Below are 56,124 nucleotides of genomic sequence, written 5' to 3'. Positions count from 1 at the left end.
GCCGTCGGCCTGCCCTTTTTCTGCAACGTGCAGGCCAGCCTGGTGGTCAAACAGCCCGAACTGCTGACCTTGCTCAGGCAGGCCGGCTGCCATACCGTGAGCATGGGCATCGAGTCGGCCGACGACCGCATCCGCACCGAACTGCTCCACCGGCGGATGACCCGCGAGGAGATCGTGACCGCCGGCCGCCTGGTGCGCGAGACCGGAATGCACGTCACCGCCACCAATATCCTGGGGCTACCCACCAGCACGCTCGAAGATGACTTCGCGACGATGCACCTCAACAGAGAGGCGCAGATCAGCTACGCCCACGCGTTTCTCTTCCAGCCCTATCCGGGCACGGAACTGGGTAAATTTGCCCGCGACAAGGGGCTGGTGCCCGGCACGCTGGACGATTTTAGCGAGGTCGCCTGGGAACGCTCCATCCTGACCTTCGAGAGCAAGGAGGCCAAGACGCGCGTCGAGCACTTGCAGCGGTTGTTCGGCATCGGCGTCGAATGGCCGCGGCTGGAGCCGCTCATCCGCCGGCTCATCAATCTGCCGCACAACCTCGTGACCGATACCCTCTTCTGGTGGGTCCACAAGCTGCATAAGGGCTACGCGATCTACCGCCGCGTGCATCCGATCAGAATGCACCCGACCGAGTTGTTCAAGCTGACCAGGCACTATATTCGACTGCGAGGCTAGGGGTAACTGCTCAGCCAGGCAGTGAGAATGGTCTCGATAGCGCCCGGAGGGGCCGCCTGAGCAGTTACGACCAGTCCATATTTATGGTACAATTGCGCCGTTGTTCTGTGCTTTTTGTATCCACGTGAGGTGAGCGATGTCATTCCGTCTGGCGGATCGGCTGCTGGCTGCGCGGCGACGCTATTTCGTCGGTCGCATAGCCGAGCGCGAGCTCTTCCGGACGGCATTGGCCGCGGCTGACTTGCCGTTCCTCGTGCTGTATGTCTTGGGGTCGGGTGGCATGGGCAAGTCCTCGCTCCTGCGCGAGTTCAGCAGCATCGCCACGGAGACCCAGGTCCCAGCCTGCTACCTGGACGCACGCAACTTTGAGCCAGCGCCGGAAGCGTTTCTGAACGCGTTGCGGGCGACTCTGCCCATCATGCCCAACGAGACATCGGCGCCCTTTCCGACTGTTGGCGGGGGGCGACAGGTGATCCTGGTAGACACGTATGAGCTGCTGGCGCCGCTGGACAACTGGCTGCGCGAGGTGTTCCTGCCGCAACTGCCGGAGAACGTGCTGGTCGTGCTGGCCGGCCGCAACCCGCCCGCGCCGGCCTGGCGAGCCGATCCAGGCTGGCAGACGTTGCTGCGGGTCTTGCCCCTGCGCAATCTCAGCTCCGAAGAGAGCCGCGCGTATCTGCGGCAACGCAACGTCCCCGAAGATCAATGTCAGGCCGTCCTGACCTTCACCCATGGCCATCCCCTGGCCCTGTCATTGGTGGCAGAAACGTTCGCCCAGCGCCCGGCCGTCATCTTTCAGCCGGAAGCTGCGCCCGACATCATCAAGACCCTGTTGGAACAGTTCGTGCAGAAAGTGCCCGGCCCCGCCCATCGCGCCGCGCTCGAAGCCTGCGCGTTGGTGCGGCTGATCAGCGAGCCGCTGCTGGCGGAGATGCTGGCCCTGCCCGATCCCCACGAGTTGTTCGATTGGCTGCGCGGCCTGTCATTCATCGAGTCGGGGCCGCTGGGCCTCTTTCCGCACGATCTGGCCCGCGAGGCGCTGGTGACCGACCTGCGCTGGCGGCATCCCGATTGGTACAAAGAACTGCACCGGCGAGCGCGCAGCTTCTACGTCGGCCGGCTGGGCGCCGAGCAGCGCGATGCGCAGCAGCGGCTGCTGTTCGATCTCGTCTTTCTGCACCGTGAAAACCCGGCGGTCCGGCCCTTCTTCGAGTGGGCCGAGGGGGGCAGCATCCTGCCGGATGCCGCGCGCGCAGCCGATTGGCCGGCGCTGGCCGCGATGGTCAGCAAACATGAGGGCGCGGACTCGGCGCGTTTGGCCACTCATTGGCTGGCGCGGCAGCCCGAGAGCTTCCTGGTATTTCGTGACGCGCATCAGGAGCCGATCGGTTTCATGGCGATGATCGCGCTGGAGCGCGCCGCTCCCCAGGATCTCCAGGCCGATCCCGCGGCGCAGGCGGCGTGGACCTACCTGAACAGACACGCGGCGCTGCGGCCCGGCGAAAGGGCCACCCATTTCCGTTTCTGGATGGGCGAAGAGACCTATCAGGCGGTCTCACCCGTGCAAAGCCTGGTTTTCATCCAGGCGGTCAGCCACTACCTCACCACGCCCGGCCTCGCCTACACCTTCTTTCCCTGCGCGCAGGCCGATTTCTGGGAGATGGTGTTGGCCTATGCCGACCTGGCCCGGCTGCCCGAGGCGGGGTTTGTCATGGGGGAGCGGGCTTACGGTGTGTATGGGCACGATTGGCGGGTTGTGCCGCCGGCCGCCTGGCTGATGTTGCTGGGTGAGCGGGAAGTGGGCGCGCCTGCGACGGCCGTTGCAGCGGCGAAATTCGCTGAGCCGATCGTCGTGCTCAGCCAGTCCGATTTCGCCGTCGCGGTGCGGGATGCCTTGCGCGACTTCGTGCGGCCCGACGTGTTGCGCGGGAACCCGCTGATGCGCTCGCGGCTGGTGCTCGACGCGGTCCGCCATGCTGCGCCGGCCGACCGGGCAGTGGCTTTGCAGGCGCTCATCAAGGAGGCCGCTGACGCGCTGCAGGCCTCACCCCGGGATCTCAAACTCCACCGGGCGCTGCATCACACCTATTTTCAACCCGCGCCGACCCAGGAACGCGCGGCCGAATTGCTGGATTTACCCTTCAGCACCTATCGCCGCCACCTGATGGCCGGCATCGCCCAGGTGACGGCGGTGTTGTGGCAACGGGAAGTGGGCGGGTGAAAGGACAAAGGAGGATTCGATGCCGGATCAGGACGACCGCCATGAAACGCTTGCGCGTCTGGCCGCGCAATTGACCGACGCCTGGAATTCGCACGATCCCCAGCGCGTGGCGGCGCTTTGCGCGGCGGATTACGAGGGGGAGAACATCGGTGAAGCCGCGCCGCACCGCGGGCCGGAGGGGATGGCCGCCTCGGTGGCGGCCTACCTGGCGGCGTTCCCCGACATCCATTTCACGGTGGAGGATGCCGTCATTCAGGGCGAGCGCGTCGTCCAGGTATGGCGGGCGCACGCCACCCATAGCGGCCCGTTGATGAACATCCCCAGCACGGGACGGCGCATCACCGTGCGCGGCGCCTCACTCCTGACGTTCCGAACGGGCAAGCTCTTGCGAGCGACCTACATCTGGGATGTGGCCGGGCTGCTGCGAGAGATCGGACTGTTGCCGGAACTCTAACCCCCTGTTCAGAAGGCCCCCTTGCAAAAGTGCGGTTGCCGTTGATGGCAGCCGCACTTTTGTTTCCCCATTCGGCGGCCGGCCGGGGCGCGCAAATGAGCGCCAAGTGAACAAAAAATGATCTGGTGAATGAGCAACGTTCGGGCGTAAGATCAGTCCATCGCTGCCGAGCGCGGCTCGATGATCTCATTCAGGGAGCGTCTACATGTCGGTCCAGGCAAGCGCGACCATGCCGGGCGAGCGTTTAGTGACAGACCTCATCGCGGCCTGGAACACCCATGATCTCGATCTGGCTGCGGCCTTCTTCGCCCCCGATTGTGTGAATAACGATGTGGCCCTGGCCCAGCCGCAGCAGGGTCGCGCAGGCATCCGCCGGGCGCTGGCGGGTTACTTCCAGGCGATCCCCGATGTGACCTTCACGCTGAGTGACTTGATCGTCGCGGGGGAACGCGCCGTGGCGCTCTGGACTGCGCGAGGAACCCATCTGGGCACGCTGATGAACATCCCGGCCAGCGGCCGCCACGTGACGGTGCGCGGGGTCTCAACCTTCACCCTGCAAGAGGGCCAGATCACAAAAGCGGACTTCATCTGGGATGTGGCAGGCCTCCTGCGGGCCATTGGCCTGCTGCCAGAGCTGTGAAGTGAGCAAAAAGTGAGCAGCTTTCGGTCTGGTGATTGACCAGCCGGAAGCAGTAGACTCAAGGTGTCTGAGCGATCGGCCAGCACATTAGTGACCGTTACCGATCCACCAAGTTACCAAGTTACCAATTCAGGAGGCATTCCATGTCCAACAAATCCGTCTCGCTCAAGTTCTTCGAAACGTATGGCAATCAACACGATGTGGAGGGGTGTATGCCACTCTTCAGCGAGGATCTTGTCGTCTACACGACCAGTGCGCCAGGGCCGCTGGATCTCGCGGGCTACAAACAGCTCGGCTCTGCCTTTCTCGCCGGGTTTGCCGACCTTCACGAGACCGTCCTGGAGCAGTTCGAGGACGGCAATAAGGTCGTGAGTCGGGTGGCATGGAGCGGAACGCACACGGGGACGCTCAACGGCATTCCGCCCACGGGACGGTCCTTCCAAAACGAGTCCATCGTGATTGACACCGTGGTGAACGGAAAAATTGCGGAGCGCCGGGAAGTCAGCGACATGCTCGGCATGCTCCAGCAGCTCGGGCTCATCCCGGGGTAGCAGTCCGCGTGATGGTGCGCGGGGTCTCAACTTTCACCCTGCACGATGGCCAGATCACAAAAGCGGACTTCATCTGGGATGTGGCGGGCCTCCTGCGGGCAATCGGCCGACAATGGCTCTGACCATTTTGCCAATCTACCAATCTGTCAGCTACCAACTCTAGGAAAGGAGAACAATTCCTATGTCAACAGTCGAGACGAACGTGCAGGTCATTCAGAAGGTCTACGAAGCGTTTGGGCGCGGCGACGTTCCAGCCGTTCTCGCCTATGTCGACGAGAATGCCACCTGGATCAATCCGTATGGGCAAGGCCGTTTTCCCGGTCAATGGGGCAAACCCTGCCGCGGTCATGCGGAGATCGTGGAGTTCTTTAGGGCCCTCAATGAAGCCGTAGAGGTGCGCGGGTTCAATCCCTTCGAAATTGTCGCACAAGACAGCAAAGTGGTCGTGCTCATCAAGTGGAACGGCCTGGTCAGGCAGACCGGGAGACCCTTTGATGTCCTCTTGGTGCACATCTGGACGTTGCGCAACGAGAAAGTTGTCGACTACATCGGCCTTGACGACGCAACGGCCTATCCGTTCTGAGAGTTCGACTCATACTACTGGAGGCAAACGATGCGTGGCACACTGAATGATTTCCCGATTGACGTTGAGATCCCATCTGTGACGATCCGCCATGTCGAATGGGGTGGCATGATCATTGAACGTGGCGAGACACGGCAGGAGGCCGACCCAGGGCCGCTGTTCGCCGGCCTGCCGGACGACCGCTGCCAGTGTCCGCACTGGGGTTATGTCGTGAAGGGCCGCATGCGTTTTCGGTTTGCCGACCGGGAGGAGGTCTACAGCGCGGGCGATGCCTACTACGCGCCGCCGGGCCATCGGCCGGTCCTGGAGGCCGGCTGCGAGTATGTCGAGTTCAGCCCGATTGGGCCGTGGGCACAGACGATGGAGGTCGTTGGGCGCAACATGCAGGCCATGACCTCCAGAGGATAGCGAACTTCACCATTCAAGGAGACCCAACATGGAAAGCAAGAACATAAAGACCCTGCGCAACGCCCATCAGGCGTTCAGCGCCAAGAGGCTTGACCAGTCCCAGCAGACAGTGGCTGAGCGGGTACGCTTCACCGATCACGGCCGCGCCAAGTTGTGAACAGCCGGGGCGAGTTCCGAGGCTGGATGGAGAGTCACTTCGCCATGTCATCGGACATGCGCATCGTTGACGCCCGCTACATTGACGCCGGCGACTACGTCATCGCCCAGTTCCGCGGTCGGCATCCAGGATGGCCCGCTGCTGGCGTTCCCAGCCAGCGGTAAGTCCTTCTCGCTGGACGTGTGCGAGGTGTGGCATTTCGACGCCGATGGCCTGACCGACGAGGGGCACAACTATTCGGACGGATTGGGGCTGCTGATGCAGTTGGGCCACCTGCCGGCGCCGCAACCCGCGTGACCCAGGAGAAAGGTATTCCATGAGCGACAATCTCGCAACCATCGGCGCGATCTACGAAGCATTCGGTAAGGGCGACATCCCGACCATCCTGGGCCACTTGGCCGACGATGTGCGCTGGGAGGAATGGGCCGACAATACCGCCCAGAAGGCGGGCGTCCCCTGGCTGCAAGCTCGGCACGACAAAGCCGGCGCGCTGGAGTTCTTCCAGGTCATGGGTAGCCTGCTTCAAGTCACCGAACTGCGCATCCTGTCGTTGATGGCGGGCGGCAATCAGGTGGCGGTTGAGTTTGTGATCGCCTGCGATGTGAGGGGAACCGACCGACGCTATCGCGACGAAGAGATCCACTTGTGGACGCTCAACGACGCGGGCAAGGTCGTCCGGATGCGGCACTATGCGGACACGGCCAAGCACATCGCGGCGGCCCAGGGCTGATCGGATAGCGGCTCGTGCAGGTAACTTTAACGTACGTAAGGACGAATACGATGATCCGGGCGAGTTGGATGGATGAGGCGACCCGGCATGACATCCGGAAGCGCAGCACGGCCAGGGAGCGAATCTGGGGCGCCTTGCGGATCGCCGCGATGGTTGCGATCGTTTCGCTGTGGGGAGTCCAGGTGGGGCCAACTTCGACTTCTGCCACCTCATCTGTTCGAGAGGATACACCTGCAATGGGCGACTCAGGTACGAGCCATGTCTGCGCAAACCGTTCTCAAGCCGCAAGAGCCGCCGTTCGACCCGGAGCGCGTCGCCTATCTCGAGGCGGCTGGCGGGCATACTATGACCGCAATTGGCCGCCGTTTTCGGGCTGATGGTGCAGATGAATCGCGAGCAGTTCCGCATGGCGCTGCCGACTGCGGTCGTGGCGGCCATTGACATCGTGCGGGCCAGCATCGCCTTTGCGCCGGTAGACAACGACGTGCCGGGGGCCACCGCGCACCTGCAGCGCTTCTACGAAAAGGCACGCCGTGCTCGTGGCCTGCAAGCCGACGCGCACACGCTGGCTGCTCTGGAGGTGGATTATTGGGTCGTCCACCGCCGGCTGGCGCTCGAACGCAAGCAAGCGCCGAACCACACAGGCGACATCGAACCGATGGTCGCGCCACTCCGCCCGGCTGCACGCCGCGCTGTTCGACGCGCCGCCGGAGGCGATCCGCCGCTCGGCCGAGCAGCGAGCAGATGCGGCCGCAAGGGTGGACCGCATCACGGGCGGCTATTCGACCGACGTGGCCGAGGACTGGCGGCAGGTCGAGGCGCACCTCCGTGAGGCGTATGGCAGCCTGCGGTGACGCACCTGTCGTATGGGCATTCAATTGGGGATTGAGATGACCACAAAACGCGCCGAGACCGTCATCGTGGGCGGCGGGCAGGCCGGGCTGGGCCACCAGCTATTGGCTCAAGCAGCACGGCCGCGAGCACATCGTCCTGGAGAAGGCCGACCGGTCCGGCCACGCCTGGCGGCAACGTTGGGACAGCTTCACCCTGGTGACGCCCAACTGGACGTTCCGGCTGCCGGGCGCGGAGTACGCCGGCGATGACCGGGATGGGTTCATGCCACGCGATGAGATCGTAGCTGCCTTCGAACACTACGTGGCCGGCCACGCTCTGCCGGTGTCGTTTGGGGTGGACGTGACCGCGGTCGAGCCACTGACCGATCGTCCCGGCTATCGGGTGCGCACGACCGCAGGCGATTTCGCGGCGCAAAACGTGGTGATCGCCACTGGCCTCTTCCAGCGCGCCAAGATCCCCGCGTTTGCGGCCGAACTACCGACAGATGTGCTGCAACTGCACTCCGAGGGTTACCGCAACCCGACGAGCTTGCCGCCCGGCGCCGTACTCGTGGTCGGCAGCGGCCAGTCGGGCTGCCAGATCGCCGAGGAGCTGCACAAGGCCGGCCGGCGGGTCTTCCACAGCGTGGGCGGCGCCGGCCGTGCGCCGCGGCGCTATCGCGGCAAGGATACCTACGAGTGGCTGACCCTGGCTGGCTTCTTCGACCGCACGCCCGACATGCTCCCCTCGCCCCAAGCGCGGTTCGCAGCTAATCCGCACGTCTCCGGCGCGGGCGGCGGGCACGATCTCAACCTGCACCAGTTCGCCCGCGATGGCGTGACGCTGTTAGGCCACCTGACGGGCGCAAGCGATGGCCGGCTCGGCATGGCGCCCGATCTGCACGAATCCCTGGCCAAGTCTGACCAACTCGAAGCCCGCGTGTCGGCCTGATTGACAGCTATATTGCCCGCAACGGGTTGGCTGCGCCGGAGGAACGACGGGTTGGGCTGCGAGACGGCTACGACCAGCCGATCATCACAGAACTGGACGTGCAAGAGGCTGGAATCACGACGGTGATCTGGGCGGCGGGCTACAACTTCGACTTCGGCCTGGTGAAGCTGCCCGTGACCGACGCTGATGGCTTTCCGCTGCAACAGCGCGGGTGACAGCCTACTCCGGCCTCTATTTCGTCGGCATGCCCTGGCTGCACACGCAAAAATCCGGCCTGCTGTTGGGCGTGGGCGACGATGCCGGTTCATCGCCGGGCATATCGCAGGGGGATGAGCAATCAGAATGAGCAATCAGAATGAGCAATCCATTAAGAACAGGAGAGTACACGATGTTACTGGTACGTGATGTCTTTCAGGCAAAGTATGGTCGGGGCGATGAACTGGTCGCCCTTTTCGGGGAGATCGCCGAGCATTGGCGGCATGGCCAGCACAGTATTGAGTTGCGCGGCAACCGCACTCTGACCGATGCGAGCGGCCCCTTCTTCACGGTCGTCACCGAAATCGAAGTGGCCGATTTCGCGGCGTGGCAGCAGTTCATCGCCGAGGAGTTCGCGATGCCGGAGTTCGGCGATTGGTTCGCCCGCATGATGCCGCTCGTTGAGTCGGGCCGGCGGGAGTTCTACAACATCGTGGCGTAGTTCCGTTTGCATCCCACAACCATGAGGTGCCCCTGCAGCCGGCCCCTGGGCGGCGCGCTCTGCCATCAGCAGCGGGACGAACAGAATCGCCGCAATCGCCAGGATGGCGGCCTGCCCCCCTTCTGCGTGAAGGATCGGGCTAGCGGGGCGGGTTATTGTCTGTTATCCTCGATACTCCCAAACTTGCCTGAGTTTCCCTGTCACGTATTCGTAGGCTTCGGCGTCCGCCTCGGCATCGCGCCGTAGGACCGCCCCTGCTATGAGATCGGCAACCTGCAACGGTTCGCTTCGGGAGCGCTTGACCAGGATGCGCTTGAAGCTACGCGGGATGCTTCTGGCCGTCATGAACCGGCGTAGCTCCGTCCGCTGTGTGGCGGCTGAGCCGAATTCGTCCAGAATCAAGGTTGCGCCTTCACGTTTGTCCTGGGGAATCAGCCGGATCAGCTCAGTCACGAAGTAGAGGTAGAAGTCCAGCCGGGCCGATATCTTACCTTGACAGTTGTCACGTGGCGCGTTACAATCCACGCATGATCAGAACGTTTGCCGTCGGTGATGCCTACGAAGTTGAGATTGCGGACTATCATTGAGGTGTAAGAACGATGGCAATCGCGAACACAGATCAACGGCAGACTCCACCCACGCATCCCGGCGAGATGCTGCGCGAGGATTTTATGCCAGACTACGGATTGACTGCCAGCGGACTGGCTGCGGCGTTAGGCGTATCGCGCCAGACCATTCACGAGCTGTTGCGCGAGGAGCGGGCGATCACGCCGTTGATGGCGCTGCGCCTGTCCCGCCTTTTCGGCAACTCCGCTGCGTTTTGGCTCAACGCCCAACAGGCCAGGGACCTCTGGAAGTTGGCGCGGCGTAGCCAGGCGGACCTGATGCGCATCCAACCGTTAGCGGTTCCTGCCTAGCCAGCAACACCTCTGGGCGCACGCTGTGTACTCCTCTGGCGCCGCTCTCGAAGAACTCCGCATGGAAATTCCTGGGATTTCCCAGCCGGAGCCTCCTATGCCCGCCGACTGGACGCAGTTCGCCGATCTGTTGACCGCCCTCCTCTACCGCATCAAGGACGCGGCCGAGACGACGATTTTGAGTTGTCGCGGCCGGTGTCCGAAGGATAGTATCCAATCGGATACAATGCTTGTTGATGAACACTTTCCTTCACTCTGAGGTCTATCTGCTTCTGTTGGGCGGCGATAAGTCGTTGCAGAAACGAGAGATCAGGCGCGCTATTCAACTGGCGCGAACTTTGGATAATCGGCAGTCTATGATGGAGTCGGCGCACTTGGTCATGCCCTGTCGCTGACGCAGCGCTTTGACGGCAACAACTGGGAATGGTAGAATGGAACCAGGATGAAGGCAACAAGCTATGAGCGGATCAAATATGAACAACTCCTCAGAGACCAATTGGGCGCTGGTTGACTCGTTGACAGATGAGATGATTGACCGGTCAGAGGTTCCGCTGCTGGACGAGTCGTTCTTCGCCAGAGCCGTCTGGCGGATGCCCGAAGGCCAGGTAGTGGTTGTTGTGCCTGTGGATCCGGATCTACTCGCTTGGTTTCAGGCGCAAGGCAGCGAGAAGAGCGCATGATCGCCGCGCTTCGCATCTATGTGGAGGCGCACAAGCATATTGCGCCCCACCCGGAACTCATGGCAGCCTAGCGGACTTGCATCAGATTGGCTACACTGGGGTGAGACGCAACTACAGATTTCGGTGGCGTTCGTGGTCACGGCGCCGTGTAGAGGCGAGCAGCGCTGGCAGATGGTGCGACACCCCCGGATGGCGACAGGCATGGCGGCCGCTGTGGAGCGCAAGGCTCAGCTTCGACCAGCCGGCGCCACCGCCAGACGAGGTGCTGGCCGAGTGCATCCACTTCTTCCCGGTTACCGCGACACCGACCTGCCCCCATCCACGGCCGCCTCGAGGGACTCTGGGTGCCGGAAGAACAGACGTGGACATGAAACTCCACCGCGGCAAAGCATCGGCGCGCTCTATCCACGTTCCTCCGCTGCTTGTTCTATCCCGTAGCCGCTTTCGACGAGTTCCTTCAAGCGCTGGACGAAACGCGCGGCGGGCGCGCCGTCCACCAGGTCATAGTCGAAGCTCACGCTGAGGCTCAGGTACTCAGGTATCTCATGGCTGCCACGACGTCGGACATCCGCCCCGAATCGTTCAACCACCTGTTCCAAATGCAGCCGCCGGCCGGTTTCCTGTGCGGAATTCCAGGCGCCTGGCTGGAGCGACGCCTCTATCTCCCTTCGCAGCCGCGCGGCCTCGGCGCGGGCGTCGGGAAAACCGGAATAGCGGCTCGCGAAGGCCAGCATTTCCGCCGCCTGCAGTTCCTTGCCTTCCCTTCGCAATAACTCCGCCAGCCCGATGAAAACGTAGGCAACGACGGGTTCGCTCTGAATGTTTACGGCAATTGCGAGCGCCTCATGGTAGAACTCCTTCGCGTCCTGAATCCTGCCGGTGGCGCAGGCGATCCGCCCTGACATCGTCAGGGTTTCCACCATCCCGCCCTTGTTTCCGATCTCGCGGCGATGGATGAGGCTTTCCCCTGCTGAGCTTTTCCGCCTCGGTTGCCTTGCCCAGGGCAAGCGTCGCCCGACTGAGCAAATGGAGCGCCAATGCCTGGCTTTCCTTGTCTGCAATTTCTTCGTAAATGGCAAGGCTTTGTGCCAATTGACGGCGAGACGCGGCATACGCGCCCCGGATGTATGCGACGTTTGCAAGAGAGACGTTGAAATGGGCGGCCAGGCGACGATTGCCGAGCGTTTCGGCCAGTTGTAAACCCGACTGAGACGTTTCCGACATTGCCCTCGAAATCGCCCAACATATACAGCGCGCCGCTTAAACTCAGGAGGAATTTGCCAGCGCCGACTGGTCGTTCAACCTGCGGCGAATTTCAACGGCTTCCTAAGCTAAATCCCTGCGCCTGTTCGGAGTCTCCCGTCAGCTGGCGGCAGCGCCCAACTGGTCGAGCGCAAATGCCGCCTCAGCCTCCTCTCCCATGCATACTGGCGCAACACTTCGTGGATGGAGTAGCGCCCTTCCGGGTCGCGCACGAAAGAGCGGTCGGTCAACGATGCCAGCAGGGAAGACGGGCAGTCCGCCACAGCCTGCGCGGCGGGAAGGGTAAACCCGCCGAGGAACGTCGAAAGGCGCAGGAAGGCGTTTTGCTCTTCCGCCGTGAGGCGCGCCCAGGAGGAATCGAAAACCGCGCGCAGGCTTCTTTGTCGTTCGGGAATGTCGCGTTGGAACGTGGCAAGAAAATCCAGGCTGCGGGCGATCTCGCAGGAATTCAACCAGGATGTCGGCGAAGTCGAGCAGGTGTTCGAGATTGTCGAGAACCAACAGGAGTTCGTGCGCCTGAAAGAATTTACCGAACTGCGTTTTGGGACCATCTGTGCCTGAGAGAAGGAGCCAAGGGGAACATCGTTCAGCGCGATCTCCACGCCACCGAAGAGATGGATTTTGAGCTCTTGCATCATGGAGTCCCCCAATAAACGATCTCTAAACGATGCCGTGCTATGATGGGGCAAGTGTAGCACGAATTCGAGAGGTAAGCCAGTACACATGTCTCAGCATTCCAAGAGCCGGCCAGGCCGCTATCGCATCTTCGTGCTCAGCCTGTGGGAGGCGGCCAGCAGCGTCCCGGGCGGACCGGCGGACCGGCGCATCAGCCTGGAAGACCCGCAAACGGGCCGGCGGACCGGCTTCACCTCCCTGGACCAGCTCAGCGCGCACCTGATGGCCTGGATGAAGGGAGGTGAGCCAACAGAACAACACATCGAACGCGAACTATCGGACAACATCGAACAGTAATCGGTTGTGTACAGCCACATCACCATCGGTGTCACAGGGCTGCCGTTCCTGCGGCAGGCGAAGACAGAGTAGGAAATGAGGTTGTCCCGCAGGCTGGCTAACCCCCTGCGGGACGATCAAGATGAATGGCAATTTGCCAAAGGAGATGAACAGATGACCACACCTAACACCCCGCCCGCCGTCCCGCCTCAGGCCCGCTTCTTCCAGTGGGTGCAGGGCTGGGCGAGCCTGATGCTCTGCCACAGCCTCGTCAAGACCGGCGTGATCGAGCAGATGGCCGGCCAACCCCGCACCGTGGATGAGATCGCCGACGCGTGCGGCCTGCACCGGGACACGCTCTACCGCGCCCTGCGCATGACGACCACCCTCGACATCACCGCCCGCGAGGGCGACCGCTACGCGCTCACCAACCTGGGCCGGATGATGCTCAAGGACACGCCCGGCAGCATGGTCAACGGCATTCAGATGATGGGCACAGAAGGCTACCAGCGCCCCTGGCAGAACTTTGCCTACAGCCTGGCCACCGGTGAGAGCGCCTTCACGCATGTGATGGGTATGCCCTTTTTCGACTATCTGGAGCAGTACCCGGAACTGGGCCTGCCCTTCCAGCAGCAAATGGCGATCTATGCCCAGATGACCGACCCCGCTCTCGTGCCGGCGTATGACTTCTCCCCGTTCCGCACTGTCTGCGACGTCGGCGGCGGCCAGGGCGCCTTCCTCAAGCGGGTCATGGAAGCCAACCCGCATCTGCGCGGCATCCTTTTCGATATGCCGGGCGTGGTTGCGAACCATGTGCTGGGCGAGATCGATGACCGGGCCGAGGTGGTGGCCGGCAGCTTCTTCGAGCGTGCCCTCGGCCGACCTGCTGATTTTGAAAGCCGTGCTGCACGACTGGTCCGATGCGAAGTGTGCGGTCATCCTCGAACGCTGCCGGCAAGCCATGCAGCCCGGTTCGAAATTGCTCATCATTGACCGGGTGATCGCTGAGCCGGTGGACGCGATGAGCGCGTTCTACGACTTGCACATGCTGGTGCAGATCGGCGGACGGGAGCGCACGGCCGAGGAGTTCCGCGCGCTGCTGGCAAACGCCGGCCTGCAGATGCAGCGCATCATCGTCCCGACCGAATCGCCGATGTTCCCGCTGCGTTTAGTGGAGGCGGCGCTGTAGCCGGGCGCTCGCCAAAGGCTCAGGGCAAGTGCTGCCCCTGACCCACGCGGATAGCCAGTTCATTCTCTATGTCCACCAGTGGCCGCTGCGCTGGTACGACCGGCTGATCTGGGCGCTGTTCGGCTTCGGGCCGATGCAGCCCGGTGAGGTAGAAGCGGACTTCGGCCCCCATTTTTACATCGAGAAGCTGATGGAAAACTGCTGCGGCTCCGGCTTCCTGGCCGGCGAGGCCGCGTATCTGATGGCTCGCAAAGGAGGGACGGCATGAACACCCAATTCCGCCGCGAGATCAAGCTGCTCCTGCAAGCCGGGCTGTTGATCTTTTCCTTCACCGTCGTCGTCGGCATCCTCAACGGCCTCGATGCGATGGAGTTCGCCCGCCCGATGCTGATGGCGCACGTCCACGCCGGCACGCTGGGCTGGATCACCCTCGGCTTCATCGCCGCCTGCCTGTGGATCTTCTGTGAGGGGCGAACGGTCAGCGGCTGGCGGGCGTCCGCCCCGCGCTGGCTGGGGGTGGTCACCGCCCTGTCCATCATCTTCTACGCTTACGCCTTCTACACCGGCAACCTGGATCTGCGCCTGGCCGGAGGCAGCCTCACCCTGGCGGCCCTCCTGGGCTTCTACGCCTGGATCGTGGCGATGCTGCGCGGCGCGCCCCTGAGCACGCCTCGGCTGGGCATGGCCGCCGCCGCCACCACCCTGACCATCGGCGCCATCCTGGGCGTGTTGATGGGCATCTGGCTCAAAGGCTGGCTGCCCTCGCTGTCCGATAGCCTGTTCCTCACTCACCCGACCACGATGGTGGTGGGCTACCTGGTGTTGGCCGGCATGGCCCTCAGCGAATGGCGGCTCGACCCGGAGTCGGCGCAGAAGCGGGCCAGCAAAGCCGGTTGGGCGCAGGTGATCCTGCCCTTCATCGGCGGTGTGATCATCACCTTCGGCGCCCTGGCCAACGACCCCATGCTGATCGGCCTGTACATTCCCTTCCAGGTCATCGGCATCATCATCTACCTGGTACGGCTGGGGCCGAAGATGCTGGCCGTGCGCTGGCTGGCGGGCGGCCCGGCCCGGCACTATGCCATCAGCGCCTTCTTCCTCGTCGCCAACTTGGCCCTGATCACCACCATGATCGTCAGCTTCATCACCGGCGCCTATGGCGACCCGCCGGACTTCTCCAAGATCCCCTTCTGGATGGTCTTTGCCATGAATCACGCCATGTTCATCGGCGTGATGACCAACGGGCTGTTGGGCCTGGCGGCGGAGCTGGCGAGCGGGCGGCGTTCGCTGTGGCCGTGGGCCGATCACGTCATCTTCTGGGGGATGAACGTGGGCCTGGTCGGCTTCGTCGTGGGGTTGATGCTGCAGTCCGCGCCGGTCAAGCAGGTCTTCGCACCGATCATGGGCACGGCGATCCTGATTGCCATCATCACCTATCTGCTGCGCCTGCGCGCCGCGCCGGGAACGGCGACGTAACCGCCTGCGGAGTCAGGTTGAACCCATTCCAATCATTTCATGTAAGGAGATAAGGTCTCATGCAACTCATCTTGATCATCTTGCGCTTGATTCACATCGCTGCCGGCACATTCTGGGCGGGCAGCGCCCTAATGCTGGCCCTGGTCATCCTGCCGGGGGCGCGCAAGGCCGGGCCGGGCAGCGAACGGCACTTGCCTATGGCTGCCATTTCCCAGGCCATGGGCATCGCTTCCATGCTGACCACTGCCGCCGGCCTGCTGCTCTACTGGCTGCTCTCCGGCTTCTCCTGGGCCTGGATCAGCAGCCCCCTGGGCATCGGCCTCACCCTCGGCTCCCTGGCCGGGATCGGGGCCTTCCTGCTCGGCACCTTCTCCACCGCCCCCACAGCGGGCAAGCTCGCCGCGCTGGGCGGCCAGATGCAGGTCGCGGGCAGCCCGCCCCAGCCGGAACAACTGGCGGAGATGGGACGCTTGCAGGCCAAGCTGGCCTCCAGCAGCCAATGGAGCACCATCCTGGCCACCGCGGCGCTGGCGCTGATGGCCGTGGCGCGGTATTTGTAAGAGTGACAACTGCGGCTTGCTCGGCCGCTAGACTGCCGTCTGCAGATGAATCGGCTCGATTCCGGCATAGGCTGCCTCGTTCAGTTGGCTAAGCTCCCAGTTCTCCTGCATGTTGAGCCAGAAGCGGGGATTCTGCCCGAACAGTCTGCCCAGCCGCATAGCCATGTCAGGCGTCATACCCCGCTTGCCGCGGCAGATGTCGCTGATCTTGGATTGCGCCATGCCCAGGCGCTCAGCGACCAGGGATTGGGTGATCTGGTTCTGGTCGAGAATCTCTTGCAGGATCTCGCCAGGATGCACTGCGATCGCTCGTCGTGGTGTAATCGTCATACTAGCCTCGATGTCAGCGCCATGATTTTCGCTGCGGCGCTTAGTGGCAGTCGGTAATTTCGACATTCAGGACGTCGATCCCGTTCCATTGGAAGCAAATCCGGTACTGGTCGTTGATGCGAATGCTGTACTGGCCGGTTCTGTCCTCCTTGAGCTGTTCGAGTCGCCAGCCTGGAAACAGCGTCAGGTCAGCGAGCGCAGTCATCGCGCCCAGCTTGCGGGCATCAATGAAGAGGATTTCCCTGCGGACGTGCTTGTACTCGGCCGCGTCCATGTTGCTGCGCAGCGCGGCCGCCGGCCCATGATATCATGGACCGATCCAAAAACTCGATCTGACAGGCAGCAGGCGTTCAAGACGCAAACATCTCGGCCAGCGTCATCAACACCGTTTCCTGGACCTCTTCCGCGATGCGGCCCAGCCGGCGCACTAACCGGAGCTTGTCAACGGTGCGCAATTGGTCGAGTACCACCTGTCCCTCTTTGCCCTCGAAGGTACAGGGAACCCGGGTTGGGTAAGGCCGGCCTTTCGTGGTCATGGGCGCCACGATTACTGTCGCGATGTGGTGGTTCATCTCGTTTGGCGATACGACCAGACACGGCCGCGTTTTCTGTATCTCGCTGCCCAGGGTCGGGTCGAGAAGAACCAGGTAGACATCGAACCGATCCACCGGGCCAGTTACCATTCCCATTCCTCCTCGTCCCAGGTTGTGGCCGTAAGCTGCGCGCCATCCAGCAGTGGATCATCTCCTGCCATCGCCATCGCAACAAACCCTTTGGCCCAGCCCGCGCGGACGCGGCGCGCCGGCCGGATGGAGATCTGTCCGTCGTGTACTTCTAGCTCTACGCTGTCGCCAATCCCAGCCTGCTCTAACAGCGGCTTGGGGATGCGAATCCCCTGTGAGTTGCCGATGCGCACGATACGCGTCTGTATCGCGACTGTCATAGCTTTCCTCCTCAACAGATGTAATTACATTATAATTACCTCAATGACGGGTGTCAAACCGTCAGGGCGGGACATTTCCTCTACGCAATAAGGTAAGGATCGGCATGACAGCGAACTTCTGCGGAAACAACGGTTACGGCTCAATAACCCTGCGTCCAGCCGGCAAAACAAAGGCGCCTGTGCAATAAATGCACAGGCGCCTTTGTTCGAGCGGGAGCGACGGGATTTGAACCCGCGGTCTTCGGCTTGACAGGCCGACATGTTAACCGCTACACCACGCCCCCTTGTCGAGCTGAACTGTGTTCAACCTGACGAACGGCATCTTACCATGCACGGGGGCTTTCGTCAAGTTTTCAGGCGGCAAAGGACGCGGTCACATCAAGCCATGACGCCCGCGATCCGTTCCAGCGCCTCGCTGATGTCCTCCGCGCTGACTTCGTAGTGAGTCACGGCGCGCAGCCGCCGGCCGCCGACGGTGAACAGGCGCACGCCCGCCGCCTCCAGGGCGCTCTGCAGGTGCGCGGGGGTCATGTCCGGGCGAGTCAGCTCGAACATCACGATGTTGGTCTGAGTACGCGCGGGGTCGGCGGCCAGGCCGGGAATCTGACTCAGGCCCGCGGCCAGGCGCTGCGCGTTGGCATGATCGTCCACCAGGCGCACCACCATCTGCTCCAGGGCTACGATGCCGGCCGCGGCAATCACGCCGGCCTGACGCATGCCTCCGCCCAGCAGTTTACGGTTGCGTCGTGCCTGTTGGATGAACCCGTGCGAGCCGCATACCACTGAACCGATCGGCGCGGCCAGGCCCTTCGACAGGCAGAAGGAAACTGAATCAGCGTCGGCTGCCAATTCCCTGACCTCCACGCCCAGCGCCGCCGCGGCGTTGAACACGCGCGCGCCGTCCACGTGCAGCTTGAGCTGATGGCGCCGCGCCAGGGCGCCGACAGCTTGCACATAAGCCACGTCGAGCACCGCGCCGCCGCAGCGGTTGTGCGTGTTCTCCAGGCAGATCAGGCGCGTGCGCGGAAAATGCACATTATCGCCCCGAATCGCTGCCTCGATCTGATCGAGAGCCAACGTGCCGTCCGTCTGATTGGGCACCGTGCGCGGATGGATACCGCCCACCACGGCCGCGCTGCCCTGTTCATAATAGAAAATGTGCGCCTGATCGCCCACGATGATCTCATCCCCGCGGCCGCAGTGCGTCAGCAGGGAGACCAGGTTGCCCATATGACCGCTGGCGACGAACAGGGCCGCTTCCTTGCCCAGCCGCGCCGCGGCCAGCGCTTCCAGCCGCTGCACCGTTGGGTCATCGCCCAGCACATCATCGCCCACCACCGCGTTCGCCATCGCCAGCCGCATCGCCAGCGTCGGCCGCGTAATCGTATCCGAACGTAAATCAATGATCTTCATCACTCATCATTCAGCTCTGAGCATTCAGCATTCAGCATTCAGCATTCTCCTAATACTTCCTCACCACATTCCGATAGGCCAGCGGCTGGCGGCACTGGAAGAGCTGAAACTCCTCGCGCGCCTGGCGCACCAGGTCCAGGTTGATGCGCGCAATGCCGTAGCCTTCGGCGTTGTCTTCCAGGCCGGTGTAGCGTTCGCCGCGCGGGCTGAGCACCATGGAGTCGCCAAAGAACTGGTAGCTCGGCTCCTCGCCCACGCGGTTGGCCGCCGCGACGAAGACCGAGTTTTCGCACGCGCGGGCCACGCAGTAGGCGCGCCATTCGTCCTGATGCGGCAGCTCCCAGTTGGCGCACACCGCCACCACGTCCGCGCCATCCAGGGCCAAGCTGCGCGCCGCTTCGGGAAAGGCCATGTCCCAGCCGACCAGCACGCCCAGGTTGCCCCATTCCGTCTCGAAGACCGGGAAGCGGAAGCCGTTGCGGAAGGCCAGGCGTTCTTCACCCTTGAGGTGAACTTTGCCATAGCTGCCGATCAGTTCCCCGTCCGGCCCGATAACCACCGCGGTGTTGTAGAGCACACTCTCTACTTTGGCCTTGGACACCATGCCGAAGACGACATGGGTGTTGTATTGCGCGGCATCCTTGGCGATGCGGCTGACGGTGGGGCCAGGCACGGTTTCGGCATAGTCGGTGAAGCGCAGGCCACATTCATGGCCGGTGGTGGTCAGCTCCGGGAAAACCACCAGGTCAACCGGCTGCTCGGTGCAAATTTTGTTGATAAAATCGGACATGCGGCGGATGTTCTCGTCCGGTTCGTTCAGAGTTGGTTGAAACTGCACCACGGCAATCGTAATTTCTCGCATGAATCTTTCTCCTCGATGGGTTACAAGATCTGTTCCAGGACGGGCCAGGTGGGGCCGTCCCAGCCGAAGCGGGTCAGGTCAATGCGGTCGTGCTGATCGAACTCGACACCTTCGTCCTCAAGCAATTGGCGCTGGAGCTCGGCGCTGTGCGTTTCACAACTGGTGGTGACGCGAGCATAGTGCGGGCCAGCCCTGCCCAGCACCCGATGCCAGGGCACGGCGCCAGCGGCCTCTTCGTGTGTCAAGCCGTGCAAGGCCCAGCCCACCGTGCGCGCGGCGCGTGGCTCGCCCATCCAGGCCGCCACCTGGCCATAGGTGACCGCGCGGCCGCGTGGAATCAGTCGGGTCAGGACTTTGACGCGCTCGAAAACATTTGCCATCGCTTCCACTCCTCTGGCGTGTTGACATTGACAAAGGACAGGCGCCCAGGGTCGAAGCGCGCCACGTCCGCGGCTGTCACCTGGCACACCTGCACAGCCGCATAAAAAGAGATCATGCGCCGGTCACCCGCCAGCAGATGGCGTTCGACAGCCGGCGTACAGCTGGCCGGCCGATAGACGGCGTGCAGCGGCTCCAGCAGGTCGTTCACCTGCGGCACCACCACATCGTACCCCGCCTGCGCCAGCGTCAACATGAAGCCCAGCAGTGCCGGGTTCAGAAAGGGCATGTCGCAGGCCACCGCCAGTGCCAGGTCGCCGCGGGCCATGCGCAGGCCGGAGTAAAGCCCCACCAGGGCGCTGCGCGCGGGCAGGGCGTCAGGTATCAATCGGGCAGCAAAATCGGCCACCAGGAACTGATAAGCCTCAGGGGTGTTGGTCACGACAATCAGCTCATCGGCCAGCGGGCGCAGGCATGCGGCCGTACGCGCAATCAGCGGCTGCCCGTCCAGGGACAGCAGCGCCTTGTTGCTGCCCATGCGCCGGCTTTCACCGCCGGCCAGGATGATTGCCGAGATGCCAGTCATCGTTAACCGCTCCCAAACAAAAGCCCGCTTGACCGATTGGCCTGTAACTGCGCGCCTGGCGCTCGAGTCAGGCGTGAGTCACTCCCCCTTGTCAGCGGGCCTTTGTCAGACATTTGGGCACAAAAAACCGGCGATTGCCAGGCAACCCCGGTATGTCCCTCAGCGCATGCCCCTACCTACGCATGCGCGTCCATGTACGCCACGGCTTCGCCCACGGTGGTAATCGTCTGAGCTTCTTCGTCGCTGATCTCGCCGCCAAACTCCTCTTCGAAGGCCATAATCAACTCAACCAGGTCGAGTGAATCGGCCTCCAGGTCCTTGCGAAAGCTGGCATCCATCGTGACGCGACTTTCGTCCACGCCCAACTGTTCGACGATGATCGCCTTGATCCGATCGTAAGTGTCGTTCACGTGAGAATTCCTCCCTTTACACGTCTTGCTCGCCAATGATAGCTTGAGAAGTCACAGCGGGGCTACTCAACTTAACCTTTTGACTATTCTAGCAGGGTTACTAGGCACTGTCAATTCAGGCACTTGACAAGGCTATGACCACTTGGTAAGATGGTGACGAACTTCATTCGCCTCACGTCTGGAACACCAGATGACAAACAAAGTTACGGAAGGATACAGACACGCCATGCAGGCAGATCGCGGCCAGCCCCACAAGGAGCGCAAGGCCGACCACATTCGCATCAACCTGGAAGAAGATGTCACTTTCCCCAACCTGACCACCGGACTGGAGTCTTACCGCCTGCGTCACCAGGCGCTGCCGGAGCTTGATTTAGGCGCTGTTGAGTTGCAGCACTCTCTGCTGGGCAAACGCCTGTCAGCGCCGCTTCTGATTTCATCCATGACAGGCGGCACCGCACGCGCACAGGAGATCAATCAACGCCTGGCGGAGGCGGCACAGGCCCGCGGCCTGGCCCTGGGTGTCGGTTCGCAGCGCACGGCGCTGGAGGCGCCTGAGACAGCCGTCACGTTCCAGGTGCGCCACGTGGCGCCCGACATCCTTCTCCTGGCCAACCTGGGCGCGGTGCAGTTGAATTACGGTTACACCGTGGATCACTGCCGCCGGGCGGTGGAGATGATCGAGGCCGATGCGCTCATTTTGCATCTGAATCCGCTGCAAGAAGCACTGCAAACCGACGGCAACTGGGATTGGTCCGGCCTGTTACTTAAGATCGCGCAGGTCTGTCGCGAGTTACCCGTACCGGTCATTGCCAAAGAGGTTGGTTGGGGCATCGGCGGTGACCTGGCGCGGCAGTTGTGCGATGCCGGAGTTGCGGCCATTGATGTGGCCGGCGCAGGCGGCACCTCCTGGAGTCAGGTGGAGCTTTTCCGGGCGCCCACCGAGCGCCTGCGCCGCCTGGCCCGCGCCTTTGCCGATTGGGGTCTGCCCACCGCGACGGCCCTGGCCGAATGTCGCGCTGCGCTGCCGGGCGTGCCTCTGATCGCCAGCGGGGGCATCCGCAGCGGCCTGGACGTGCTCAAGTGTGTGGCCCTGGGCGCTGACGCGGTGGGCCTGGCCGGGCCGTTCCTCAAAGCCGCCGCGGTCTCGACCGAAGCGGTCCTCGATACGATTGACACCCTGGTCGAAGAGATGCGCATTGGCATGTTCTGTGCCGGGGCGCGCAACCTGGAACAGCTGCGCGCGCCGGGCCGCTTGGTGCGCGTCGCCTGAGGTGTTGCCACCGCGGCGCGCCATACAGCAAGGAGTATGACAGTCCATGCCTTCTTTTCCCGCTTCTTCTTCTTTCTCTTCCTTTTCTTCATTTTCTTCATTTTCTTCTTTTGCATCCGCCTACCTGCCGCGCGTTGAACTGACCCTGCGCCAGACCCTGGCCTCGCCGCGCCTGGCCGAAGGGACGCACTATGCGATGATGCGCTATCATATGGGCTGGCTGAATGAGGAGTTTCGCCCTGTGCAGGCTAACACGGGCAAGGGTATCCGCCCGCTGCTCTGCCTGCTGAGCTGCGCGGCCGTCGGCGGCGATCCGGTCATCGCTCTACCGGCCGCGGCCGCGCTGGAGCTGCTGCACAATTTTTCCCTGGTACACGACGATGTGGAAGACAACAGCCCGACGCGCCGCCATCGCCCTACGGTCTGGGCGCTGTGGGGGCGACCGCAGGCCATCAATGTCGGAGATGCCCTCTTTGCCCACGCGTTTCAGAGCCTGCTCAACCTGGCGCCCGTCGTGCCGGCTGTGCAGGTCATGGAGACGGTGCAGCGTTTCGTCCATGCCTGCATCGCCCTCACCGAAGGTCAGCACCTGGACATGGGCTTCGAGGCCCGCCTGGATGTCACCACGGATGACTATCTGCAGATGATTCGTGGCAAGACGGCCGCGCTGCTGGCGGCCAGTGTGGAGATGGGCGCGGGGCTGGGGGGCGCACAAACGCAGCAACTGAGCGCGCTGCATCACTTCGGTGAGTCGCTCGGTCTCGCGTTCCAGATTCAGGATGACATTCTCGGCATCTGGGGCGATGAACAGAAGACGGGCAAATCGGCAGCCAGCGACATCCTGACGCGCAAGAAGTCGCTGCCAGTGCTGTCGGCGCTCAATGGCCCGCAGGGCGCCGCGCTGCGCAGCCTTTACGCCCGCCCCCGCCTGACCGTTGACGAGGTGCCTGCGGTCCTGGAACTGCTGGAGGCGGCCGGCGCCCGTGCCCACGCCGCGGCGCTGGTGGAAACCTACAGCACGGCCGCGCTGCAGGCGCTGCAAGCGGCGCGGCTGACAGCCCCGGCCGGCGATCATCTGCGCGACCTGGCCCTGCATCTGCTCGACCGCCAGGCGTAATGCGTGAGGCGTCGTGGACGCAAATCCGGTCGGCGCAGGCCGACCTGGCGGCGGAACGCCCCTTCGCCCCGAATTCATTCGGCGGGCCCCTTCGCCCCGAATTCATTCGGCGGGCTACGATCCTGTTCCTGCGTAGTGATCCAAGCCGAAAAGCCAGACCCGATAGGCGATGATGAGCAGGGTGGCGGCTACCAGCGGGCTGAGCCAGGCCAGCAGGCTGACATCACGCCCCAGCAGATACGAAGCCGGGTAGTACGAAGCGAAGCCATAGGGGATCAGCCAGGTCAGCAGCAAGCCGATGCCGCGCTGATAGATGGTCAGCGGGTACTTAGCGAACTCGTGCAGTTCGAACACCATGCGCGTGACCGGAATGGATTCCACGATCCAGAACGCAGTGGTGCAGGTGATGAGGTTTAGGGAAATGAAAATAACGCCGCCGCTGAGCACCACAACGACCAGGTAGAGCACCGTCAGCGGCGTCACCACAACGTCGAGCGTGCGCAGCGCGGTGACGGTCAGCGTCAGGCCGACGGCAAAATTGCCGACGCCATCATGGCAGAAGCGGTCGGCCAGCAGGTGAAAGAGCGGGTTGATCGGCCGCACCAGGAAGCGGTCGAAGCCGCCGCTGCGGATATAGTCATGCCCAATGGTCCACAAGTTGTCGGCAAACATGTGATTGATGGACTTTGCCAGCACCACCAGGCCGTAAACCAGAAGGATTTCGTAAAAACTCCAGCCGGCCAGGTTGGGAATCTGGCGCATCACCACCCACACCATCAGCAGACCGGCAGCCTGCTCTGACACCGTGGAGGACGCGCCGATCAGGAAATTGGCCCGGTATTCCATCAGGATTTTCAACCGCTGCAGCAGGAACAACCAGTACAGGCGGCTATAGCGTCGCACCTGTCCCATTCAACCCCCTTGCACCGTGACCGCACGAATGGCGCGCTGAAAGACGAGCCGGGAGGCCACGGCCATCCCCACCAGCCAGAGGATCTGCACCAGCCACAGCCGCGGCGCGCCGGCGAGGGGCGTGATGCCGCTGAGCAGTGAAACCGGCACGTAGAGCGACTGCGCAAAGGGGAGCGCCAGGGTCAGGCTGCGCAGCCAGTCGGGCATCATGTCGAGCGGCACCAGCGCACCGCTGAAAAAAAGGCCCAGGCCGTAGCGCAGATAGCTCCATCCCCACACCTCGGTGGTGTAGAAGGCCAGACAGGCCAGAATCCAATCGAAGAAGAAGATGACAGTAAAGCCGAGGAAGAGCGAGACCGCGAACACGGCCCAGGTTAGCACATCGGCCGGCAGGTGTACTCCAAAGATCAGCACCCCCAGCAGCAGGAGGGGCAGCTTGGTGATGAGCGCCACCACGACATCGGTCAGCGATTCAACGTAGTAGCGCGCCTGAAAGTCCACCGGGCGCAGCAGTTCGATGCCGATCATGCCTTCGCGCATCCCATAACCCATCGTAAAGATGAGACGCGTGGCCATGACCGGCGCGAGAATTTGCGCCAGCAGCACGTAGTTGAGGGTCTGTGTCAGGCTGAGGCCGCTGAGGGTGTTGGCGTTCTGATACACCGCGCGCCAGAAGTAGACGAAAATCGTCATGGCGACGATCTGCACGATGAACTCCATCCAGACCCAGATGCGATAGGCCAGGAAGAGTTTCGGCTCCATGGCGGCTAAGGCGCCGTAAACCCGCCATTTCGATTTCAGAAACTGCCAGGTAGAGCTGGGCATGGCTGCTTCAGTCCAACGCGCCGCTGTAGATCTGTTTGATGATGCTCGGCAGGTCTGGCTCGGCCAGTGAAAAATCTACCACGTCGGCCTGATTCATGATGGCCGCGGCCACCTGGCTGGCCGTGGTGCGCAGCCGGTTGAAGCGCAGCACCAGCTTGCGGCCGGCCGCCGCATCATCGGCTGGCACGGGCATCACCTCGGCGCCCGGCGGCGCGGTCAGCGGTCCCACGTCAGCAGCCATCTCGAACGTGATTACCCGGAACTTACCAAAGCGATCCCGGATGGTGCTCAGCGGCCCATCATAGATCAGCTTGCCACTGTCAATGATGATGATGCGCTGGCACAGTTCCTCGATGTCGCCCAGGTCGTGCGTGGTCAGGATGACGGTCGTGCCGTTTTCACGATTCTCCTGGCGGATGAACTCACGGATGCGCTCTTTGACGATCAAATCCAAGCCAATGGTCGGCTCGTCGAGGTAAACGATGCGCGGATCATGGATCAGCGTCGCGGCCAGCTCGGCGCGCATCTTCTGACCCAGGGACATGTTGCGAATGGGAACCGAGAGCAGCGGCTTCAACTCCAGGATGTCAGAAAACTGTGCCAGGCGCTCCTGAAAACGAGCAGGCTTGACTTCGTAGATCTGGCCGATCAGATTGAGCGATTCGATCAGCGCCAGATCCCACCAGAGCTGGCTGCGCTGCCCAAAGACGACGCCAATCTCACGTGCATTGGCCACGCGCTGGCGATGCGGGTCACGCCCCATCACCTGCACGGCGCCGCTCGTCGCGGCCAGGATGCCGGTCAGCATTTTGATCGTGGTGGACTTGCCGGCGCCGTTGACGCCGATATAGCCGACCACTTCGCCTGGCGTCACCCGGAAGTTGATGTGATCTACGGCGACCTTGTCCTGATGTCGCGGCCGAAAAAGCGCCTTGACCGCGCCGCGCACACCGGGATCCTTTTGGTTGATGCGGTAGACCTTGGTCAGGTCTTTGACCTCGATGCTACTCATGGCTAATCATACAACCCGCGGCGCACATTGAGCCGCACCTTGAACACCTCGCGCACCATGGAGACGGTGTCGCGCAGGGCGCTGATCTTGCTTTCGGTCATGAAATACCAGTGAATGGGCACCTCCACCACCTTGTAGCCGCGGCGTAGGGCGATGGCCAGCACTTCGACATCGAAAGCCCAGCCGCCCATGGTTTGGCGCGCAAAGACATCGTGCGCAACAGCGCGGCGAAACAGCTTGAAACCGCACTGCGTATCTTGCAGGCTCGGAATGGCTAAGATGCGCACCAACGTATTGAAGACGCGCCCCATGAGATGACGATAGTATGGTTCAGCGAAGCGTACCGCCCCTTCGCCTTCGCGTGAGGCAATCGCTACGTCGAAGCCGTTCTGCACCGCGCTGAGGAGCTTGGCCGTTTCTGCGATCGGCATGGCCAGGTCGGCATCGCAGATGAGCGCATAGTCCCCGGCCGCGGCCAGCATGCCCACCTGCACCGCAGCGCCCTTGCCCTTGACCGAATGGAGCAGGCGCACATAGGGATGATCGGCGCAGAAACGCTCGACAATGCCGCTGGTATCGTCCCGGCTGCCGTTTTCCACCACGAGCACTTCGGCCTGATAGGGCTGCTGGCGCAAGAAGGCGTCAATCTTGGAGAGCGAGCTCGGCAGGCGAGACTCCTCATTGTACGCAGGGATGACGATCGTGAGCAGCGGGACAGCCCCGCTGGCCGGCGCCGTAGGCGGCGTGGCGATATCAGTCCGTGATTGCGTCATAGCGGGTTGCATCTACATTTCCCGAGTAAAAGAATCTGACGCCAGTTGTGCCCTAGCCAATGAGATTGAGCAGGGCAAAGCCGGCAAGGAATTGAACCAAGAGCGCCCCGGCCCACAGCAGGTAGGCTCCGGGGCGTTGGCGAGAATAGAGAAGGCTCCCCCAGACCCCGTTCAAGATCAGGGTGGCGAGGCCGATGACCGGAAGCACAAACAACGAGGCCGGTGCGCCCAGACGATCGGGCTGGCCGGCGGCATCGAAATGTAAGGGCAGCGCGGCTGGCAGGCTGGGGAAACGCATGCACAGATAGCCAAAGAGCGCCAGGTTGAGCAGCAGTGTGATCCCCACCATGCCCAGGCCGATGCGGTCGCGCCAGATGTCCCATTGCCAGACAGCAGGCACCTTGCGGCCCAGGCGACGCAGGCGGTTTGGCCCTAATTCGTAGCGTGCCTGGATGGCTTCGATCAAGGCCGCCGGCGCGCTGGGGGACAACGCATAGCCGACTGTATGAGTTCGTTCCCGGTCATGCTGCTCCGTAAAGAGCACCACCTGCTCCGGCGCCGGGCGTGTCGCCAGGCTGACGATGTGTCCCACCCCGCTGACGTCGCCGCGCGTGAGAAATGGGTTGGGCCATTCCCACCAGCGTCCCCGGACATTGGCAAAGCCGCCCCGCTGCATGTGCTGAATCGCGCCTAACGGAATCACCTCACGCAGTGGCCCCCACGCAATCGTCACCGCGTCGCGATCCACCCAGTATTCCAGCGACAGGGTGCTCCACGTGCGATACCCCAGGTAGATCAAGACGGGCAGGCAGGCCAGGACGAGCAGCCCAAGGGCGAAGACCCAACCCGAAATGGGCAGGCTAACCAGCCGGCGCAGGAGTAGCGCGGCGAGAAGCATAACCCCGGCGCACGCCAGCACGCCGCGCCAGGCCTCTGACGTCGAGGCGGACTTAAAGCTCATGGCGCCTCAAAAGACCGGCGTACACCAGTCGCTGTACTGTGGCACGTTGCCGCGCACGACCTCGAAGTACAGGTCGCGCAGTTCATTGGTGATCGGCCCCATTTTGCCGCTGCCGACCGGGCGCCGATCCACCGACGCAATCGCCGCCACCTGCACGCCCGTGCCGCAGAAGAAAGCCTCATCGGCTACGTACAGCTCGGTGCGGTCAATACTGCGCTCGACCACCGGCAGGCCAAGTTGGGTGGTAGCCAGATCAATCAACGTGCGCCGGGTAATGCCTTCCAGGATGTTGTCGCTGACCGGCGGGGTGATCAGCGTGCGGTTGCGCACGATGAAGATGTTCTCGGCACTGCCTTCTGACACATGGCCGTCCTGGTTGAGCACAATGGCCTCATCGAAGCCGTTCATCAGCGCTTCACTTTTGATGAATGCCGAGTTGACATAGGCGCCGGCCAGCTTGCCACGGGCCGGGATCGAAGTGTCGTCCACCCGTCGCCAGGAGGAGGTGCAGACATGGGCGCCTTCTTCTGACTCGATGTAGCGTCCAAAAGGCACCGCATAGATCGTCACTTCGTCACGCAGATCGTGCAAGCGCACACCGATGATCTTTTCCGCCTTGTACGCCAGGGGGCGGATGTAGATGTCCTGGCGCATCTCCTCACGTCGCACCAGATCAAGCGTGATGTTCATCAAATCATCCGCGCTGAAAGGCAGCTTCATCAGCAGCAGCCGCGTGGACATCAGGAAACGCTCGCAATGGTCACGCAGGCGGAAGATATACAGATTCTGGTGCTCAGGGTTCCAGTAGCCGCGAATCCCGCCAAAACAGGCCGTGCCATAGTGCAAGGCATGCGTCATGACGCTGACCGTAGCCTGCTCCAACGGCACGACGGCGCCTTCAAAAAACGCGTACTTCGTCATTCAGTCCTCCCACCTAATGCTAATCGTCTCAGAATCCCCCGCGCAGGTTGTCCTCCGCCATCGGGGTATCGGCCTTACAATCCCCACGCCGCCAACGCCCCCAGCAGGGCCTGGTCGGTCATGTCCAGCGTCAGCGGCGTCACCGAAATGAAACCCAACGCCAACGCGCCCACGTCGGTCTGGCCGGCCTCGTCGGGAATGCCGCCCGGTGGGTCGCCGCCAATCCAATAGTACGGCCGCCCGCGTGGATCATGGCGCTCGATGAGCTTGTCATGATAGACGCGCTGCCCCAACCGGGTACGTCGCAAGCCACGGATCGCGTCACGCGGCAGCGCCGGCGCGTTCACGTTCAAGAAACTATTGGGGGGAAGCCCATGCGCAAAGATCTGGCGCACCAATTGGGCCGTTGCCGCGGCGGCCGGTTCATAATCAATGGTTGCGCTCCATTCCACCGAAACGGCAATCGCCGGCAGACCGGCCACCACCCCTTCCATCGCGCCGGCCACGGTGCCCGAATAGGTGATGTCATGGCCGACATTGGCGCCCTGGTTGATGCCAGAGACGATCAGGTCAGGCGCCTGTGGCACGAGACCCAACAGCGCCAGGCTCACGCAGTCGGACGGCGCGCCGGTGGTGGCAAAGGCCGGCGACCCATCGGCCAGCGTCACCTGGCTGACACGCAGCGGCTTGTGCATGGTTTTCGTGTGGCCGGCCGCGCTCCAGTTGCGATCAGGCGCGAAGACGATAATCTCAGCCAGGGGCGCCAGTGCCTGTTTCAACGCCAGCAGCCCCAGCGATTGCACGCCATCGTCGTTGGTAATTAGAATTCGTTTCACATCGTGCCCCTGGGGGGCCTATTATCGGCCAAGTTGGGAGCGCCGTCAACTGGGCGCAGCCAGGCCAACGCGGCCACCCCCAGCTCGGCCGGCGCCGGTTTTTCGTCTGCCGCGCCCAGCCGGACCGGCAGCAGCCATGACAACGGCGCGGCCGTCGCCTTCTTCTTCGCCTTGTGCGTCACCAGGATGGTGATGGGGTCAGTCTTGGTGCTGTTGCCGGCCGAATCGAAGGCTTCGATGTAGATCTGATGGGTCTCCGTGTATTTACCTGCGGCCACGATGGCGCTCATGCCGCTGTGAAAACGCTGAATAATGCGCCCTTGCGGATCAACCACCACCTCGCTGACCACAATCTCCTGCGTGGTGGTCGTGCCGTCGGTATTGGTGATCACCTCCGTGCCCATGACCGGCGGCGAACCGGGTACCGGCTTCAGGTTCAGCATCTTGATCGTCCATTTGACATTGAACGGCGCCACGGTGCTGGAGCCAATTTTCTGCTGGTCCAGGTAGAAGTCCGCGCGATCCATGGACCAGTTGTCACGTGCATTGGCCGTGATGCTGACCCACTCGTCATCTTCCATCACATAGAGCTTGCCGGTGAAGGGATGCTCGATCTCGACCCGCGGCGCGGTGTTGTCCACCGTCACCTGGGTGGCGGCCGTACGCGCATTGCCGCTGCCTTCGGTCACGCTCAGGCGCACCGTGTAGAGGCCGTCCAGCGTGGTTGTGTCCCAGAACTCCAGGGTGTCATTCTGCTTCTGATCGCCATGCTCCGGCCCAATTTGCGTCCAGGCGCCGGGGTTCAGGCCCTCCCCAAACTCCACGCGATAGTTACGGAAATCGCCCGCACGCGCGTTGCCGGTGATGGGCACCAGCCCCTTGACGTAGTTGTAGGTTCCTGGAGAAATAATCGCCACCTCGTCATTGACCGGCCCTTGCCCATAGGCTGTGTCATACTCCGAGGGCGGTTGCGGGATGGTGCTCTCCACCACCCAGTCGGCCGCTTCCGGCGGCAGAATCTGATAGATGCGGCGTTCGATCAACTCTGGCGGCGTGTAGGGTGTGGACAGTTTGCCCGTCTCGCGGTTGACCTCGAACGCGCGCCAGACCGTGTCATAGGTCTTTGGCTCACTGCCCTCGATGAAAATCTCGGTGCGTTTCTGTTGGCATTCGGCCGTCGGCAGCAGGCCAGACGGGTAGCAAACGGTCATCTTCCTGATACCAGGCGGTTGCACAAAAGGCACATCAGGCATATTGTCCAGGCCATACGTCATCACCTGGTTCCAGATGGGCGCAGCGCCGGTCAACCCGCTGATCTTGTCCATCGGTTCGTTGTCGGTATTGCCCACCCAAACGCCCACGGCGAGTTGTGACGTATATCCCACCGTCCAGTTGTCATGCCAGTTATTGGTGGTGCCGGTCTTCGCGGCCACGGTGTGCCCTGGGATTTCCAGGTCGTTGGGGCGCCCAAAGGCTGCCCAGCGGGCCGCCGTGTCGGACAGGATGTTGGACATCACGTACGCGACTTGCGGCGAAACCACCTGCGCCAGCTTCGGCTCCTTGTACTCATAGATGATCAGGCCGTTCTTGTCACGCACTTGCAGGATGGACACGGGGTCAAGCGTGCGCAGGCCTTCGGCCTGGCGCTCTGCGGGCACCGCATCTCCGGCCATGACACCCCCATTGGCCAGCAGGCTGAATGCATAGACCATATCGAGCAGCTTGACTTCGCCGCCGCCCAGGGTCAAGGCCAGACCGTAGTAATCGTCGCGCAAGGTGGTGATACCCATCTTGTGCGCGGTGTTGATCACGTTTTTGACGCCGACCTTGCTCAACATCCAGACGGCCGGGATGTTGTACGAGCGCGCCAGGGCATCGCGCAGGAACTGTGGCCCGTGATATTTGCGGTCGTAATTCTCTGGCACATAGGGGGCCTCGGCGTCAGGAAAAACGGTGCGCACGTCCACGATCATGCTGGCCGGGGTGTAGCCCTGCTGCAACGCCGTCAGGTAAGTGAAGAGCTTGAACGACGAGCCGGGCTGGCGATTGGAGATGGCGACGTTGACTTCGCCGTCATTCTCCTCATCGTTGTAATCCAGGCTGCCCACCATTGCCACGATCTCGCCGGTGGTGGGGCGCAGGGCCACAACGCTGGCGTTATGCACGTTGTTCTTCTCGCGCACCTTCGCCACCTGGGCGCGCGCCACCTCTTCAGCCTTCTTTTGCAGATCCAAATCGAGCGTCGTGTAGACTTGCAGGCCGTTGCGCCAGATGAAGTAAGGGTCATCGGCTGTGTTGTACGCGCGGCGCAGTTCATCCAGCACGTAGAGCGAAAAATGCGGTGCGTCGAGATACTCGAAGCGCTCGGCTGCGCGTAGGCGCACCGCCAGCGGCTTGGTGTCCGCATAAGCCTTGGCCTCCTCCGCCTCGGCTGCGCTGATGTAGCCGGCCTCGGCCAGGGCATCCACCACCTTGCGCTGGCGGCGATAGGCATCCTCCGGGGACTGAATGGGGTTCAGGCCGGGATACTGCGGCAGGGCGCTGAGCATGGCAGCCTCGGCCAGGGTGACATCGGCCGCTGATTTGTCGAAATAGATGCGCGCCGCAGCCTCGACGCCGTAGGCGGCATTGCCGTAGAAGTTATAGTTGAGGTACCACTCCAGGATCTGGTCCTTGGGGTAGCGTCGCGTCACCTCGACGGCCATGATGGCCTCTTTGATCTTACGCGTGTAGCTGCGCTGCACCCGTTCCTCGGGCGGGATGAGCACGTTTTTCACCAGTTGCTGGGTGATGGAACTGGCGCCCTGCACAGAGTTGCCCTGCAGGTTGGAGACAAAAGCGCGCCCCAGGCCGCGCAGGTTGATGCCTGGATTTTCATAAAAGCTGCGATCCTCCAGGGCAATCGTGGCTTTCGCCAGCCAGGGCGACATCTCATTGAGCGGCAGGTAGGTGCGGTCGCCACGAAAGGGCCGTGGGTCAATGGACTCGTACAGCAGATGCTGGCCCGTGCGGTCAAAGATCTTGACCGTGGCAAAGTCTTCCTGCTCGGTCTCGATGGCCGCCGCGTCCGGCAAGTTCTGCGCAAAGTACACATAGACGCCGGCCGCGGCGGCGGTGGCGGTCAGAGCGCCGCCGCCAAAGATCAGGAAGAAGATAGCCAGCCCGCTCAGGCTGAATTGGAACAACCAGCGCCAGGGGTGCGGTCGCTGGCGGTCATGGCGGCGCCGTTTCTGGCGCCAAAGGATGATTTGTTGCGTGCGATTTGTCATAGTTCGATCAAGTCAGTCAGGTAAACCAGGGGAAAAGCAGGCATACGCCCGCCGGTGTAACGCAGGACAGCCAACGCCGGTTCCAGGCCCCCCGCGCCGCCCCCCCGGTCAACCATGCACATCATGTCAGCTCGAAGCCTTCGTGCAAGGCCGGCACAGCGACGTTGGCGATACCCAGTTGGCGGATGCCATCGGCCAGGGCATTGGCCGACTCCGGTTCACCATGCACGAGGAAGACCTGGCGCAGGCGCGGCCGTTCCATGCGGCCAACCCACTCCAGCAGATCACGCCGGTCGCCATGCGCACTGAAGCCCTCGACACGTTCGATGGTGGCGCGCACCGTGTGGGCCTCGCCAAAAATGCGCACCGGCGAGACGCCATCCAACAGGCGCCGGCCGAGGGTGTTCTCAGCCTGAAAACCCACAAAGAGAATGGTGCTGTTGGGGTCGCCGATGTTGTTGCGCAAATGGTGCAGGATGCGGCCCGTTTCTGCCATGCCCGACGCGCTGATGATGATGGCCGATTCACGCAGGAAATTGAGCGCCTTGGAGTCCTTGACCTCACGTACGTAGTGCAGGTTCTTGAAGCCAAAGGGGCCGCCGCGCCCCTCGGCCTGATCGAGCAATTGCCGCGTCTCGGCGTCGTAGCACTCCGGGTGCAACCGGAAGACCTCCGTGATGTTCGTAGCCAGCGGGCTGTCAATGTACACCGGCAGATTGGGAATCTCAGCCTCTTCGGTCAGTGCGTAGAGCGCATAGAGCAGTTCCTGCGTGCGGCCCACGGCAAACGCGGGCACGATGATCTTGCCGCGCCGCCGAAACGTCTGCTTGATAATGGTAGCCAGGTGGTCCTGGGCCTCGACCGGCGTTTCGTGCAGACGGTCGCCGTACGTGCTTTCCATAATCACATAGTCAGCCGTCGTCAGCCGCGCGGGATCACGCAAAATGGCGAGGCCCTTGCGGCCGAGGTCGCCGGAGAAGACCAGGCGCGAGGTGCGGCCGGCTTCCTGGCAGTCCAACTGCACCATGGCCGAGCCAAGGATGTGCCCGGCGTCGAAGAATGTGAAGATGACGCCGGGTAACAGCTGGGTTGGGCGCTCGTAATCGGCCGTCATGAAATACTTGAGGGTGGCCAGGGCGTCGGCGCGTGTGTAGAGCGGTTCCACCGGCGGTTGCCCCTCGCGGGCGCGACGTTTATTGACAAACTCCACGTCGCTCTCCTGAATGTGGCCGCTGTCTTGCAGCATGGAAACAGACAGGTCGCGCGTCGCAGGCGTGGCCCAGATTGCGCCGCGAAAACCCTGCTTGACCAGGTTGGGCAGGTTGCCGGCATGGTCAATGTGCGCATGCGACAAGATGACGGCGTCAATCGTGGCTGGGTCGAAGGGAAAATGCAGGTTGCGCGCGTAAGTTTCGGCGCGCGCGCCCTGGTAAAGTCCGCAGTCCAACAGCAAACGTTGGCCATTGACTTCGATCAGATGCATAGAACCGGTCACCGTTTGCGCGGCGCCGTGGAATGTCACTCGCATTGGGAATCCTTCTTGATACTATGCTGCAAGCGGGAATAGACTTCACTTTTCCGCCTAAGGAAACAGGCGCAATTCGTGCCCACTTGCAGTATAGCGGTCTCGTTCAGCGACGGATGTCGAGCGTGAGGGGGCTCAGGGCACATGGCTGAGCACGGTCAGAATTTCAGGTCCGTACAGATCTTGTTTGGCGGGACCAAAACCGTCACACGCGGCCAGGTCGGCCAGGGTAGTCGGGGCATGGCGGGCAATCACCATCAGCATCTCGTTGGTCATGACCACATCGGCATCCACGCCACGCGCGGCTGCGCGTGCGGTGCGCCAGGCGCGCAACGCCTCGTAGCGGGCGGCGGCGCTTTCGTCTGGCCGCACCAGGTGCTGATGGGCACGCTTGGGCGCCACCGGCGCGGGGCCGGCCGCAGCCTTCTGCATGGCCTGCACCAGGTCGGCGCCAAAACGGCGCATGAAGCCTTCGTTGAAGCCGGACATCGTCAACAGTTCGTTGAGTGAGGCGGGCAGGCGTTCGGCCAGGTTGATCAGCGTCTGGTCGGACAGCACCTTGAATGGTGGCTGATCGAGCATGCGCGCCTTCTCCTCACGCCACAGGTAGGCCACGCGCAGGGCCGCCAGCCGGCCGCCGTCCAAACTACGCGCATCGCGCAGCCGCCAAAAGCCGTCAGGATCGAAAGGACGATGCACATATTCGATAGAGGTGACGCTGGCAAAGGCATCCTGTGCTTCGGCCAGGCGCCCGCGCTGGCTCAATTCCTGCGCCAGGCGCACGCGCAGATCGAGCAGGTAGTGGGTGTCCAGGCGCGCATAGGCCAATTGGGCACGCGTCAGGGGACGCTTGCCCCAGTTGGCGCGCTGCATGCGCTTGTCCATGATCACGTCGAACTGTTTTTCCAGGATAGCGCCCAGCCCCACTTCGGGCCAGCCGAGGATGCGGGCGGCCCATAAGGTGTCGAAGATATTGACGAACGCAAACCCATAATCACGCTTCAGCATGAGAACATCGTTCTCCGCGGCGTGAAAAATCTTCAACACCTGCGGGGCCGCAAACAGCGCCGCGAGCGGGCGCAGATCTAACTCGATGGCGAGCGGGTCAATGATATAATCGCCGATGTCATGCCCATTGATCCCCTGTGGCTGCCGCACCGACAGTTGAATCAAGCACACCTTATGAAAATAAGCGAAGAGGCTGTTGGCCTCGGTGTCAACCGCCACCGCCTCGGCAGCCAATAGCTGTGGCAGCAAGGTATCGAGTTGGGCTGTGGTGTGAATGACGATCGGCGGCGGCAGGCTAAGTTGTGCTGATTGAGGCGCCGGCTGCACAGAGCCGACAAAACGGCGTGACATGGCGATTCCTTCGACAGATTTTTTCCCAGGCAATAGTCGTCATTATCGCAGATTTGAGCAGGATGTCAAAGTTGTTGGCTTGCCAACTCAGAATAATGTGGTATACTTCTTGCAGTTCCCCCTGTGCTGCAATGCTTTTCCAACAGATAGGAGGCGCCCCAGGAAGATTCTCATCATCTGACTCTCGTACCTAACCGGTAAGGACGTTGGAACGGTTTTGGCTCTTAGCCCTGCCCTGCCAGGAAACACGGAAACCACGGTGATTTCTAGCCTTCACCCTCTGGCCCGTTGTTGCAGCCTGATTATTTTTGCGCCGCGCATCCGAGCAGCATCGGCAACGGATGTCTCCGGCAGTGGCGACCGCATAGTTCTGTCTGACGTCCGCACCACAATTCGCAACTCAATCTCAATTCGCAAGGAGCTGCATTTCAATGGCTAGTGTAACGTTCGAACATGTTTACAAACGATGGGGTGATGTCACCGCGGTCAACGACCTGAGCATCAGCGTCGAAGACAAGGAATTCCTCGTCTTCGTTGGCCCTTCGGGCTGTGGCAAGACAACCTCATTGCGCCTGCTCGCCGGTCTGGAAGAGATCAGCGATGGCACGATCAAGATCGGTGAGCGCGTCGTCAACGATGTGCCACCCAAAGACCGCGACATCGCGATGGTGTTCCAGAGCTACGCGCTCTATCCCCACATGAGCGTCTACGACAATATGGCCTTTGGCCTCAAACTGCGCAAGATGCCCAAGACCGAAATTGACAAGCGTGTCAAGAACGCGGCAGACATCCTGGGCATTCTGCAACTGCTCGACCGCAAACCCAAGCAACTCTCCGGCGGTCAGCGTCAGCGTGTGGCCGTTGGTCGCGCCATCGTGCGTGAGCCAAAGGTCTTCCTCTTCGATGAGCCGCTCTCCAACCTGGATGCCAAGCTGCGCGTGCAAACCCGTGCCCAGATCAGCAAGCTGCATCGCCAGTTGGGCACCACCTTCATCTATGTAACCCACGACCAGGTCGAGGCCATGACGATGGCCAGCCGCATCGCGGTCATGAAGGATGGGCTGCTGCTGCAGATTGACTCACCGCAGAACCTGTACGACCGACCGGCCAATGTCTTCGTGGCCGGCTTCATCGGCAGCCCCTCCATGAACTTCTTCGAGACCACGCTGGTGGAAACCGATGGTAAGATGGTCGTGGATGGCGGCACCTTCCGCCTGGATATTCCAGGCACTCGCGGCGAAGACATGCGCAAGCATAAAGGCCAACAGGTGATCTTCGGCATCCGCCCGGAGGACATTCACGCCCGCGGCTATCAGCCGCAGGATATCAGCCCGGCGCCGCTGCAGGCCGATGTGGATGTTACCGAACTGATGGGCAACGAAATTTTCCTTTACCTGCTCTCAGGCAAGAAGCAATTCGTCGCCCGCGTGGACCCGCGCACCCATACCGTGGCCGGTGATAAGATTGACGTTGTCTTCAACATGGACAACGCGCATTTCTTCAATCCCAAGACGGAACTCGCGCTGCGCTAACAACCTGTTCCAACACCTGTCCTGGCCGATCTCCTGACCGAGCCAGGACAGCATCGTCAATGCGCAACAGAGGTCAGATCGCCATTCCCGCCGCCACCGCGAGGGGACGGGCATCTGGCCTCTTTGATTTCCTGGACACCTTTGTGACCCAACAACTCGTCAGCGTCATTGCCACCGTGCTCAACGAAGGCGACGCGGTTCGCCGCTTGCTCGACAGTCTCCTGGCGCAAACCCATCCGGCCGATGAAATCATCATCGTGGACGGCGGTTCGCAGGACAACACCGTCGCCATTCTGCGCGCCTACCAGGATCGCCTGCCGCTGCGCATCCTGGTGGAGCCGGGCTGCAACATCAGCCAGGGGCGCAACCGTGCCATTGCCGCGGCCCGCCATGAGATCATCGCCTCCACCGATGCCGGGGTCTGGCTGGAAGCGGGCTGGCTGGCCGCCCTCCTGGCTCCCTTTGCCCAACCTGGCGCCGCAGATGGAGCGCCCGTGGAGGTGGTGGCCGGTTTTTTCCAACCCGACGCCACGACACCCTTCGAAATTGCCCTGGGCGCCACCGTCCTTCCTGCGCTGACCGACATCGCCCCGTCCACCTTCCTGCCTTCCAGCCGTTCGGTCGCGTTCACGCGGGCAGCCTGGCAGCGAGCCGGCGGTTATCCTGAATGGCTGGACTACTGCGAGGACCTGATTTTCGACTTTCGCCTGCGTGAGGTGGCTGGCCCCTTTGCCTGGGCGCCGCAGGCCGTGGCGCACTTTCGGCCACGCAGCACCTTGACGGCTTTCTTCAGGCAGTACTACCGCTATGCCCGCGGGGATGGCAAGGCCGACCTTTGGCGCCGGCGCCATGCCATCCGCTACGCCACCTACCTGATCGCGCTGCCGGCCCTGCTCGGCCATGCCCTGTGGGGACGCACCGCGCGCGGCGCCGGCTGGTTGGGCCTGCTGCTCGGCTTTGTGGCCTATCACCGCCGCCCCTGGCAGCGCCTGCGCGTCGCGTGGGAACCGCTCACATGGCCGCAGCGTCTGCTGACGCTGGCACTTGTGCCGGTGATTCGGATTGTGGGTGATGTGGCCAAAATGATCGGTTATCCCGTTGGCGTCCGCTGGCGTCACGATCGCCGGTTTTGACCGCCCTCACGCGTCGTGCTAGAATTCGAGTCGCACGAGGAACCATGCTCGATTTAGCCATCATCATCGTCAACTACAATACATGCGCGCTGCTACGTGACTGCCTGAACTCCGTCTTTGCCAGCGAGGGCGATACTTCATACCGGGTGTGCGTGGTTGACAACGCGTCAGCGGATGGCAGTGTGGACATGGTGCGCCGCGAGTTCCCGCAGGTTGATCTGATCGCCAGCCCGGTGAATGGCGGCTATCCCTACGGCAACAACGTCGGCCTGCGTCACCTGGGGTTTCATGACCAGGCAACCGACGGCGTCAGCATGGCGCCACGCTTTGCTCTTCTGCTCAACCCTGACACCATCGTCCCGCCAACTGCGCTGGCTGACATGCTGGCCTTTTGCGAGGCGCGGCCTGACTGTGGCGTGGCCGGGCCAAAACTCCTGCGGCCGGATGGCAGCCTTGACCTGGCCTGCCGGCGCTCGTTCCCCACACCGGCCGTTTCGTTCTATCGCATGGTGGGCCTCAGCAAACTCTTCCCTCGCAGCCCGCACTTTGGCCGCTACAACCTGACCTACCTCAGCCCCGATGTCGTCACCGAGCTTGATTCTGTCGTGGGCGCGTTCATGCTGGTGCGCGGCGCGGCGATCGCCCAGGTGGGCCTGCTGGACGAAACGTTTTTCATGTATGGCGAGGACCTTGACTGGGCCTTTCGGATCAAAGAGGCGGGTTGGAAGGTGTGGTACAATCCGGCGGTGACCGTCCTGCACTATAAAGAAGCAGCCAGCCAACACAGCGACAAGGCACGCCATGAATTTTATCGCGCCATGGCCATCTTCTACCGCAAGCACTATGCGGCGCAGACCGCCTGGCCCATACATATCCTGGTGCTCGGGGGAATAACGCTGCGTGGCGCCCTGGCTATGGCCGGACGCAGATTCAAGGCCTGGCGCCAACGTCGCCCACACGCGGCCCGCACGTCGGAACAGGCAGGAGCATAACAGGTGGGAGCGCTAGGAGCATCAGGAACGTTGGGAGCATCAGGAACACAATGAAGCGTTCACAGTTCACGCTGGTCGTGGTGATGATCACCATGGACACCTTAATGACCATAGTGGCCTTCTTGTTGGCCCACCGTCTGCGCATGGCCATCGCGGGGGATAGCGTCGGCCCCGTAGTCAACTATCTGCCCATCCTGCCACTGCAAATCGCCAGCATCCTGATCGTTTTTCTCATGCAGCGGCTCTACTACCGGCGTCACAACGCGCCTTACCTGGACGAATTCTACACCCTCTTTGGCGCCGTTTCCATTGCGACGCTGATGAGCGTCGCGTTTACCTCGCTCCTCTTCCGCGATCAGATTGACTACCATCGCTGGATGATGATCTATCTGTGGGCTTTGACCCTGCTCCTCGTCACCCTGGGCCGCATCCTGGTGACACGCGCCCTGCGCCTATTGCAGGCGCGTGGCATCGGTCAAGGCCGGGTCCTCCTGATCGGAACCGGGGATGCGGGGCGCATGATCCTGCAAAAGATTCTACACACGCCCAACCTGGGCTATCACATCGTCGGCGTGGTGGATTCCAACGTCAGCGCCGCGCCCGTGGAGGCAGTGCCGCTGTTGGGCACACCGGCCGACATTCCACAGATCATCGAAGACTATCGCGTGGATGAGGTGATTGTGGCGTTGCCCGAAGCCAGTCATCAGGAAATCCTGGGCATTGTCTCGATGTGTGAGCGCGAAAAAGTGAGTATCCGGGTCTTCCCCGATGTCTTCCAGATCATGGCCAATGAGGTCAGTATCAGCGACTTTGGTGGCCTGCCGCTCTTGACCGTGCGCGATGTGGCGCTGCGCGGTTGGAAATTGGCGCTCAAACGCACGGTTGACGTTGTCGGCGCCAGCTTGACGTTGCTCTTTATTTCGCCCGTGATGATGTTGACCGCTCTGCTCATCAAGCTGGAATCGCCCGGCCCGGTGTTCTATGTGCAGGAGCGCATGGGCCTGGATGCCAAACCGTTCCCCATGCTCAAGTTCCGCTCCATGCGCGCCGATGCCGAGACCAATGGCCCAGGGTGGACGGTGAAGAACGACCCGCGCCGCACCCGCTTTGGGGCGATCATCCGGCGCATCTCGCTCGATGAGCTGCCGCAGTTCATCAATGTCCTGGTCGGCGACATGAGCCTGGTTGGTCCACGACCGGAGCGGCCGGTGTATGTGGAGCAGTTCCGTCAGCGCATCCCGCGCTACATGGACCGCCACCGTGAGAAGGCCGGCCTCACCGGTTGGGCGCAAGTCAACGGCCTGCGCGGGGATACGTCCGTGGTGGAGCGCACCAAGTACGACGTCTGGTATATCGAAAATTGGTCACTGGCGTTGGACTTCAAGATCATGATCCAGACGGTTCTCAATGCCGCGCGTCGCAACAACAACGCCTATTGAGCCTGGAACGCGACCAAAATAAAAAGCGAGGCGCACCGATTTGGGTGCGCCTCGCTCTTTAGGTTGATGAAGCGGCTCGCTCGACGTTGTCTCAGGTCGGTAAATGCTCAATACTCGACGAACTTGGGCAGTTCCTTAGCCTGGTTGACCCAGTCCTGTACCATCTGCTGGGTGGGAGTGCGACCCACCAATTTCTTGGCCGCGTTCACTTCCAGCAGCTTGGCAAACAGGTTGTCTGCTCGACGAGTAGCCAGTTCTTTGACGGTGTCCACACCAGCCTCTTCGAGCAAATTGGAGTAGGCAGAGCCAATACCCCGGATACGAGCCAGGTCCGCGCGATTCACCAATTCCAAAATATACTTGGGATCCGCACCGGTCTTGCTGGCCAATTCCTTGCGGCCGACCAGCGTACGACCAACATCCAGCAGTTGGTCACTATCCTTCATTCCATGCTCACGCAGGCTGCTATGCAGGTCAGTCGTAATACCACGTAACTCTGTCATGCGCACTTTCATTGTCTCATTTCCTCCCGTCTGTCAGTTTATGGGTGAGGCAGCAGCGGCCAGTTTGGGGACGGCATCGCGTTGGGCGTCGTCTCGCTCACCCTGGTTCTTCACGCTCACTGGTGATGAGAAGCCGAATTCTGCGTCACCAGGTCCATCAACTCACCCATGTTTGTTGGTTTCTTTACCGTTTCAAGGTTTGCTCCCAACTGCTGGGCGTTGCACGATGATAGCCAAAGCACCTTTCAATCCATATTACATCCGATAGGGGGCATCTTCATGCTGCAGATGGATGCGCGCATCGCTGGTCGTTTTGCGGGTATCTTTTCAATAATCCGGGGTAGGGGCATGGCCTTGCGCCTGCCCGCGTGGGCGACCGCAAGGGTGCGCCCCTACTGACTCCCGGGCCAGAGATGTTGCTCCTACGAACCCTCAGGGCTGTGACGCTGAACGTGAGGCTGATGACGTGCTCACGGGCGCTGCCGCCCGCCCGCGGCCAAAGCGGCGCCGATTACGCCGGCGCCCACTCTGTCCCGCACTGTCGCCATCGCGACCGTTGGTGTAGCGGCCATAGTAGTAATAGTTGTAGTAGTAGTAGCCGGCCCCACGGGTGGGTACGCGGTTGAGCAGCACGCCGATGACCCGTGCTTTGACCTGTCCCAGGCTGGCCAGGGCACGCCGCGCCACCTCGCGTCGCGTGTGCGCCGCATCCAGAACCAACAGCACGCCGTCGGTGTGGGTCGAGAGGATGGCGGCGTCGGCCAGGGCAACCACCGGCGGCGTGTCCAGAATAACCATGTCGGCATGTGCATTCAAGGCGGCGATCAGGTCCTTCATGCGTGATGATCCCAGCAATTCCGCCGGATTGGGCGGTAGCGGGCCGGCCGTCAAAACGCGCAACCCGGGAATCTGGGTCTCTTGCAGCAAACCTTCGACAGAGGGGTGATCGGCCAGCAGGGCGCTGGTCACACCCACGTTGTTGGTGAGATTGAACACGCGATGCAGCCGAGGGCGGTGCAGGTCGGCATCCACCAGGATGACCTGTCGCCCGGCACGGGCCACGGCCGCGGCCAGGTTGGCCGAGGTCATGGATTTGCCTTCGGACGGCGCCGGGCTGGTGACCATCAAGGTGTGCAGGGGGCGGTCCACAGAGGCGAATTGCAGGTTGGTGCGCAGCACACGGTAGGCCTCGGTGGTGGCGGAATGATCGTTGATGAGGGGAGCCAATTCATTGCCGGGAGTAACCTCATCCATGACTGGCACCGCGCCTAGCGTGGTTAGCCCCAGGGTCTTCTGCACCATATCCGGGCTTTTGAAGGTGTCATCCAGGTATTCGAGCAGGTAGGCGGCAGCGGCAGCCATCACAAAGCCAACGGCGGCGGCCAAGAGGATGATGATGAGGCGATCAGGCCCGATCGGTAAGTTCGGGGGCTGGGCCGCCTCGATCACGCTCAGTTGGTTGAGCGCACCGCGCTGGGTGTTGGCCAACAGCGCGGCGTAGTTGGACTGCAACGAATTGAGTTTCTGCTGCAGGCCCGTGATCTGGGCCTGGGTGTCAGCAATCTGACGGGCGCTGAAGAGGCCGCCCAGTTCTTCTTGCTTCTTGGCAACATCCTGCTGCGTATCGGTGATCTTGACCTGGAGGTCATCCAACTGATTGTTGATGAAAGCCTGGCGGTCCTGTGTTGTCTGATCAGAGGCGGTGGGTGTCTGCAAAATCAGTTGCTTGGCCAATTCATTGGCGACGGCCGCGGCCCGTTCGGGGTTGGAGTCTGTGACCACAATCTCCATGAGCTGTGTGTTGGGAACCACACGCACCCCGTAGTCGGGGACCGACTTGATGTTGAGGGCCTTGGCCGTTGCGCGGCGTACCGTGCTGCGCTTGGCAATATCCGTGTATGTCGTAGCCAGTTGCTGCGTCAGGAAAAACTCGTTGCCGCTCGGGTTTGGGTTCTCGATGGCGCGACCAACGAGCAACGTGACCCGTGCCTGATAAATCGGCGCCTGGCGGCTGGTGATCAGATAGCTGGCAGCAACGGCAATCACCGTCGCTGCCAACAACAGCCACCACCAGCGACGCAAGGGGAGCAGGTACTCTTTCAGTTCCACAATGATGCCTCACAGCCAAAACAGATGGGCACTAAACCGACAAAACCCCCCCCCCAACCCCCACAAAAAAAAACACGGTTGGCGCCCCCCAAAACCTGGCCTTTTTCCCATAAGGTCTATTATACAGCAAACCCGGCATTTGTGCCATTGCTGACAGGATTACTTGAGCCAAATTGGGTCCCAATCCTGGTAGGGAGAGCTAATCATAACTCGTTGATTGCTGCCGTCGGCGTTCATGATCCACAACTGGCGCCGCCCCGTGTCGCGATTCGACCAGAAGACGATTTGGTTGCCATCAGGCGACCACGACGGGTGCTTGTCCCATTCCCAACTGTTGATGGTCAGCCGCTTCAGGTCGGTGCCATCCACATTGATGACGAAAATTTCGTCATTGCCCGGATTCTGCGAGACGAACGCAAGCCGATCGCCACGTGGGGAAAAGGCCGGATCGAAGCTCCAACCGCTGCCGTTGGTAATTTGACGTGTCGTGTTGAACTCGTTGTCCTGCACATGGACCTGCGGCACGCCCACCGTATCGTTCTGTACGAAAGCCCGGTAGCGGCCGCTGACCGAGCGCATTTCGTTACGTTGAGCCGCGTTGAAGGGCCAGCCCTGGGTCACCCAGACCAGGCGGTTCACCGAGAGGTCAATCATATAGTACTCGGTGACCTCCTGGCGATCGCTGCGGAAGAGGATGTTGCCAATCATCGCGCGAGGCAATGTAGCCGGCGCCGTAGGAGTCGCCGTGGCCTGAGGGGTGGGCGTCACGCGATCAAGGTAAACCAACAGTGGCAGCGGCGTCGGCGTGATCGGAATGTAGGGCAGGGGGGTGTAGGTGCCGGTGGTCACCGCGACCGCAGTCGCCTGGGCCGCCCGGTAGACAGCAGTCGCGCCGTTGATTGGCGTGCCGGTTGAGGTGGCGATCAGCGGCTGCGGGGTGAACGGGGTAATGGTGGCAAGGACCACACTGTACGGGAACGGAGTGGGGGTGCCGTTGGCGCGTGCGTTGGCCGTGGCCGCCACGATTTGCGCGGCGGCCGTGAGGACGTTTTCAGGAACCACGGTAGGCCGCACGATGATGGGGGTAATGGCGTTGGTCGGAATTGGCGTCAGGGTACCGGTGATGATGGTCACCGCGGTGGCATAGGCGGCCTGATAGGTGGCGGTGGCGCCGTTGGCCGCGACCGATGTGCTGATGACAACCGGCGGCAAGCCTTGCAGGGCAGCCTGCGCCTGGGCGGTGGCCTGGTTGCGCGGCGTAGGCGTGGGCGTCACCAAATTGTAGGGGGTCGGGGTGTTCGTGCCCACCGTGGTCGCCACATAGGTGGCGGTGAGGGCATTGGCCGCCACCGTGAAGATGTTGGCCGGCGTGGGCGGCAGGGTCACGACGATGAAGTTGCGCGTGGCGGCGGGCGGCGGCGTGGCCGGCGCTGAAGCCAGGCTGAGCACCATCTGCGGGCCGTTGCCGGTTGAGGCAGGGCCGCTGCCTGAATCCCAGGCAAAGAGAGAGTTGGCGCCGCCGGCCGGCCCCAGGATGCGCACAATGACCGATGTGGTGCCATTGATGACCTGCTGGCTCAACCAGGTCTGGGCGCCGCTATCCAGTTCCCAACTGTTGACTTGGGCGGTTTTCAGGTCGGCGGCATCGAGGGTGGGAAACAGGCTCACAGGTGCTGATGCATTGAAAATAGTCTGAAAATCGGCACGCGGCAGGTCACGAATGGTGTCGCCGCTCAGAAGTTGTACCGACCAGGCGCCGCCCGCTGTGGCGTCGAAGCGCTGTTCATTCAACCCAACGAGGCGCAGGGTGGCCTGGCGAATGGGTGCGCCGCGGGGCATGCGCGTCAGGTCGAAGCGGATGGCCGCGATGAAGACCTGGCTATCGAAGAAGCCTGCATAGAGGAACGAATCGCCGAGGTGGTTGCCCCGTTCTTCGCTGCTCACCCACCAGCCGGCCTCACCAGGCTGCGCCGGTATGGTCAGCACCTGGCCCCCCGCTTCGGGCGTTGGCGTAAAGAAACGGGTGGGGGTCGCACGGTCGGCCGCCGGCGTTGCCGCATCCGGGGCGGGCGTTGCCGTCGGTGCGACGGCCGCGGTCGTCTCACGGGTCGGCTCCGTGCTTGCAATCACAACAACCGCCGTGGGCGTTGCGTTTGGAAAGAGCGAGTCTCGAACGTATACGCCCGCAACAGCCAACACGACCACCGCAATGGCGGCCAGCAAGAAGGTACGCGCAGGAAAAGGTCTATTGGTCATAAAAATCTTGTCAATTGAAGTGGATAACGCATTTCGAGCGTTTCGTGTGAGTATACTAAAAAATAGTGGATACGCCAAACCGGCAGTGACGCCTGACGAGGGCGCCGGCGGTGGGGGGCAGCCGCTGTTTTCATGCTCAGTAGGCGCCGCGACTGCGCAGCACGGCGGGCGGCGTCTGCACGAAGAGAATCTGCAGATCGCGCCAGATAGAATAGGTGCGAATGTAGTGCATGTCCAGGCGCACGCGTTCTTCGTACGACACGTCCGAGCGCCCGGATACCTGCCACAGGCCGGTGATGCCCGGTTTGACGGTCAGCAGGTTGAGCTTGAGGCGGCCATATTCGTCGCCCTCCTCCGCCGTGATCATACGGGGGCCGACCAGGCTCATCTGCCCCAGCAGAACGTTGAACAACTGCGGTAGTTCATCGAGGCTGAAACGGCGCAACCAACGCCCCACCCGCGTGATGCGTGGATCGTGCTTGAGTTTGTGCTTGGCCTTCAACTCGACAACCAGTTGAGGATAGCGCGCCAGAACCTCCTCCCCATTCACAACCATGGTACGGAACTTGAAGGCATCGAACGCTTTGCCGCCCATGCCCAGGACACGACGCCGGTGCAGCACCGGGCCAGGGGAATCGAGTTTGACGGCCAACGCCAGAACAGCCATCACCGGCGCCGCCGCCAGCATCGTGATGAGTGCCAGGACGTAGTCGAGCGCCGTCTTGATAACCACTTCGAATGGGTCCAGACGCAGGCGATTGAGACTGATGAGAGGGACGAAACCCCAGGTGCGAACCTTGACGCCCGTGGTCAACACCTCGAAGAGGCCGGACGACAGGTGTAGCTCGGTGTGGGGTAAGGTAGCCAGGTCCTCGTGCAGGTCGAGCAGTTGCTCGCGGTGCAGCGCGGTGGTGGCGACGATCACTTCCTGGATGTCCAGGCGCCGGGCAATGTCCGCAAGCTCATCAATGCTGCCGAGCAGAGGGGCAATCTGGGAGCACTCACGCTGCCGGTTCTCGCCATCACGCGCCACGTCGCTGTCAACGAAGCCAACGATCTGGACACCCGAACTGGCGCTGTGGCGCAGGGTCTGGCCCAGGGCCAGTGCTTCGCTGTTGATGCCGACGATGACGGCGGGCGAGACGAAGAACCCCCAATGCCGCAGTCCATAGGCCACCCGACGCAAGGCAAAGCGCGCGGCGCAGACCAGGAGGAAAGAGAGGAGCCAGGCCGCCAGCAGCCAGGCGCGGGCCACAACGAACTTAGGCTCGAAAAAACTGAAGAGCACGATCGTCATGACGCCGATGGTACACGCATTGAAGGCATGCGCATATTCCGCCGTGCCGCCAAGCAGAAAATGAAAATCGTACAGTCTCGACAGGGCGAAGATCGCAAGCCAGATGGGAATCAGAATCAGCACCAGGCGCGTGTAGAAGGACTCCGCCGGCATGATCTCCGGCGCCAGGGTGAACTGCAGATCGAAACGGACAATATACGCCAGGTAGAAGGCCAGGGCCAGCATCAGGGCGTCGGCCGCGACCAGGGTCATGCGAAACAACGAACGAGCCAACGGGCGTCGCACGTGGGAGATGGTCAAAGCGGACGACAGGGTTGACGTTACACGAGTCATAGAACGCTCCTCGATGACACGGGGATATGCCGGGCGACCGAAGGGGCGGCAGCTTCAATCGCGGCGCCGTTGGCGGATCAGCTCGGCGTAAATCGCCTCAAGCTGCGCGGCCACGTCGCTCCAGTCATGATATTGTTCGACATAGGCGCGCCCCGCCTGTGCCAACTCGGCCTGGCGGGCCGGATCAGCGAGCAGGGCCACAATGGCCGCGGCCATGTCGGGAGCAGAATCGGCCACGATGAGGGCTTGCGCCGGTTGACCTGCCAACGCCGAGACGGCCTGGCGGCTGGCAATCACCGGGGCGCCGCAAGCCAGCGCCTCCAATACTTTGTTCTGAATACCGGCCCCATACAGCACCGGCGCGACCGCCAGGGTTGCGCGCTGCAAGTAGGGCCGTACATCGGGGACTTCGCCGGTCACGGTGATGTGCGCAGGGTTCGCAGCCGCCAACTGGCATAAACGGGAAGGCGGGTCTTTGCCTACAATCCACACCATCGTGTCTGGCCGCCGGCGCCACACCAGGGGCATGATGTCCTGCAACAGATGCAGAGCCGCGGTCACATTGGCATGATAGCTCATCTTGCCCGACAGGACGACGGTAGCGGCGTCGCGCCTTACCTCATCCGGGCGAAAATAGGCCAGATCAACGCCATTCGGGAGAACAGTCAGCGGGTTGGCAGGGTCGAATGATGTCAATCCGGCCAGCTCGGCGAAAGCCTGCCGATCCACCGGGGAAGTGACCAGCACTCGCTGGAATTGGCGCACGAGCCAGCCCTCATAGCGACGGGTGCGCCCCAATTCCAAGCGTGTCAACCAACGGCTGCGACGACTGCGGCTGTGCTGGCTGGCCTGCTGAAAGAGATGCGCGATGCTGTCTACGGCATCCCAGACCAACGGCGTCCCGGCCTGATCTGCGGCCAGGGGCCTGAGCGAAAGTCCATAGCGGGCGCCGCGCAGGTGTTCGCTGTGAATGACATCGGTCTTGGCTGTTGCCATGTGCGCCCGCAGCGCCTGGGCCAACTGCGGCTGCCAGCAGTAGCTGGCCTGCATCGGGATGCCGGTGGGGACCGCCAGCAGGCTATTCCACGCGGCCCGCGTCTTCGACAGCGGCGCCGCCATCACCTCGACGCCAAGCTGCTGCCAGTCGGCCAACGCAGCCCGTTCCCCTTCCGATTCCCACAGTGTCGCCAGGGTGACACGGTGGCCGCGGGCGACGAGGCCGCGGAGCAGATGATAGGGCCGCGTGCGGATCGGCGTCGGTGTGTAAGGAACGATGTAAAGGATGTAAAGGATGTGCATCATGGCCTGGATTGGGAACGACGCGCGATCAGCGACTGCAAGCGTAACAGGGCTGGGCTGGCGAAGATGAGCAGGACCCCATCCACGGGCAGGCGGTAGCGTACTAACGCCCAGGAGAGCAAGTGTACCACGGTGTACACCCCCACAAATAGCCACAATAGAGACCAACGTCGCCAGTCACGGGCGGTCAACCACAGACCGACGCTGATGAAAGGAAGCGCCAACCCAAATGATAGCACACGTACAAGATTACTCAGCAAGCTAGATTCAGATTCAGGCCAGAACATGAAAAATGTGCGCAAACGACTCAGCGAAAGGAGTATATAGCGCCCGGGGTCTTGCACGACAAAGCCCAGGCCGCGGCGCAAGAGAGCCGAGTCGAGGGCGGCTTCATCGAGTTGACGCAGCTCTGCCGGAATCAGACGCTCATAGGGCGCCTTACCGGGCAGAATGGCGACAAACTGCGTGCCGTAGATGGGATGATTGGCCCAGAAGAAGGCGTAACCGGCGTTGGTGTTCAGGGGGACGAAATGACCAAACGCCCGATAGTTGCGCACGGTCCAGGGCAGGATGAGCAGGAGCACGACCGCCAGCGCCAGCAGGCTACCGCGCAAACGGGCGCCGAGGCCGGGCGGCGCCGCGACTTCCGCTGGAACAAAGCCGCGGCGGCCCGGCGCCAGCCAAAGCCACAGAAAGAGGACGGGGACGAAGACCAGAAAAATCTGGCGCAAGAGCACCGTCACGCCCACGGCCAGCCCCAGCAGCGCCCATTGTTGCTTGCGCCAGTCGCCATGCGCCAGGGTCAGGCCACGATCGAGCGTCCAGAGAATGGCGGTGATGTAGAAGGACTCGGTCATCAACGCGGCGCTGTAATAGGCGAAGTAGCCATAAACGGCCGACCAGGCGGCCGCCGCCAAGCCCACGGCGGCGCCGCCAACGCGTCGCCCAACCCGGAAGGTCAACCAGGGCCACAGCAGGCCAACGATGAGGGCCTGAATGAGCCGCGCGGCCAGTGGCTTGACGCCAAACACGGCGTAGACCGCGGCCAGATAGAGGGTGTACAGGTAGGACCAATGGGCTGTCGGTTCGTTGGCGCGGGTCACCGGCCACCAGTCGGTGGGCATGGTGAAGCCGTGGCCGTCGAGCACGCGCTGCGCCAGGGTGTGATACGAAATCTGGTCCACGATACCCGGCAGCCCTTCGACCCGGTTGCCCATGACCAGCACCGCGGCCAGGCGCAGCGCCAGCGAGGCGAGCAGGACGAAGAGGAAGAGGCGGGTGGAGATCGGAGATCGGAGATCGGAGATTGGGGATTGGGGATTGGAGATTGGGGATTGGGGAGTGGAGAGTGGAGATTGTTGGTTCATGGTAGCGAGTTCGATCCCTGCGTCCTTGCGTCTCTGCGTCCTTGCGTTGAAAAAGTCACGCTGGGTAGATGGCGTCGAGCAGGGTGTATTCGCGGCGCCAGTCGTAGCGGGCAGCCAGGAGGCGACGGCCGTTGGCGGCCAGGGCATCGCCCTGCGCCGGGTCTTGCAAGAGCTGCACGGCGGCCGCGGCCAGGGCGGCGGGCGTGTCGGCCACCAGCAGGTCACGGCCCGGCGTCACCTCGATGCCTTCGCAGCCGATCGTGGTCGAGATCACCGGCAGGCCCCATTGCAGCGCCTCCACGATCTTGACCCGCATGCCGCCGCCGGAGCGCAACGGCACGATCAGGGCGGCGCTGGCGGCCAGGAAGGGCTGCGGGTCGGTCACGTAGCCGGGCACGATGACGGCGCCGTCCGGAGCGGTAGCCGAATCGCGGGCGCTGGCCGCCGCCTGCAGGTCGGCCGGGGGCCGTGCGCCCACAATGAAGAGCTGGGCTTGCGGCGCCTGTTGGCGCACCAGCGGCCAGACTTCGCGCAGAAACCAGCGCGCCCCATCGGCGTTGGGCGGCCAATGCAAACCGCCGAGCAGGAGTAATCCTCGCGCGGCCGGCTGGCGCTTCAAGGGCGGCGCGGCGGAGTCCACGCAGATGGGCATGGTCCAGCGCTGCGGCGGCGCCGCCGGGTCGGACGGCAGAAGGGTCTCGATGGCGGCCCGATCTTCTGGCGTAACGGTCAGGAGATGATCGAAGCGGCGATAGCATTCACCTTCGGCCCGCGCCATCAGGCGGGCCTCACGGCGCAAAAAAAGGCGCAGGGCCGGGTTGCGGGTTGCCGCGGCCATGCGCTGAGGGATCAGATAGTAGGCGTTGTGGGCATCCAGGACCAGACGCGGCGCACGCGCATGCGCGACGCGGCTCGCCTGCCAGGCGTAGTCGGCCATAGCCAGTTGGTCGGCGTGAATCGCATCAAACGGCTCTGCCTGCACCAGTTGCTGCAAGAGCTGATGCATGGCGCGGCGCTCATCGCGCAGCAGGGTGTAGGGCTGCCCACTGACCAGGCTGCGCGCCAAGCTGCGGGCTTCGCCGGCCAGGCTGCGCGTCATCGGCACAGTGTGGACCGCGTGGCAAACCGTGCGTAGATGGGCCAGCGCGGCCGGCGGATCGCTGGCACGGCTGAAGGAGACGAGGGTCACGCGGTGACGCGCCGCCAGGTAACGCAGCACGAAATAGGCGCGCACCTTCGCGCCAGAGTCCAGGGGATAGGGCAGAATTTGCGTCAGGAAAAGGATGTGCATTTTAGTGTTTCTGCGCGCGCCAGGCCAAAGCAGCCAAGCCAAAGGTGGTCGTGCTGTAGAGGTAGTAAAGCAGATGCAGCGGCACAAAAGCCAGGGCAAAGCCGAAGCCGCGCTGACGCCACAGGAAGCGATAGAGCGACCGGTTGAGCCAGATCACGCCGGCGCAGGCGCCCAGGCCGGTCAGCCAGGCCGGCGGGGCGATTTGCTGCGCAAACGCCGGTGGGGACGCGGGCCGGCGGCGAGCGCGCAGCCATGCCCCGGCCACGCTGCCCACGATGCCCCAGGTCAGCAGTGCGCTGACACGTTGCGATGTGTGACTATTGAGGTCGTTGGGCAGCCGCCGTCGCTCCAAAGCGAGCCAGGCCCACGGCCAGGCGCGGTCACGCACATCGGAACGCAGCAGAGAGAGCATCGTCCAGCGCTTGATGTGCGTGACCAGCAGCCCTTTGTCCAGGCGAATCGGGTAGCCGGCCGCAGTCAAGCGATAGCCCAGCTCGATGTCCTCGATGCTGGGCCGCCGATAGCGCTGCTCGTCGAACCCGCCGACCGCCTGCCAGGCCGGCCGGCGGATGGCGCCGCAGCCGGCCCAAAAGGTCGTGGCGTCAGGCCTGGCTTGCTGATGGGTGAAGTGGTGCAGCAGGTTCTTGGCCTGCGACACAAAGTTGGTGGCCAGGGGACGATCGTCGTATGAGCCAAAGATGGCCGCGACCGTCGTTTCGTTCTGAAAGGTGGCGGCCAGACGTGACAGGGTCTCCGGTCGCAAAACCACATCGGCGTCCAGAAAGAGCAAAATGTCGCCCTGGCTGACGGCCGCGCCGCGGTTGCGCGCCGTCGCCGGGCCGTGCGGCGCGCCCGTCAGGCCCACCCGTTGCACCGCGAACGCCTGGCAGACGGCCGCGGTGTCATCGGTGGAGGCGTCATCCACCACGATGCATTCGAGGGCGGGGTAGATGGAGCGCTGCAGGGCCGGCAGACTGTGACGCAAATAGCCGGCCGCGTTGTGCGCGGGCACGATCACCGAGATGGTCATGCCGCCTGATTCGAGGTGCGACAGCGGTAAGACGGGAATCGTAGGAATCATGGGAATCAAAGGCCGGGCAGCAGGCGCAGCACCTGGCCGTAACCATGCAGCATCGGGCGGGCCTGCGATCGCTCGGCCGGATTGCGCAGCCAGCGCAGGCTCCAGAGGCCGAGGCGCACCAGGATCGCCAGGGCGAAGATCAGCTTGAGCAGCAGCACCCGCCCGCGGCCGCCGGTGTGCTGCCGCCCGTTTCTATAAAAGCGGGTGTAGCTGCGGTAGAGATGGGGCAGATTGCGCGCCGGCGCCTGGCGCATGCTGTGCTGACCCGCGTGCGTGATCCAAAGCTGCGGGTGATAGACGATGTCCCAGCCGGCCCGCTGCGCACGGCGGCACCAATCGGTTTCTTCCAGGAAGAGAAAGTAGCCGGCATCGAGCGGTCCCACCTGCTCCCAGGCGCGGCCGCGGATGAGGAGGCAGGCGCCCAGGAGATGATCCACCGACCGCGGCGCGCCCAGTTCGGCGGCCTGAAATTCGCTGCGCTGAGCCAGGGGCAGCCACGGCAGCTTCCACAGGTAGAGCGCGTCGGTAAGGGCCATGCCCAGGTCAGGGTAGCCGCGCCAGCAGGAGCGCTGCGGGCTGCCATCCAGGTTGCGCAACTGCGGCCCCAGCGCGCCCACCGCAGGATGCTCATCCGCGTAGGCCACCAGGCGCCGCAGCATGTCCGGCGGAACCTCGGTGTCCGGGTTCAGCAGCAGGAGGTAGCGGCTGTCGGTCTGGCCGGCCGCCTGGTTGTTGGCCGCGGCAAAGCCCAGGTTGGCGGTGTTGGCAATCAGATGCACCTGCGGAAAGGCGCGGGCCACCGCCTCCACCGTGCCATCGGTCGAGGCATTGTCCACCACCCAGGTTTCCACGTCCAGCCCCGCCGCGCCGGCCGGCAGGCTGGCCAGACAGCGCAGCAGCCAGTCGCGCGCGTTCCAGCCCACGATGATGATCGCCAGGTCAGCCGACATGGCTCGAACTCCGACTCAAACCTCGATGCCTTCCAGCGCCGGATCCCAGGCGGGTAAACGCAGGTACTTCGCCAGGTGACGCCAACGGATATTGCCCAGGTCGGCCGCCCAGACCGCGGCAAATTGCCCGACATACTGGCGCACGAGCGATTCAACCTGCGCGCTGCGCGCGCCCGCGCCGGCCACCAGCGGCGGACGAAAATCAATCGTCACCTGGCCGCCCGGCTGCAGTGAAACGAACACCGGAATGGCGGCCGCGCCCGTGTTGAGCGCCATCTCCGCAAAGCCGATGCCGAAGCTGCGCTGACGGCCATGAAAAGGCACGACGACGTGGCGCGGGGTCTGATAGCCGTCGGCCGCCACATGAAAGACGCCGCCCTGTTTGAGGATGCGTTGCGCCTCCAACAACTGTCGCGCGAAGCGTGTGCTCTGCGTTCCCCGCGCGCCATCCTCGGCGTTTTCAGGGGAAATCGCTCCGCCGAGTTGCAGGCGGTCGGCAAAACTGGTCAGTCCCACCTCCAGCAGGCGGCGCTTGCCGCCAACGAGCATCATGTCGGTGATGCCCTGGCGTTCGAGCAGGGCCATGGGTAGCGCGTTGTAAATCGAATGGGAATGCAGGAGGATGACGCCGCGCCCCGCCGCGTGAGCCTGCGTCAGATGCTCCAACCCGCGCACCGACACCCAGCGGTCGAACTCAGCGGCCGGTGCGGCGAGCAGCGTGCTCAGCCGCCAGTGCGACCAGGTGTTGCAGATCAGGCTGTGGCGCACAATGGCCGCGACAGACGCCGGCTGCCCCATCGCGGCCAGCGTCTGCTGCACCAGGCGCACCTGCGGCCAGTAGAAGGCCCGCTGCGCCCAGCCCTGGCCGCAGAACCAGGCCAGAAACGCGCTGCCCTGGCTGTAGGGCAGCGTTGCGCCGGCCAGGCGCCGGCCGCCGCGCCGGAGACTGCGCTTGAGCAGTTGGCTGCTCCGCCTGATTCGACCTGTTCCCCAGGCGAGGGGGGACGGCGTTCTGCGCAAAGGCTGGGCGGGAGTCAGGCCGGCGGGCGCAGCCGGTTGCGGCGACGCGGGCGCCGGGGAAGACGGCGTAGCCGTTGGCGCCAGGCTGGCGCGCAATGAGGCCGCCAGCGCAGCCACCGTCAGGTTGTCAACCTGTGCGCTGACAGCGTCGGTTTGACCGAACTGTTCTTCGATGAGCAGATTCAGCTCGACCACACCCAGCGAATCGCCGCCCCGCGCAAAGAAATTGTCCCCTACTCCCACCGTCGGCGTCTTCAGCACCTGGCGGAAGATGGCGACCAACTGCGCTTCCAGTTCATCGGCCGGGGCAGACGCGGCTTCCTCCGCCTCCGCATCCAGCTTCCAATCGGCCACGGCCTCGAACTCAGCGGCCAGGTAGGCGGCGCGCGTGGCCTGGCGCTGCAGCTTACCGCTGGAAGTCTTGGGCACCATGCCCCGCTTCACCAGTTGGATGCCATGCACCGCAACGCCGTGCTGTTCCGCAATGGCGCGGCGGATGGCATCCAGCGCCTCGTCCTGGTCGGTCGCCGGGTCGAAGCCGCGCTCCACCTCCTGCACCACCACCAACTGCTCGCTGCCGTCCACGTTCACCGCAATGGCCGCGCCGCCATCGGTGCGCAGCTTGGGATGGCTGCGCTGCACGGTCCATTCGATGTCCTGCGGGTAGTAGTTCTGCCCGCGGATGATGATGATGTCCTTGATGCGGCCGGCGATATACACCTCGCCCTCCCACACAAAGCCCAGGTCGCCGCCGCGCAGGAACGGGCCTTCGTGAGTGTCGGCCAGGTAGGCGCGGAAGGTCCCTTCGGTTTCCTGCGGTCGCTGCCAGTAGCCGGCCGCCACGCTGCCCCCTGCAATCCAGATCTCGCCGACCTCATCCGCGGCGCAGCGCGTGGCGTTGGCCGGGTTCACGATCTCGGCGCACACATCATCCGAGACGCGGCCGCAACTGACCAGCTTGAGCGCGTCGGCAGCCTGGCTCACCACCACCTGACCGCGGCTCAGCGCCTCCGCATCCACCGCCAGATAGCGGGGAACATCGCTTGCACGGCGAACCGTGGTAGCCAGGGTCGCCTCAGCCATGCCATAAGCGGGATAGAAGGAATCGAAATCGAAACCGCAAGGCGCAAAGGCCTCGGCAAAATTGGTCAGCGTTTCCCAGCGAATTGGCTCCGCGCCGCAAGAAGCAAAACACCAGGTTTTCAGATCGAGTGCGGGAAGAGGCCCTTCGGTCGCCTTTTTGGTCAGCAGTTCGTAGGCAAAGTTGGGCGCGCCGCTGTGCGTCCCTCCGTAGCGGGTAATGGCCTGCAGCCAGCGCAGCGGTCGCTTGAGAAACGCCGTGGAAGACATCAGGTAGCAGACTCCGCCTGAGTACAGCGGCTGCAGCAGGCCGTTGACCAGGCCAAAATCATGATGATGCGGCAGCCAGCTCACGACAACGCTGTCCTGCCCATAACCACCGATGCGCCCGATGTAATCGCATTGGTGCGCGAGGTTGGCATGGGTCATCATCACCCCTTTGGGGCTGGCCGTGGAGCCGGAGGTGTATTGCAGATAGGCCAGCGCGTCGGGCGCCACCCTGATGTTCGCGGCATCGCCTGGCTCGTCCGCGCTCAGCGCATCGGTGGCCAGCCAGGGAATCGTGCGCAGTGCGGGCAGCTCGTTGGCCGCGCCTTCGATCTGCGACACGATGTTCGTCAGGGTGAGTACCGCCGATGCCTGCGCATCGTCCACGATGGACTGCAAGCGCGCCAGCGAGTTCTTCAGGGTCAGCGTGCCGAGCAGAGGCGCGGGCACGGCAATGACACCGGCGTAGAGACAGCCAAAGAACGCGCTGATGAACTCCAGACCGGCCGGGTAGAGCAACAGGA

General features: G+C 62.8%; 58 protein-coding genes, 1 tRNA gene and 2 pseudogenes (2 of these 61 running past the window's edge). 26 read left to right on the top strand and 35 right to left on the bottom strand.

Annotated features, from left to right (window positions below; all coding sequences use genetic code 11):
- The 9 genes from IPM84_14575 to IPM84_14535 form a co-directional block, all read left to right on the top strand.
- A protein-coding gene (locus IPM84_14575; protein MBK9093964.1) for a B12-binding domain-containing radical SAM protein crosses the window boundary here: on the top strand, window positions 1-687 show its 3' end. Its footprint begins 789 nt before the window's first position; only the last 687 of its 1,476 coding nucleotides appear in the window; the start codon falls outside the window, past its left edge; the stop codon is at window positions 685-687.
- Window positions 688-823: 136 nt separating this feature from the next.
- Window positions 824-2,908, top strand: coding sequence for an ATP-binding protein (locus tag IPM84_14570; GenBank protein ID MBK9093963.1), 2,085 nt, complete (start codon window positions 824-826; stop codon window positions 2,906-2,908).
- Between the two features lie 19 nt (window positions 2,909-2,927).
- Window positions 2,928-3,362, top strand: coding sequence for an ester cyclase (locus IPM84_14565; GenBank protein MBK9093962.1), 435 nt, complete (start codon window positions 2,928-2,930; stop codon window positions 3,360-3,362).
- 205 nt (window positions 3,363-3,567) lie between these two features.
- Window positions 3,568-4,002, top strand: coding sequence for an ester cyclase (locus IPM84_14560; GenBank protein ID MBK9093961.1), 435 nt, complete (start codon window positions 3,568-3,570; stop codon window positions 4,000-4,002).
- Between the two features lie 143 nt (window positions 4,003-4,145).
- Window positions 4,146-4,553: an ester cyclase gene (locus IPM84_14555; protein ID MBK9093960.1), complete on the top strand. Its 408-nt coding sequence runs from the start codon at window positions 4,146-4,148 to the stop codon at window positions 4,551-4,553.
- 181 nt (window positions 4,554-4,734) lie between these two features.
- Window positions 4,735-5,136, top strand: a complete 402-nt coding sequence (locus IPM84_14550) for a nuclear transport factor 2 family protein (GenBank protein MBK9093959.1) — start codon at window positions 4,735-4,737, stop codon at window positions 5,134-5,136.
- Between the two features lie 30 nt (window positions 5,137-5,166).
- The gene (locus IPM84_14545) at window positions 5,167-5,544 is read left to right on the top strand and encodes a cupin domain-containing protein (GenBank protein ID MBK9093958.1); all 378 of its coding nucleotides are present in this window, start codon (window positions 5,167-5,169) and stop codon (window positions 5,542-5,544) included.
- Between the two features lie 223 nt (window positions 5,545-5,767).
- Entirely contained in the window at window positions 5,768-5,998 is a 231-nt protein-coding gene (locus IPM84_14540) for a hypothetical protein (GenBank protein ID MBK9093957.1), read from the top strand.
- Between the two features lie 19 nt (window positions 5,999-6,017).
- Window positions 6,018-6,431, top strand: coding sequence for a nuclear transport factor 2 family protein (locus IPM84_14535; protein ID MBK9093956.1), 414 nt, complete (start codon window positions 6,018-6,020; stop codon window positions 6,429-6,431).
- A gap of 343 nt (window positions 6,432-6,774) precedes the next feature.
- Here the strand turns inward: IPM84_14535 and IPM84_14530 are convergent, their stop codons facing one another.
- Window positions 6,775-7,200: a hypothetical protein gene (locus IPM84_14530; protein ID MBK9093955.1), complete on the bottom strand. Its 426-nt coding sequence runs from the start codon at window positions 7,198-7,200 to the stop codon at window positions 6,775-6,777.
- A gap of 121 nt (window positions 7,201-7,321) precedes the next feature.
- Here IPM84_14530 and IPM84_14525 point away from each other — a divergent pair.
- Window positions 7,322-8,562 (top strand): annotated as a pseudogene (locus IPM84_14525) (NAD(P)-binding domain-containing protein).
- A gap of 42 nt (window positions 8,563-8,604) precedes the next feature.
- A complete protein-coding gene (locus IPM84_14520) occupies window positions 8,605-8,913 on the top strand; it encodes a hypothetical protein (GenBank protein ID MBK9093954.1) in 309 nt (102 codons plus the stop codon).
- A 162-nt stretch (window positions 8,914-9,075) separates the two neighbouring features.
- Here IPM84_14520 and IPM84_14515 read toward each other — a convergent pair whose 3' ends face one another.
- Window positions 9,076-9,366 carry a DUF3800 domain-containing protein gene (locus tag IPM84_14515; GenBank protein MBK9093953.1) on the bottom strand — a complete coding sequence of 97 codons (291 nt, stop codon included), beginning with the start codon at window positions 9,364-9,366 and terminating at the stop codon, window positions 9,076-9,078.
- A gap of 146 nt (window positions 9,367-9,512) precedes the next feature.
- Here IPM84_14515 and IPM84_14510 point away from each other — a divergent pair, with 146 nt between their 5' ends.
- The 3 genes and pseudogenes from IPM84_14510 to IPM84_14500 all read left to right on the top strand — a co-directional run bounded on the left by IPM84_14510 (window position 9,513) and on the right by IPM84_14500 (window position 10,581).
- On the top strand, window positions 9,513-9,830 hold the full coding sequence (locus IPM84_14510) for a HigA family addiction module antidote protein (protein ID MBK9093952.1): 318 nt from the start codon (window positions 9,513-9,515) through the stop codon (window positions 9,828-9,830).
- A gap of 97 nt (window positions 9,831-9,927) precedes the next feature.
- The gene (locus IPM84_14505) at window positions 9,928-10,089 is read left to right on the top strand and encodes a hypothetical protein (protein MBK9093951.1); all 162 of its coding nucleotides are present in this window, start codon (window positions 9,928-9,930) and stop codon (window positions 10,087-10,089) included.
- Between the two features lie 199 nt (window positions 10,090-10,288).
- Window positions 10,289-10,581 (top strand): annotated as a pseudogene (locus IPM84_14500) (hypothetical protein).
- A gap of 330 nt (window positions 10,582-10,911) precedes the next feature.
- On the opposite strand, the gene IPM84_14495 reads toward IPM84_14500, so the two are convergent.
- From IPM84_14495 to IPM84_14485, 3 genes are all read right to left on the bottom strand, one after another.
- Window positions 10,912-11,433, bottom strand: coding sequence for a hypothetical protein (locus IPM84_14495; protein ID MBK9093950.1), 522 nt, complete (start codon window positions 11,431-11,433; stop codon window positions 10,912-10,914).
- A complete protein-coding gene (locus IPM84_14490) occupies window positions 11,354-11,734 on the bottom strand; it encodes a hypothetical protein (protein ID MBK9093949.1) in 381 nt (126 codons plus the stop codon). Before IPM84_14490 ends, IPM84_14495 begins: the two co-directional genes overlap by 80 nt.
- Window positions 11,735-11,841: 107 nt before the next feature.
- Window positions 11,842-12,411: a hypothetical protein gene (locus IPM84_14485; protein MBK9093948.1), complete on the bottom strand. Its 570-nt coding sequence runs from the start codon at window positions 12,409-12,411 to the stop codon at window positions 11,842-11,844.
- An 85-nt stretch (window positions 12,412-12,496) separates the two neighbouring features.
- On the opposite strand from IPM84_14485, the gene IPM84_14480 reads away from it, so the two are divergent.
- The 6 genes from IPM84_14480 to IPM84_14455 all read left to right on the top strand — a co-directional run bounded on the left by IPM84_14480 (window position 12,497) and on the right by IPM84_14455 (window position 15,949).
- Entirely contained in the window at window positions 12,497-12,745 is a 249-nt protein-coding gene (locus IPM84_14480) for a hypothetical protein (protein MBK9093947.1), read from the top strand.
- 153 nt (window positions 12,746-12,898) lie between these two features.
- A complete protein-coding gene (locus IPM84_14475) occupies window positions 12,899-13,717 on the top strand; it encodes a hypothetical protein (protein MBK9093946.1) in 819 nt (272 codons plus the stop codon).
- Window positions 13,626-13,913, top strand: coding sequence for a hypothetical protein (locus IPM84_14470; GenBank protein MBK9093945.1), 288 nt, complete (start codon window positions 13,626-13,628; stop codon window positions 13,911-13,913). The genes IPM84_14475 and IPM84_14470 overlap by 92 nt, the downstream gene beginning before the upstream one ends.
- A 28-nt stretch (window positions 13,914-13,941) precedes the next feature.
- The gene (locus IPM84_14465) at window positions 13,942-14,181 is read left to right on the top strand and encodes a hypothetical protein (protein ID MBK9093944.1); all 240 of its coding nucleotides are present in this window, start codon (window positions 13,942-13,944) and stop codon (window positions 14,179-14,181) included.
- The gene (locus tag IPM84_14460; GenBank protein ID MBK9093943.1) at window positions 14,178-15,389 is read left to right on the top strand and encodes a hypothetical protein; all 1,212 of its coding nucleotides are present in this window, start codon (window positions 14,178-14,180) and stop codon (window positions 15,387-15,389) included. Before IPM84_14465 ends, IPM84_14460 begins: the two co-directional genes overlap by 4 nt.
- Before the next feature lie 59 nt (window positions 15,390-15,448).
- Window positions 15,449-15,949: a hypothetical protein gene (locus IPM84_14455; GenBank protein MBK9093942.1), complete on the top strand. Its 501-nt coding sequence runs from the start codon at window positions 15,449-15,451 to the stop codon at window positions 15,947-15,949.
- Window positions 15,950-15,976: 27 nt separating this feature from the next.
- On the opposite strand, the gene IPM84_14450 is transcribed toward IPM84_14455, so the two are convergent.
- From IPM84_14450 to IPM84_14405, 10 genes are all read right to left on the bottom strand, one after another.
- Window positions 15,977-16,279, bottom strand: a complete 303-nt coding sequence (locus IPM84_14450) for a HigA family addiction module antidote protein (GenBank protein ID MBK9093941.1) — start codon at window positions 16,277-16,279, stop codon at window positions 15,977-15,979.
- 40 nt (window positions 16,280-16,319) lie between these two features.
- Window positions 16,320-16,553: a type II toxin-antitoxin system RelE/ParE family toxin gene (locus tag IPM84_14445; GenBank protein MBK9093940.1), complete on the bottom strand. Its 234-nt coding sequence runs from the start codon at window positions 16,551-16,553 to the stop codon at window positions 16,320-16,322.
- Window positions 16,554-16,629: 76 nt separating this feature from the next.
- Complete coding sequence (locus tag IPM84_14440) at window positions 16,630-16,968, bottom strand: type II toxin-antitoxin system PemK/MazF family toxin (GenBank protein MBK9093939.1); 339 nt, start codon at window positions 16,966-16,968, stop codon at window positions 16,630-16,632.
- Window positions 16,956-17,222: an AbrB/MazE/SpoVT family DNA-binding domain-containing protein gene (locus tag IPM84_14435; protein MBK9093938.1), complete on the bottom strand. Its 267-nt coding sequence runs from the start codon at window positions 17,220-17,222 to the stop codon at window positions 16,956-16,958. Before IPM84_14435 ends, IPM84_14440 begins: the two co-directional genes overlap by 13 nt.
- Before the next feature lie 211 nt (window positions 17,223-17,433).
- Window positions 17,434-17,506, bottom strand: a tRNA-Asp gene (locus IPM84_14430).
- 94 nt (window positions 17,507-17,600) lie between these two features.
- Window positions 17,601-18,635: a low-specificity L-threonine aldolase gene (gene ltaE, locus IPM84_14425; protein ID MBK9093937.1), complete on the bottom strand. Its 1,035-nt coding sequence runs from the start codon at window positions 18,633-18,635 to the stop codon at window positions 17,601-17,603.
- A 49-nt stretch (window positions 18,636-18,684) separates the two neighbouring features.
- On the bottom strand, window positions 18,685-19,497 hold the full coding sequence (locus IPM84_14420; protein ID MBK9093936.1) for a carbon-nitrogen hydrolase family protein: 813 nt from the start codon (window positions 19,495-19,497) through the stop codon (window positions 18,685-18,687).
- Between the two features lie 20 nt (window positions 19,498-19,517).
- Complete coding sequence (locus IPM84_14415) at window positions 19,518-19,877, bottom strand: MGMT family protein (GenBank protein MBK9093935.1); 360 nt, start codon at window positions 19,875-19,877, stop codon at window positions 19,518-19,520.
- Complete coding sequence (locus tag IPM84_14410; GenBank protein ID MBK9093934.1) at window positions 19,844-20,461, bottom strand: molybdenum cofactor guanylyltransferase; 618 nt, start codon at window positions 20,459-20,461, stop codon at window positions 19,844-19,846. The genes IPM84_14415 and IPM84_14410 overlap by 34 nt, the downstream gene beginning before the upstream one ends.
- A gap of 176 nt (window positions 20,462-20,637) precedes the next feature.
- Window positions 20,638-20,871, bottom strand: a complete 234-nt coding sequence (locus tag IPM84_14405; protein ID MBK9093933.1) for an acyl carrier protein — start codon at window positions 20,869-20,871, stop codon at window positions 20,638-20,640.
- 226 nt (window positions 20,872-21,097) lie between these two features.
- On the opposite strand from IPM84_14405, the gene IPM84_14400 reads away from it, so the two are divergent.
- Window positions 21,098-22,141, top strand: a complete 1,044-nt coding sequence (locus IPM84_14400) for a type 2 isopentenyl-diphosphate Delta-isomerase (protein MBK9093932.1) — start codon at window positions 21,098-21,100, stop codon at window positions 22,139-22,141.
- Between the two features lie 46 nt (window positions 22,142-22,187).
- Window positions 22,188-23,258: a polyprenyl synthetase family protein gene (locus IPM84_14395; GenBank protein MBK9093931.1), complete on the top strand. Its 1,071-nt coding sequence runs from the start codon at window positions 22,188-22,190 to the stop codon at window positions 23,256-23,258.
- Between the two features lie 114 nt (window positions 23,259-23,372).
- Here the strand turns inward: IPM84_14395 and IPM84_14390 are convergent, their stop codons facing one another.
- From IPM84_14390 to IPM84_14345, 10 genes are all read right to left on the bottom strand, one after another.
- Window positions 23,373-24,170: an ABC-2 family transporter protein gene (locus IPM84_14390; GenBank protein ID MBK9093930.1), complete on the bottom strand. Its 798-nt coding sequence runs from the start codon at window positions 24,168-24,170 to the stop codon at window positions 23,373-23,375.
- Window positions 24,171-24,995 (bottom strand): ABC-2 family transporter protein, encoded by an 825-nt coding sequence (locus IPM84_14385; protein MBK9093929.1) that lies wholly within the window; start codon window positions 24,993-24,995, stop codon window positions 24,171-24,173.
- Between the two features lie 7 nt (window positions 24,996-25,002).
- On the bottom strand, window positions 25,003-26,007 hold the full coding sequence (locus IPM84_14380) for an ATP-binding cassette domain-containing protein (GenBank protein ID MBK9093928.1): 1,005 nt from the start codon (window positions 26,005-26,007) through the stop codon (window positions 25,003-25,005).
- Window positions 26,008-26,009: 2 nt separating this feature from the next.
- On the bottom strand, window positions 26,010-26,780 hold the full coding sequence (locus IPM84_14375) for a glycosyltransferase family 2 protein (GenBank protein ID MBK9093927.1): 771 nt from the start codon (window positions 26,778-26,780) through the stop codon (window positions 26,010-26,012).
- Between the two features lie 52 nt (window positions 26,781-26,832).
- Window positions 26,833-27,741, bottom strand: a complete 909-nt coding sequence (locus tag IPM84_14370; protein MBK9093926.1) for a DUF1648 domain-containing protein — start codon at window positions 27,739-27,741, stop codon at window positions 26,833-26,835.
- 6 nt (window positions 27,742-27,747) lie between these two features.
- Window positions 27,748-28,662, bottom strand: coding sequence for a branched-chain amino acid transaminase (locus IPM84_14365; GenBank protein MBK9093925.1), 915 nt, complete (start codon window positions 28,660-28,662; stop codon window positions 27,748-27,750).
- A 74-nt stretch (window positions 28,663-28,736) separates the two neighbouring features.
- Window positions 28,737-29,498, bottom strand: a complete 762-nt coding sequence (surE, locus tag IPM84_14360; GenBank protein MBK9093924.1) for a 5'/3'-nucleotidase SurE — start codon at window positions 29,496-29,498, stop codon at window positions 28,737-28,739.
- Entirely contained in the window at window positions 29,495-32,767 is a 3,273-nt protein-coding gene (locus tag IPM84_14355; protein MBK9093923.1) for a transglycosylase domain-containing protein, read from the bottom strand. Before IPM84_14355 ends, surE begins: the two co-directional genes overlap by 4 nt.
- 121 nt (window positions 32,768-32,888) lie before the next feature.
- The gene (locus tag IPM84_14350) at window positions 32,889-34,295 is read right to left on the bottom strand and encodes an MBL fold metallo-hydrolase (GenBank protein ID MBK9093922.1); all 1,407 of its coding nucleotides are present in this window, start codon (window positions 34,293-34,295) and stop codon (window positions 32,889-32,891) included.
- 132 nt (window positions 34,296-34,427) lie between these two features.
- Window positions 34,428-35,651 (bottom strand): ribonuclease D, encoded by a 1,224-nt coding sequence (locus IPM84_14345; GenBank protein ID MBK9093921.1) that lies wholly within the window; start codon window positions 35,649-35,651, stop codon window positions 34,428-34,430.
- Window positions 35,652-36,082: 431 nt separating this feature from the next.
- Here IPM84_14345 and ugpC point away from each other — a divergent pair, with 431 nt between their 5' ends.
- From ugpC to IPM84_14325, 4 genes are read left to right on the top strand one after another with little or no spacing between them, the layout of a single operon-like run.
- Entirely contained in the window at window positions 36,083-37,183 is a 1,101-nt protein-coding gene (gene ugpC, locus IPM84_14340; GenBank protein MBK9093920.1) for a sn-glycerol-3-phosphate ABC transporter ATP-binding protein UgpC, read from the top strand.
- Between the two features lie 59 nt (window positions 37,184-37,242).
- On the top strand, window positions 37,243-38,316 hold the full coding sequence (locus IPM84_14335) for a glycosyltransferase (protein MBK9093919.1): 1,074 nt from the start codon (window positions 37,243-37,245) through the stop codon (window positions 38,314-38,316).
- 44 nt (window positions 38,317-38,360) lie between these two features.
- Entirely contained in the window at window positions 38,361-39,308 is a 948-nt protein-coding gene (locus tag IPM84_14330) for a glycosyltransferase family 2 protein (GenBank protein ID MBK9093918.1), read from the top strand.
- Window positions 39,309-39,358: 50 nt separating this feature from the next.
- Window positions 39,359-40,747: an undecaprenyl-phosphate glucose phosphotransferase gene (locus IPM84_14325; GenBank protein MBK9093917.1), complete on the top strand. Its 1,389-nt coding sequence runs from the start codon at window positions 39,359-39,361 to the stop codon at window positions 40,745-40,747.
- 107 nt (window positions 40,748-40,854) lie between these two features.
- Here IPM84_14325 and IPM84_14320 read toward each other — a convergent pair whose 3' ends face one another.
- The 10 genes from IPM84_14320 to IPM84_14275 form a co-directional block, all read right to left on the bottom strand.
- Window positions 40,855-41,262, bottom strand: coding sequence for a DUF4332 domain-containing protein (locus tag IPM84_14320; GenBank protein ID MBK9093916.1), 408 nt, complete (start codon window positions 41,260-41,262; stop codon window positions 40,855-40,857).
- 420 nt (window positions 41,263-41,682) lie between these two features.
- Entirely contained in the window at window positions 41,683-43,359 is a 1,677-nt protein-coding gene (locus IPM84_14315) for a polysaccharide biosynthesis tyrosine autokinase (protein ID MBK9093915.1), read from the bottom strand.
- A 159-nt stretch (window positions 43,360-43,518) separates the two neighbouring features.
- Window positions 43,519-45,615 (bottom strand): PD40 domain-containing protein, encoded by a 2,097-nt coding sequence (locus IPM84_14310; protein MBK9093914.1) that lies wholly within the window; start codon window positions 45,613-45,615, stop codon window positions 43,519-43,521.
- A gap of 136 nt (window positions 45,616-45,751) precedes the next feature.
- Window positions 45,752-47,164 carry a sugar transferase gene (locus IPM84_14305; GenBank protein ID MBK9093913.1) on the bottom strand — a complete coding sequence of 471 codons (1,413 nt, stop codon included), beginning with the start codon at window positions 47,162-47,164 and terminating at the stop codon, window positions 45,752-45,754.
- Window positions 47,165-47,299: 135 nt separating this feature from the next.
- Window positions 47,300-48,547: a glycosyltransferase gene (locus IPM84_14300; GenBank protein ID MBK9093912.1), complete on the bottom strand. Its 1,248-nt coding sequence runs from the start codon at window positions 48,545-48,547 to the stop codon at window positions 47,300-47,302.
- Window positions 48,544-49,911, bottom strand: a complete 1,368-nt coding sequence (locus tag IPM84_14295) for a glycosyltransferase family 39 protein (GenBank protein ID MBK9093911.1) — start codon at window positions 49,909-49,911, stop codon at window positions 48,544-48,546. The genes IPM84_14300 and IPM84_14295 overlap by 4 nt, the downstream gene beginning before the upstream one ends.
- A 55-nt stretch (window positions 49,912-49,966) precedes the next feature.
- On the bottom strand, window positions 49,967-51,202 hold the full coding sequence (locus tag IPM84_14290; GenBank protein ID MBK9093910.1) for a glycosyltransferase: 1,236 nt from the start codon (window positions 51,200-51,202) through the stop codon (window positions 49,967-49,969).
- Between the two features lies 1 nt (window position 51,203).
- Window positions 51,204-52,232, bottom strand: coding sequence for a glycosyltransferase (locus IPM84_14285; GenBank protein ID MBK9093909.1), 1,029 nt, complete (start codon window positions 52,230-52,232; stop codon window positions 51,204-51,206).
- Window positions 52,233-52,288: 56 nt separating this feature from the next.
- Complete coding sequence (locus IPM84_14280) at window positions 52,289-53,233, bottom strand: glycosyltransferase family 2 protein (protein ID MBK9093908.1); 945 nt, start codon at window positions 53,231-53,233, stop codon at window positions 52,289-52,291.
- Between the two features lie 15 nt (window positions 53,234-53,248).
- Window positions 53,249-56,124 carry the 3' portion of an AMP-binding protein gene (locus tag IPM84_14275; protein ID MBK9093907.1) on the bottom strand. 232 nt of this gene lie beyond the right edge of the window, so only the last 2,876 of its 3,108 coding nucleotides appear in the window; its start codon lies beyond the right edge, outside the window; its stop codon occupies window positions 53,249-53,251.

Origin of the sequence: Candidatus Amarolinea dominans (assembly GCA_016719785.1) — a bacterium.
Taxonomy (GTDB): Bacteria; Chloroflexota; Anaerolineae; order SSC4; family Amarolineaceae; genus Amarolinea; species Amarolinea dominans.
This window is presented reverse-complemented; position numbering and strand designations above follow the sequence as displayed.

Coding starts and splice junctions, on each gene's coding strand:
- IPM84_14570 (MBK9093963.1), top strand. CDS start 824: ATGTCATTCCGTCTGGCGGATCGGCTGCTGGCTGCGCGGCGACGCTAT.
- IPM84_14565 (MBK9093962.1), top strand. CDS start 2,928: ATGCCGGATCAGGACGACCGCCATGAAACGCTTGCGCGTCTGGCCGCG.
- IPM84_14560 (MBK9093961.1), top strand. CDS start 3,568: ATGTCGGTCCAGGCAAGCGCGACCATGCCGGGCGAGCGTTTAGTGACA.
- IPM84_14555 (MBK9093960.1), top strand. CDS start 4,146: ATGTCCAACAAATCCGTCTCGCTCAAGTTCTTCGAAACGTATGGCAAT.
- IPM84_14550 (MBK9093959.1), top strand. CDS start 4,735: ATGTCAACAGTCGAGACGAACGTGCAGGTCATTCAGAAGGTCTACGAA.
- IPM84_14545 (MBK9093958.1), top strand. CDS start 5,167: ATGCGTGGCACACTGAATGATTTCCCGATTGACGTTGAGATCCCATCT.
- IPM84_14535 (MBK9093956.1), top strand. CDS start 6,018: ATGAGCGACAATCTCGCAACCATCGGCGCGATCTACGAAGCATTCGGT.
- IPM84_14530 (MBK9093955.1), bottom strand. CDS start 7,200: ATGCGGTCCACCCTTGCGGCCGCATCTGCTCGCTGCTCGGCCGAGCGG.
- IPM84_14520 (MBK9093954.1), top strand. CDS start 8,605: ATGTTACTGGTACGTGATGTCTTTCAGGCAAAGTATGGTCGGGGCGAT.
- IPM84_14510 (MBK9093952.1), top strand. CDS start 9,513: ATGGCAATCGCGAACACAGATCAACGGCAGACTCCACCCACGCATCCC.
- IPM84_14505 (MBK9093951.1), top strand. CDS start 9,928: ATGCCCGCCGACTGGACGCAGTTCGCCGATCTGTTGACCGCCCTCCTC.
- IPM84_14495 (MBK9093950.1), bottom strand. CDS start 11,433: ATGGTGGAAACCCTGACGATGTCAGGGCGGATCGCCTGCGCCACCGGC.
- IPM84_14490 (MBK9093949.1), bottom strand. CDS start 11,734: ATGTCGGAAACGTCTCAGTCGGGTTTACAACTGGCCGAAACGCTCGGC.
- IPM84_14485 (MBK9093948.1), bottom strand. CDS start 12,411: ATGATGCAAGAGCTCAAAATCCATCTCTTCGGTGGCGTGGAGATCGCG.
- IPM84_14480 (MBK9093947.1), top strand. CDS start 12,497: ATGTCTCAGCATTCCAAGAGCCGGCCAGGCCGCTATCGCATCTTCGTG.
- IPM84_14475 (MBK9093946.1), top strand. CDS start 12,899: ATGACCACACCTAACACCCCGCCCGCCGTCCCGCCTCAGGCCCGCTTC.
- IPM84_14460 (MBK9093943.1), top strand. CDS start 14,178: ATGAACACCCAATTCCGCCGCGAGATCAAGCTGCTCCTGCAAGCCGGG.
- IPM84_14455 (MBK9093942.1), top strand. CDS start 15,449: ATGCAACTCATCTTGATCATCTTGCGCTTGATTCACATCGCTGCCGGC.
- IPM84_14450 (MBK9093941.1), bottom strand. CDS start 16,279: ATGACGATTACACCACGACGAGCGATCGCAGTGCATCCTGGCGAGATC.
- IPM84_14445 (MBK9093940.1), bottom strand. CDS start 16,553: ATGGACGCGGCCGAGTACAAGCACGTCCGCAGGGAAATCCTCTTCATT.
- IPM84_14440 (MBK9093939.1), bottom strand. CDS start 16,968: ATGGGAATGGTAACTGGCCCGGTGGATCGGTTCGATGTCTACCTGGTT.
- IPM84_14435 (MBK9093938.1), bottom strand. CDS start 17,222: ATGACAGTCGCGATACAGACGCGTATCGTGCGCATCGGCAACTCACAG.
- ltaE (MBK9093937.1), bottom strand. CDS start 18,635: ATGAAGATCATTGATTTACGTTCGGATACGATTACGCGGCCGACGCTG.
- IPM84_14420 (MBK9093936.1), bottom strand. CDS start 19,497: ATGCGAGAAATTACGATTGCCGTGGTGCAGTTTCAACCAACTCTGAAC.
- IPM84_14415 (MBK9093935.1), bottom strand. CDS start 19,877: ATGGCAAATGTTTTCGAGCGCGTCAAAGTCCTGACCCGACTGATTCCA.
- IPM84_14410 (MBK9093934.1), bottom strand. CDS start 20,461: ATGACTGGCATCTCGGCAATCATCCTGGCCGGCGGTGAAAGCCGGCGC.
- IPM84_14400 (MBK9093932.1), top strand. CDS start 21,098: ATGCAGGCAGATCGCGGCCAGCCCCACAAGGAGCGCAAGGCCGACCAC.
- IPM84_14395 (MBK9093931.1), top strand. CDS start 22,188: ATGCCTTCTTTTCCCGCTTCTTCTTCTTTCTCTTCCTTTTCTTCATTT.
- IPM84_14390 (MBK9093930.1), bottom strand. CDS start 24,170: ATGGGACAGGTGCGACGCTATAGCCGCCTGTACTGGTTGTTCCTGCTG.
- IPM84_14385 (MBK9093929.1), bottom strand. CDS start 24,995: ATGCCCAGCTCTACCTGGCAGTTTCTGAAATCGAAATGGCGGGTTTAC.
- IPM84_14380 (MBK9093928.1), bottom strand. CDS start 26,007: ATGAGTAGCATCGAGGTCAAAGACCTGACCAAGGTCTACCGCATCAAC.
- IPM84_14375 (MBK9093927.1), bottom strand. CDS start 26,780: ATGACGCAATCACGGACTGATATCGCCACGCCGCCTACGGCGCCGGCC.
- IPM84_14370 (MBK9093926.1), bottom strand. CDS start 27,741: ATGAGCTTTAAGTCCGCCTCGACGTCAGAGGCCTGGCGCGGCGTGCTG.
- IPM84_14365 (MBK9093925.1), bottom strand. CDS start 28,662: ATGACGAAGTACGCGTTTTTTGAAGGCGCCGTCGTGCCGTTGGAGCAG.
- IPM84_14355 (MBK9093923.1), bottom strand. CDS start 32,767: ATGACAAATCGCACGCAACAAATCATCCTTTGGCGCCAGAAACGGCGC.
- IPM84_14350 (MBK9093922.1), bottom strand. CDS start 34,295: ATGCGAGTGACATTCCACGGCGCCGCGCAAACGGTGACCGGTTCTATG.
- IPM84_14345 (MBK9093921.1), bottom strand. CDS start 35,651: ATGTCACGCCGTTTTGTCGGCTCTGTGCAGCCGGCGCCTCAATCAGCA.
- ugpC (MBK9093920.1), top strand. CDS start 36,083: ATGGCTAGTGTAACGTTCGAACATGTTTACAAACGATGGGGTGATGTC.
- IPM84_14335 (MBK9093919.1), top strand. CDS start 37,243: ATGCGCAACAGAGGTCAGATCGCCATTCCCGCCGCCACCGCGAGGGGA.
- IPM84_14330 (MBK9093918.1), top strand. CDS start 38,361: ATGCTCGATTTAGCCATCATCATCGTCAACTACAATACATGCGCGCTG.
- IPM84_14325 (MBK9093917.1), top strand. CDS start 39,359: ATGAAGCGTTCACAGTTCACGCTGGTCGTGGTGATGATCACCATGGAC.
- IPM84_14320 (MBK9093916.1), bottom strand. CDS start 41,262: ATGAAAGTGCGCATGACAGAGTTACGTGGTATTACGACTGACCTGCAT.
- IPM84_14310 (MBK9093914.1), bottom strand. CDS start 45,615: ATGACCAATAGACCTTTTCCTGCGCGTACCTTCTTGCTGGCCGCCATT.
- IPM84_14305 (MBK9093913.1), bottom strand. CDS start 47,164: ATGACCCTGGTCGCGGCCGACGCCCTGATGCTGGCCCTGGCCTTCTAC.
- IPM84_14300 (MBK9093912.1), bottom strand. CDS start 48,547: ATGATGCACATCCTTTACATCCTTTACATCGTTCCTTACACACCGACG.
- IPM84_14295 (MBK9093911.1), bottom strand. CDS start 49,911: ATGAACCAACAATCTCCACTCTCCACTCCCCAATCCCCAATCTCCAAT.
- IPM84_14290 (MBK9093910.1), bottom strand. CDS start 51,202: ATGCACATCCTTTTCCTGACGCAAATTCTGCCCTATCCCCTGGACTCT.
- IPM84_14285 (MBK9093909.1), bottom strand. CDS start 52,232: ATGACCATCTCGGTGATCGTGCCCGCGCACAACGCGGCCGGCTATTTG.
- IPM84_14280 (MBK9093908.1), bottom strand. CDS start 53,233: ATGTCGGCTGACCTGGCGATCATCATCGTGGGCTGGAACGCGCGCGAC.